The following is a 56647-nucleotide window of genomic DNA, read 5'->3' on the forward strand; positions in this document are numbered from 1 at the left end:
GCGGCGATCGCAGCGCCTACGATAGTGGCGGGCGCATCGTGCGCGCCCGTCTTGACGTTCATTGCGAGGGCAACCATGCGAGTACTGACGGTCGAGGACGATGCGGTGACCGCGAACGAAATCGTCGGCGAGCTGACCGCACGCGGCTTCGAGGTCGACTGGATCGACAACGGCCGCGAAGGGATGATGCGTGCGATGAGTGCATCGTACGACGCGATCACGCTCGACCGGATGCTGCCGGGGGCGGACGGTCTCGCGATCGTGACCGCGATGCGCACGGTCGGCATCGATACGCCGGTGCTGATGCTGAGCGCGCTCGGCGACGTCGACGAGCGCATTCGCGGCCTGCGTGCGGGCGGCGACGATTACCTGACGAAGCCGTTCGATTCCGGCGAACTGAGCGCGCGCATCGAAGTGCTGCTGCGCCGCCGGCAGGCATCGGGCGTGCCGCAGCAGACGCTGCTGAAGGTCGGCGCGCTCGAGCTCGACCTCATTTCGCGCTGCGCGCGCCGCGGCGCCGACGAGATTCCGCTGCTGCCGACCGAGTTCCGCGTGCTCGAGTTCATGATGCGCAACGCAGGACAGACGATCACGCGCACGATGCTGTTCGAGGCCGTGTGGGGCTATCACTTCGATCCCGGCACCAACCTGATCGACGTTCACATGGGACGGCTGCGCAGGAAGATCGATCCGCCCGGCGCGAACCCGATGATCCAGACGGTGCGCGGGTCGGGCTACATGCTCGCTTGACGGAGGCACGGATGGACGCGGCCCGTGCGGCGAACTTCACGCGCCGCTGGCATACGACGACGTTTCGCTGGCTGTGCGCGTACGCGGCGATCTTCTCGGTGTCGCTGCTGCTGCTCGCGGGCGTGATCAGCGTGGCCGCGACGCACGCGATGACACGCGACACCGACGAAGTGCTCGCGTGGCAACTGATCTATTTCGATTCGATTCCCGATGCCGAGCTGCCGCTCGCGATCCATCGGCGGCTCGAGCACGAGCACATGCATACGAATTTCTACGGGCTGTTCGATGCGGGCGGCCGTCGCGTGGCCGGCGACATCGCGACGCCGCCCGCGTTGCGTGCCGATCGCCACGGCCAGACGCTGAACCGCACGCTCGCGCCGCTCGACGGCCAATCGTCGCCGATCACGCGCGCGATGGCCGTGCACCGCGACAACGGGATGACGCTGGTCGTCGCGCGCGACCTGTCGCACTTCATCCAGATCCGCGACGTCGCGATTCGCGGGCTCGTGATCGGCGGCGTGATGATCCTGATCGCGGGCGTCGCGGGCGGCAGCATGCTCGGCATGCGGCAGATGCGCCGCGTCGCCGAGATCCGGCGCGTCACGCGGCAGATCGCCGAGGGCGATCTCGGCAAGCGGTTGCCGGTCGGCCGCTACGACGAGCTCGATCTGCTCGCGCATCTCGTGAACCACATGCTCGACGAAGTCGAGCGGCTGATGGGCGAGGTGCGTCATGCCTGCGACGGGATCGCGCACGACCTGCGCACGCCGCTCGCACGCGTGCATCGGATGCTGGCGCGGCTGGCCGACCAGCCGTTCTGCGCACACGAACCCGCGTCGGCGGCGCTGCTGGCGTCGGCGCGCGACGAAACCGACCGGCTGCTCGAACGTTTTCGCGCGATGCTGCGCATCTCCGAGATCGGCACGCTGAGCCGGCGCGGCGGTTTCGCCGCGGTCGACGTCGCGGCCCTGCTGCGCGACGTGTGCGAGCTTTACGAGCCGCTGGCCGAGGCGGTCGACGTGTCGTTCGAACTCGATGCGGCCGCGGTCGACGGCATTCATGGCGACCGCGCGTTGCTGTTCGAGGCGTTCAGCAATCTCGCGGACAACGCGATCAAGTTCACGCCGCCCGGCGGCCGCGTGCGCGTCGTGCTCCAGACGGCGTCGCATGGCCCGCTCGTCCGGTTCGAGGACACCGGGCCCGGCATCCCGCCCGGCGAGCGCAATGCGGTGCTCGAGCGTTTCTATCGCGGCGAGCGCACGCGTCACGTGAACGGCTCGGGGCTCGGGTTGAGCATCGTGTCGGCGGTGATGCGCGTGCACGATTTCGCGCTGCGGATCGGCGATGCGCAGCCGGCCGGTGCGGCGATCACGGTCGAATGCTGGCCGCGTTCGCTCGCGTGACGGAGGAGGCCGAGCGATGCGCATCCTGCTGATCGCGCCGCCGACGCCGGACGCGTCGCGGCTCGACAAGGCGTTTCGGGAAAGCATGCACGGCGTCGAGCGCGTCGACGAATGGCGCGACGGCTGTTTCGCGGCGACGCAGGACCGGTTCGACGCGATCGTGATCGTCGCGACCGAGGGCGCGTCCGCGCCGGCGATTCTCGACGAATTGCCGCGACTCGCCGCGTCGGCCGGCAGCGCGACGATTGCCGCGATCGTCGCCGGCACCACCTCCGCCGAGCGTGCGCGGATACTGAACGCAGGCTGCGACATCTGCCTGGCCCATCCGTGCTCGTTCGTCGAATTGCACGAGCGGCTGCGCGCGCTGTGGCGTCGCGCGGGCGTCGTCGCGATGCGGGAATCGATCCGGCTCGACACGGCGACGCGCGCCCTCGACGAGCGCGGCCGGCGGCTCGCGCTCAGCGCACGGGAATTTCGCGTGGTCGAATGCCTGCTGCGCGAAGCGGGGCGGCCGGTTGGGCGTGACGCCGTGCTCCGCTATGCGTGGGGCGATGCGGACATCGAACCCGAAACGGTCAATGCGCTCGTCGTACGATTGCGGCGCAAGCTGGCCGCGCATGCGTTTTCCGCGCGGATCGAAACGGTTGCGCGATTCGGCTTCCGGTTCGACACGGGCGCCGCGCCGCTTGACGCGGGCCGCGGCACGGGATGAAAGGCGTTTCGAGAAAGGAGGGGCCGGGCGCGGGGGCGCAGGGGCGCCGATTGTTACAAGACGTTAGCGCGGGCTTCCCGTTGCGATGCCGCGCATCAGTTCTTACAAACTTGAAATATGCGGGGCGGTCGCTTGCCGCTATAGTCCAATCACACATGACACAACCAGAAGAGGAATCCATGAAGACTTTGCGTGTTGCCTCGCTCTTGACCGGTATGACGGCCTTGCTCGTGTCGGGCGCAGCAATGGCGGGAGTCAATGTCGGGATCAACGTCGGCGTGCCGGCGCCGGTCTACGTCGCGCCCGCGCCCGTGTATGCGCCTCCGCCTCCGCCGGTCGTCTACCAGCCGGCGCCTGTCTACGCACCGGCGCCCGTGTATGGGCCGGCGCCGGCGATCGTGATCGGCTGGCACGGCGACCGCTACTGGGACGGCCGCCGCTACTGGGGCCGCGACGAGTGGTATCGCCACCATGGTCGCGGCTGGGGCGATCGCGGTCACTGGGACCACGGCCGCCACAACGGCTGGCGCTGATCCACCGGCCGCGCGTGCTCGCCGCGCGCGATAACTGCTCGTGAGGAAACCGCCCGCGTGGCGGTTTTCTTTTGGCTCGACGGGTTGAATGGGTAGAATCGCTCCACGTTACTACCCTCATTCGACCACAGGGCCTCTATGACGAAGGGTTCGCCCCGGGCCGCCGCCGCGCGCGCCCGCCTCGGCGCGCTGCGGGCCGCCGGCCGCGTGGCCGCGGTGCTGGCGCTGCACGCGGCGCCGGCCGCGCACGCGGCCTACGCCATTGCGCAGTACGGCGAGCCGAAGTATCCGCCGGGCTTCAAGCATTTCGACTACGTGAATTCCGACGCGCCGAAGGGCGGCACGCTCGTGCTCGCGAATCCGAACCGGCTGACGTCGTTCGACAAGTTCAACCCGTTCACGATGCGCGGCAACCCCGCGCCCGGCATCGACATGCTGTTCGAGAGCCTCGCGACCGGCAGCTCCGACGAACCGGCGTCCGCATACGGGCTGCTGGCCGACGACATCGACGTCGCGCCGGACCGCCGTTCGGTCACGTTCCACCTGAATCCGCGCGCGCGCTTCTCGAACGGCGATCGCGTCACGGCCGACGACGTCAAGTTTTCGTTCGACACGTTGAAGAGCAAGCAGGCCGCACCGCAGTTCGGCGCGTACTTCGCCGAAATCACGAAGGCCGTGGTGGTCGATCCCGCGACCGTGCGCTTCGAATTCCACAGCGCGAACCGCGAGTTGCCGCTGATCGCCGGCGGCGTGCCGGTGTTCTCGCGCAAGTGGGGATTGCGCGCGGACGGCTCGCGCATCCCGTTCGACCAGCTCGCGTTCGAGCAGCCGATCGGCAGCGGCCCGTACGTGATCGACCATTACGACAACGGCCGCACGATCACCTACCGGCGCAACCCCGCGTACTGGGGCGCCGACCTGCCGGTGCGGATCGGCACCAACAATTTCGAACGGATCGTCTACAAGCTGTACGGCGACGGCGTCGCGCGGCTCGAAGCGTTCAAGGCCGGCGAATACGACGTGCTCGTCGAGTACATCGCGCGCAACTGGACGCGGCGCGACGTCGGCAAGCGGTTCGACAGCGGCGAGCTCGTCAAGCGCGAATTCCGCCAGCATAACGGCGCCGGCATGCAAGGCTTCTTCATGAACCTGCGCCGACCGCTGTTCCGGGACGTGCGCGTGCGTCAGGCGCTCGACCTCGCGTTCGACTTCGAATGGCTGAACCGCCAGTTGTTCTACGGCGCCTACACGCGCCTCAACAGTTATTTCGCCGACACCGACCTGCAGGCGACCGGTACGCCGGGCGCGGGCGAGCTGAAGCTGCTGGAGCCGCTGCGTGCGCAGCTCGATCCTGCGGTGTTCGGCCCGATGGTCACGCAGCCGAGCACGAATCCGCCGGGCTCGCTGCGCGCGAATCTGCTGAAGGCGCGCGCGCTGCTCGCGCAGGCCGGCTGGACCTATCGCGATGGTGCGCTGCGCAACGCGAAGGGCGAGCCGTTCACGTTCGAGATCCTCGACGATTCGGGCGCCGCGATGGAAGGGATCGTGACGGCCTACCAGCGCAATCTCGCGAAGCTCGGCATCGACGCACGCTTTCGCACGGCGGATTTCGCGCTGCTGCAGAAGCGCCTCGACGCGTTCGACTACGACATGACGACGATCCGCCTGCCGGGCGTGCAGGTGCCGGGCTCCGAGCAGTATTCGCGTTACGCGAGCAAGTTCGCCGACGAGCCGGGTTCCGACAACGTCATCGGATTGAAATCGCCGGCCGTCGACGCGTTGCTGCACGCGCTCGGCGCCGCGCAGACGCGCGAGGAACTGCTCGATGCGACGCACGCGCTCGACCGCGTGCTGATGCACGGCTACTACGCGGTGCCGCAGTGGTACAGCACGACGCACCGGATCGCGTACCGGCACACGCTGGCCTATCCGCGGACGCTGCCGCTGTACTATTCGGCCGAGGGCTGGGTCGTGTCGACCTGGTGGGCGAAGCCCGATCACTGAGCCGCGCCGGCCCCTCATCCAACCCGCCACCGATCACGAGTCGACGCCCTATGTGGAGCTACATCCTCAAACGCCTGCTGTTGATGATCCCGACGCTCGTCGGCGTGCTGACGCTCACGTTCGCGGTGATCCAGTTCGTGCCGGGCGGCCCGGTCGAGCAGGCCGTGCAGGAGTTGCGCAAGGGCGCGACGGAGCAGGGCGCGACGCCGTTCGGGATGCGCGCGCACACCGGCGTCGACGCGCAGCAGCTCGCGCAGCTCAAGGCGCTGTACGGTTTCGACAAGCCGCCGCTCGAACGCTACTGGCTGATGCTCGAGCGCTTCGCGCGCTTCGATCTCGGCGAAAGCTACTTTCGCCACCAGAGCGTGTGGTCGCTCGTCGTGCAGAAGCTGCCCGTGTCGATCAGCATCGGGCTGTGGACGTTCTTCCTCACGTATCTGATCTCGGTGCCGCTCGGCATCGCGAAGGCCGTGCGCAACGGTTCGCCGTTCGACGTCGCGACGAGCCTCGTCGTGCTGGTCGGCTATGCGATTCCCGGTTTCGTGCTCGGCGTGCTGCTGCTCGTGCTGTTCGGCGGCGGCTCGTTCTGGCAGCTCTTTCCGCTGCGCGGCCTCACGTCGGACAACTTCGCGCAGTTGTCGCTCGTCGGCAAGGTGCTCGACTATCTGTGGCACATCGCGCTGCCGATCACCGCGTCGGTCGTCGGCAGCTTCGCGGTCGTCACGATGCTCACGAAGAACGCGTTCCTCGACCAGATCCGCCGGCAATACGTGCTGACCGCGCGCGCGAAGGGGCTCTCCGAGCGCAGCGTGCTGTGGAAGCACGTGTTCCGCAATGCGATGCTGCCGCTGATCGTCGGCTTCCCGGCCGCGTTCATCGGCGCGTTCTTCACCGGCAGCCTGCTGATCGAGACGCTGTTCTCGCTCGACGGGCTCGGGCTGCTGTCGTACGAATCGGTCGTGCGGCGCGACTACCCGGTCGTGCTCGGCACGCTGTACCTGTTCACGCTGATCGGGCTCGCGACCAAGCTGATTTCCGATCTTTGCTATGTGTGGGTCGATCCGCGCATTCAATTCGACAACCTGGAGCGCTGACATGAAACGAGCCATTCGCATGCCCGGCGCCAGCGGGCGAGGCGCGCGATGAACCGGGCCGTCGCATCCCCCCGCATCGACGCGGCGCGCGCGCGCGTGTCGCCGTCGCCGGCCCGCCGCGTGTGGCAGCGCTTCAGGCGGCAGCGCCTCGGTTACTGGAGCTTCGTGATCTTCGTCGTCGTCTTCGCCGCGAGCCTCGCGGCGCCGCTGTGGTCGAACGACAAGCCGCTCGTCGTGCGCTACGACGGCCAGACCTATTTCCCGATGTTCCATGCGTACCCGGAGACGACCTTCGGCGGCGATTTCCCGACGTCGGCCGACTATCTCGATCCGTATGTGCGCAAGCGGCTCGAGGCGCCCGGCAACTTCGTCGTCTATCCGCCGAACCGCTATTACTACGACACGCTGAACTACTTCTCGAACGTGCCGAACCCGGCGCCGCCGTCGCGCGAGAACTGGCTCGGCACCGACGCGCAGGGCCGCGACCTGCTCGCGCGGCTCGTGTACGGGTTCCGCATCTCGGTCGAGTTCGGGCTGATCCTGACCGTGATCGGCACGCTGCTCGGGATCGCCGCAGGCGCGGTGCAAGGCTTTTTCGGCGGGCGCATCGACATCGTCGGGCAGCGACTGATCGAGATCTGGAGTTCGCTGCCCGAGCTGTACCTGCTGATCATCTTCGCGTCGATCTTCGAGCCGAGCTTCCTGCTGCTGATCGTGCTGCTGTCGCTGTTCGGGTGGATCGGGCTCGCCGACTACGTGCGTGCCGAGTTCCTGCGCAACCGCACGCAGGATTACGTGCGCGCGGCCCGCGCGATGGGGCTGACGAACTGGCAGATCATCTGGCGCCACGTGCTGCCGAACAGCCTCACGCCGGTGATCACGTTCCTGCCGTTCCGGATGAGCGGCTCGATCCTCGCGCTCACCAGCCTCGATTTCCTCGGGCTCGGCGTGCCGCCGCCGACGCCGAGTCTCGGCGAGCTGCTCGCGCAGGGCAAGGGCAACCTCGACGCGTGGTGGATCTCGCTGTCGACGTTCGGCGTGCTGGTCGCGACGCTGCTGCTGCTGACCTTCATGGGCGATGCGTTGCGCAACGCGCTCGACACGCGGATCGCCGATTCGGTGCGCGCGGCCGGAGGCCAGCGATGAGCGACGCCATCGTATCGAAGGCGGACGAGCCGCTGCTGTCGCTCGAGCATCTGCACGTGCGTTTCGGCGACACGGTCGCGGTGGACGACGTGACGCTCGCGATCGGGCGCGGCGAGCGGGTCGCGCTCGTCGGCGAGTCGGGGTCGGGCAAGAGCGTGACCGCGCTGTCGATCCTGCGGTTGCTGCGCGACGCCGAAGTAAGCGGCGCGATCCGCTTCGCGGGCCAGGATCTGGCGGCCAAGAGCGAGCGCGAGATGCGCGGGCTGCGCGGCTCGGACATCGCGATGATCTTCCAGGAGCCGATGACGGCGCTCAACCCGCTGTATACGATCGGCGTGCAGATCGGCGAGACGATCGTGCTGCACGACGGCGTGTCGGCCGTCGAGGCGCGCAAGCGGGCGATCGCGTTGCTCGCGCGCACCGGCATCGCGGAGCCCGAGAAACGCGTCGACAGCTACCCGCACCAGTTGTCGGGCGGCCAGCGGCAGCGCGCGATGATCGCGATGGCGCTCGCGTGCCGGCCGCGCCTGCTGCTCGCCGACGAGCCGACCACCGCGCTCGACGTGACGATCCGCGCGCAGATCGTCGACCTGCTGCTGGCGCTGCAGCGCGAGGAGGCGGAAAAGCGCGGGATGGCGATCCTGCTGATCACGCACGACCTGAATCTCGTGCGGCACTTCGCGCAGCGCGTCGCGGTGATGGAGCATGGCCGGCTCGTCGAGAGCGGGCCGGTCGAGCGGATCTTCGCGGCGCCCGAGCATCCGTATACGCAGCGGCTGCTGAACAGCCGGCCGCAGCGCGCGGTCACGCCGGTGATGCCGATCGCGCCGGTCGTGCTCGACGCGCGCCACGTCAGCGTGCAGTTCGCGCGCAAGCGGCCGGGCTTCGCGGGCTGGTTCGGCACGGTGCCGGTGACGGCCGTGGCCGACGTGTCGGTGTCGGTGCGGCAGGGCGAAACGCTCGGCATCGTCGGCGAATCGGGATCGGGGAAATCCACGCTCGCGATGGCGCTGCTCGGGCTGCAGAAGACGGCCGGCGGCGAGATCGAATTCCAGGGACGTGCGCTGTCGACCTATCGCGGCCGCGAACAGGCCGCGTTGCGCTCGAACATGCAGGTGGTCTTTCAGGATCCGTTCAGCTCGCTTTCGCCGCGTCACACGATCGAGCGGATCGTGGGCGAGGGGCTCGAGCTGCATCGCCCGGACATGACGCCCGACGCGCGCCGCGCGAAGTCGCTCGCGGTGCTGCGCGAAGTCGGCCTCGACCGCACGGTGCTGCACCGTTATCCGCACGAATTCTCGGGCGGCCAGCGCCAGCGGATCGCGATCGCGCGGGCGCTGGTGCTGGAGCCCCGCATCCTGATCCTCGACGAGCCGACGTCCGCGCTCGACGTGTCGATCCAGCAGCAGGTGCTGAAGCTGCTTGCGAATTTGCAACAGAAATACAACCTGGGCTACGTGTTCATCAGCCACGACCTGGAGGTGATCGGCGCGATGGCGCACCGCGTCGCGGTGATGCAGGACGGCGCCGTCGTCGAGTCGGGGGAGGTCGCCGACATCTTCGGCAGACCGTCACATCCTTACACACAAAAGCTGTTGAAAGCCGTCTGGAAAGCGTGATAGGGGTCCAATGGTCTGACCATCTCGATTGTATTTATTAATTTGTTTTGACAAACGATTACGCGCTGGCTAGTATCGACCGAAATTTTCCGCCAATCAGCTGATTTTTAAGCACATTCCATCGACCAATGCAGCATCGATCCCTGACCCAGGCATGCGCGCGCACCATCGCCGGGCTGTTCATCGGCGCCCTGTTCGCAGCAGCACCCGGCGCGTTCGCCGACGAAGTCAGCAGTTTTAACCAGAATGTCACCAATTCGACTCAGTTCGGGTCGGGTTCCTCCCTCCAGCAGACCAGCGCGCAGCCGTCGAGCGGCGGCGCGAAGTCGTTCCTTGCCGGCATGGCGGGCAAGGCAGGCGACGTGGTCGTCGGCGCGCTGAACATGATCGGCGTGCGGTATCGCTGGGGCGGCAACTCGCCGGATTCGGGCCTCGACTGCAGCGGCTTCGTGCGCTACGTGTTCCAGGACACGCTCGGCATGTCGCTGCCGCGTCGCGCGGAAGAGATGAGCCGCGTCGGCGAGAAAGTGAGCATGAGCAACCTGAAGCCGGGCGATCTCGTGTTCTTCAACACGATGCGCCGCACGTTCTCGCACGTCGGCATCTACATCGGCGACAACAAGTTCGTGCATTCGCCGTCGACGGGCAGCACCGTCCGCGTCGACGATCTCGACAGCGGCTACTGGGAAAAGCGTTTCACCGGCGCGCGCCGGATCGAATCGGAATTCCCGCCGATGAAGCCGGAAGACCTGCGCCGCGTGCGCGCGACGATCGGCGACGATTCGGCGAACGGCAACAACTGACGTTTGCCGGTCGATCAGGCCGGACGATAAAAAACCCTGTCACCGAAAGGCGGCAGGGTTTTTTGCTTTTGGAGCGGCGCCAAAGGCGAGGCGGAAGTCGTTCCGTCGGCCGCCGGGCGGCGGCCCGTGGCGCGGCCTCCCGCCCGTCGCGGCTTACGCGGCGGCCGTCACGCCGCGCGCCGCCGCGAGCTTGCGCTGCAGTTCCGGCATGATGCGCGCGACCGCTTCCTCGCCCGCGAGGATCGCCGCGTTGCGCTGGTTGAAGTCGCTGCCGCCCATCGCCGCGAGGTTCGGGCGAATCACGACGTCCGCGTACTTGGCGAGCTCGTAGGTCTTGATCGTCTGGCCCATGATCGTGAAGGTCTGCAGCAGCATCTCGATCGGGTTGTTGGTCGCCGCGCCGTCCGGCCTGGCCGAGATGTCGACCGCGATCACGAAGCTCGCGCCCATCTTGCGCGCAAACGACGCCGGCACCGGGCTCACCAGGCCGCCGTCCACATATTCGCGCGTGCCGATCTTCACCGGCTCGAACACCGACGGCACGCTGCACGACGCGCGCACCGCGAGCCCCGTGTTGCCTTGCTGGAACAGGATCGGCTGGCCGCTTTGCAGGTCCGTCGCGACGATGCCGAGCGGCTTCGCCATCTTCTCGATCGGCCGGTTGTTGAGCGTCTTGTTCAGGAAGTTCTGCAGCGCGACGCCTTGCAGCAGGCCGCGCGAGCGGAACGGCAGCGCCCAGTCGCTGATCGCCGCCTCGTCCATGTCGAGGGCGATCCTGTTGATCTGCAGCGCGTTCATGCCCGACGCGTAGAGCGCGCCAACCACCGAGCCTGCGCTCGTCCCGGCGACGATCTCGATCGGAATGCCGCGCGCCTCGAGCGCCTTCAGCACGCCGATGTGCGAGAAGCCGCGCGCGGCGCCGCCGCCGAGCGCGACGCCGATCTTGACGGGCTTCTCCTGCGGCAGGGCCGTGCCGGGACGGGACTTGTCGCCGAAGGAGGTGCAGGCGGCGAGGCTGGCGGACGCGCACGCGATCGTGAAGTGGCGGCGCGACAGGCGAGGGGACGACATCGATGGTTCTCCGGCGGCTTGGCGGCGGGTCACACGGCCCGCGCGGCTGCGATGGTTTCCGAGGGCGCGCGGTGGGTTCCGCGCGGCCGGCGCCGCACCGGCTGGCGGCCGCGGCGCGCACATCATAAAGCAAGCGGTGCGCTTGGCGCGATGTCCGGCGCGAGTATAATTCCGGCTTCTTTCCCGTTCCGGGCGTCGCCGGCTCCGTTGCTGTCCGGGCTGCCGTCGTCCCGCGTCGAATCATTCATGCGCCCCAGGCGTTCGAGTTACCGTCTATGACCCGTCCTGTCCGTACCCGCTTCGCGCCGAGTCCCACCGGCTTCATCCACCTCGGCAACATCCGCTCCGCACTGTATCCGTGGGCGTTCGCCCGCAAGATGAAAGGCACGTTCGTGCTGCGCATCGAGGATACCGACGTCGAGCGCTCGTCGCAGGAAGCGGTCGATGCGATCCTCGAAGGGATGCAATGGCTCGGGCTGGATTTCGACGAAGGCCCGATCTACCAGATGCAGCGGATGGACCGCTATCGCGAAGTGCTCGCGCAGATGCTCGAGAAGGGCCTCGCATACCCGTGCTACATGTCGGCCGAGGAACTCGACGCGTTGCGCGAACGCCAGCGCGAAGCCGGCCTGAAGCCGCGCTACGACGGCACGTGGCGCCCGGAGCCCGGCAAGGTGCTGCCGGAGCCGCCGGCCGGCGTGAAGCCGGTGCTGCGTTTCCGCAATCCGCTGACGGGCACGGTCGTGTGGGACGACGCGGTGAAGGGGCGTGTCGAGATCTCGAACGAGGAGCTCGACGACCTCGTGATCGCGCGCCCGGACGGCACGCCGATCTACAACTTCTGCGTGGTGGTGGACGACATGGACATGGGCATCACGCACGTGATCCGCGGCGACGACCACGTGAACAACACGCCGCGCCAGATCAACATCCTGAACGCACTCGGCGGCGAGCCGCCCGTCTATGCGCACCTGCCGACCGTGCTGAACGAGCAGGGCGAGAAGATGAGCAAGCGGCATGGCGCGATGAGCGTGATGGCGTACCGCGACGCGGGCTTCCTGCCGGAGGCCGTCGTCAATTATCTCGCGCGCCTCGGCTGGTCGCACGGCGACGCCGAGATCTTCTCGCGCGAGCAGTTCGTCGAATGGTTCGACCTCGAGCATCTCGGCAAGTCGCCGGCGCAGTACGACCACAGCAAGCTGAGCTGGCTGAACGCGCATTACATCAAGGAAGCCGACAACGCGCGCCTCGCGGCGCTCGCGAAACCGTTCCTCGATGCGCTCGGCATCGACGACGCGGCGATCGCGACGGGCCCCGCGCTCGACGCGGTGGTCGGCCTGATGAAGGATCGTGCGACGACGGTCAAGGAGATCGCGGAAGGCGCAGCGATGTTCTACCGTGTGCCGGCGCCCGACGCCGATGCGCTCGCGCAGCACGTGACCGATGCGGTGCGGCCGGCGCTGGCCGATCTCGTCGCCGCGCTGAAGGCGGCCGACTGGACGAAGGAGGCGGTGTCCGCGGCGTTGAAGGCGACGCTCGCCACGCACAAGCTGAAGATGCCGCAGCTCGCGATGCCGGTGCGTCTGCTGGTGGCGGGCACGACGCACACGCCGTCGATCGATGCGGTGCTCGTGCTGTTCGGTCGCGACGTCGTGGTATCGCGTATCGAGGCCGCGCTGGCCTGACGTATGGGCGAGAGCGAAGCCGCCGCGCATGAGCGCGCGGCGGCTTCGCAAAAAATTTCGCGCGAATCGTAAAAAGGGTATTTACAAGTTCGAAATCGGTCCATATAATCTCATTTCTGTTCTGCAAGGGGGTATAGCTCAGCTGGGAGAGCGCTTGCATGGCATGCAAGAGGTCAGCGGTTCGATCCCGCTTACCTCCACCAACAGAACAAGCTGGATTGATTTGCGAAGCAGCGGTAGTAATAAATGCTTCACAAAATGATTCAAAGCAGTTAGAATTTCGGCCTTCGCTGTTGACTGAAAGTAAATAGCGAAAGTCAGACAAATCTGAAAAGATTTTGTCCCCTTCGTCTAGAGGCCTAGGACATCACCCTTTCACGGTGAGTACAGGGGTTCGAATCCCCTAGGGGACGCCAAATTCAGCGGCGTTTCGTAGAAGTGTCGCAAGGCTTGCAGGAACGTAACCGACGTCCTGCAGGTTGGGTAAGAAAGCTGGAGCGGTAGTTCAGTCGGTTAGAATACCGGCCTGTCACGCCGGGGGTCGCGGGTTCGAGTCCCGTCCGCTCCGCCAGAACGAAGCCCGTTCAAGACGTTTTTGAGCGGGCTTTTGTATTAAAGATGTAAGCAGTGTGTTGTCCCCTTCGTCTAGAGGCCTAGGACATCACCCTTTCACGGTGAGTACAGGGGTTCGAATCCCCTAGGGGACGCCAGATTCAGCGGCGTTTCGTAGAAGTGTCACAACGCGTGCGGGAACGTGACGAGATCCTGTAGGCGGTGGTGCAGAAAGCTGGAGCGGTAGTTCAGTTGGTTAGAATACCGGCCTGTCACGCCGGGGGTCGCGGGTTCGAGCCCCGTCCGCTCCGCCAGAACGAAGCCCGTTCAAAAAACGTTTTTGAACGGGCTTTCTCGTTAAGGATGTAAGCAGTACGTTGTCCCCTTCGTCTAGAGGCCTAGGACATCACCCTTTCACGGTGAGTACAGGGGTTCGAATCCCCTAGGGGACGCCAGATTTCGGCGTCGTTCGAACAAACGACGCGCCGGCAGGAAGTAACCGACGCCTGCCAGGCAAGCAGCAAGACTGGAGCGGTAGTTCAGTCGGTTAGAATACCGGCCTGTCACGCCGGGGGTCGCGGGTTCGAGTCCCGTCCGCTCCGCCAGAAAATGAAGAAGCCCGCCGCGTGCGGGCTTTTTCATTTGCGTCGTTGGTGACGCCTTCCGCTTACGCCTATCCCGCGTGCCGCATCGCGCGCCGCGCCCCTACGAGAAATTCGCGATTGCATCCGCACGCGACTGCGCTATCGTGGCGGGATGCGTTTCCGACTCCTGCGCGATGCTCGATCCGACCGACCTGCGACTCCTGTATCAGCTCCGCCCCGCGGAGCCCGCCGATTTTCCGTATGCCGAAGCGCTCACGCACGGCAACATGGGCGGCTACTACAAGCGCCACGGGCTCGTGTGGCGCAGCGACCTGTTCTATGCGAGCTGGCGCGAATCGGAGAACTTCATCCTCGAAGCCGACGGCGAGCGCATCGGCGTGCTGCGCGTGACCGAGGAGGGCGATTCGCTGCATATCCGCGACGTGCAGATCGCGGCTGGCCATCGCGGGCAAGGCGCCGGCACCTACATGCTCGAGATGTCGCATCGGTGGGCGCGTGCGCGCGGGCTGCATGAACTGCAGTTGCGCGTGTTCGTCGACAATCCTGCCGCGCATCTGTACCTGCGCATGGGCTACCGGGTTACCGGGCCGCGGCTTGCGCAACTCGGCTCGATCCGTCATATGGTGCGGCCGGTCTGACGGTCCGGCGCGCCGGACCGCGCGATCAGCGGGCCGCGTCGATTGCGCCGCCGTCGTCCGGTGTTTCGTTTTCCGCGACGTCGCCTTCCGGGCCTCGATGCTCGTAGCCGCGCAGCATGAACGCGCGCGGGCTTTCGCCGAATGCGCGGCGGAACATGGCCGAGAACGCGCTCTGGCTCTGATAGCCGAGTTCGCGCGCGATGTGCGACAACGGGCGCCCCTGGTTCAGCAGCGGGATCGCCCGCGCGAGCAGCGCCTGCTGGCGCCACTGCGAAAAGCTCACGCCCAGTTCCTGCTTGAAGAGCCGGGAGATCGTGCGCGTGCTCGCGCCGACCTCGCTCGCCCAGTGTTCGAGCGACTCCGCATGCGCGGGCTGCGCGAGTACCGATTCGCACAGCAGGCGCAGCCGTTTTTCGTCCGGCATCGGCACCGCGAGCGGCAACGGTTCGGCATGACTCAGCTCGTCGAGCACGAGCCCGCACAGCAGGCGCTCGCGCGCGGCGCTCAGGTCGCGCGCGTCGAGTGCGACGATCAGCTCGCGCAGCAGTCCCGTCACCTCGACGACGCGGCATGCGTCGAGCCCGTCCGGCACGATCGACTCGTCGATATACAGCGTGCGCAAATAGGCCTCTTCGACGATCACGACTTCGTGCGTCACGTGCGGCGGCACCCAGATCGCGCGGGACGGCGGCACCATCCAGGTCGTGCCGGTCGTCGCCACGCGCAGCACGCCGCGCGACGCATACGCGAGCTGCGCCCACGCATGCGTGTGCAGCGGAATGCGGCGGCCGGCATCGACCTGCCGCGCGCGCACGCGCATCGGATGGACGGCGGTCGGCGCGAATTCCGGCGGAATGTCGATGACGTCGTACGGGTTCGATACGTCGGCTGAGGCGGGCGGATTCATGAACGGTTCGGGCGGCGCGGCGGCGATGCCGTTATTTTAGAAGGCGCAGCGCTTGCGCATGCGGCGGTTTTTTGGGCCATCATGCCGGGTTCAAATGAACTTTGTGTGGGCGCCGGCGAATCCGCAGCGGCTCCCCGAAGCCGGTCGTCCGAACCCGGTCGCCCCGCGGCCGGTCGGGTCGACGGTTCGAACCATCGGACCGATATCGGGGTCTACCGATGCGTGCGCCACGTCGCGCCCATCGCGCGCCGATCGCACGCAAACACGGCAACACACGAATCGAAGAGGAGAACCACGATGCGCCACGTATTCGTCTATGGCACCTTGAGAGCCGGACAGGCCAACGACATCGCCCATGCGGCCGCCCGCCACGGCATCGCCGCGCCGACACTGCTGGGCGCGGCCGCGCTACCGGGCGAACTGGTCGATTTCGGCATGTATCCGGGCATGATCGCCGGGACGGCCGGCAAGTCGCTGGTGTGGGGCGACGTCTATGCGGTCGACGAGCAGCTCGTCCCGGTGCTCGACGAGATCGAGCGCGTCTATCCGGGCGTCGACTCACTGTTCAAGCCGGAGGAGGTAACGGTCGAGCTCGGCGGCCGGCAGTACGCGTGCCTGTATTATCCGGTCGCCGCGGATGCGGCAGCCGGGCGTCCGCGCATCGCGTCGGGCGATTGGGTCCAGCACCGGCGCGAGCAGGAAGCCGCCTGAGCGCGCCCGCGAGCGGCGGCCGGATTCGCCGCAAAAGGAAAAGCGCCCGCTGGGCGCTTTTTTCATGCCGTCATCGCATGCAACCGGCGGCACGGCGAGGCGCCGCCCGGCGATCGCGGCGGGCGGCGTCGTCAGATTTCCTCGTACAGCGGCAGCGTCAGGAATTCGGTGAAGCCTTCCGACGTGGACATCTGCTCGAAGATCGCCGCGGCGCGTTCGTACGGCTGCGTGTTGCCGCCGACCGAGCGCTTCACGTTGTCGAGCTCCATCTTCGCGAATTCGCGCACGAGGTCGGCCGTGACCTTGCGGCCGTCGTCGAGCACGCCCTTCGGCGAGCGGATCCATTGCCACACCTGCGAGCGGGAAATCTCGGCCGTCGCCGCGTCTTCCATCAGGTTGTGGATCGGCACGCAGCCGTTGCCGTCGAGCCACGCGCCGAGGTAGTGAATCCCCACGTTGATGTTGTTGCGCAGGCCGGCTTCGGTGATTGGCGCTTCCGGCTGGAAGTCGAGCAGGTTCCTGCCTTCGACCTGCACGTCGTCGCGCTGCTTCGCGATCTGGTTCGGCTGGTCGCCCAGCACCTTGACGAACTCCTCCATCGCGATCGGCACGAGGCCCGGGTGCGCGACCCAGCCGCCGTCGTAGCCGTCGGTCGCGTCGCGCTGCTTGTCCGAGCGCACGCCGCCCATCGCCTTGTCGTTCGCTTCCGGATCGTTCTTGATCGGAATCAGCGCGCTCATCCCGCCGATCGCCGGCGCGTTGCGCTTGTGGCACGTCTTCAGCAGCAGCAGCGCGTACGCGCGCATGAACGGCACGGTCATCGTGATCTTCGAACGGTCGGCCAGGCAGAAGTCGCGGTCGTTCTTGAACTTCTTGATCGCCGAGAAGATGTAGTCCCAACGGCCGGCGTTCAGGCCCGAGCTGTGTTCGCGCAGTTCGTACAGGATCTCGTCCATCTCGAACGCGGCGAGAATCGTCTCGATCAGCACCGTCGCGCGGATCGTGCCGCGCGGCACGCCGACCGCTTCCTGCGCGGCGACGAAGATGTCGTTCCACAGGCGCGCCTCGAGATGGCTTTCCATCTTCGGCAGGTAGAAGTACGGGCCCGAGCCGCGCGCGATCAGTTCCTTCGCGTTGTGGAACAGGAACAGCGCGAAATCGAAGATGCCGCCGGACACGCGCTGGCCGTCGACCGTCACGTGCTTCTCGTCGAGATGCCAGCCGCGCGGACGCACGATCAGCGTCGCGACCTTGTCGTTCAGCTTGTACGACTTGCCGTTCTGCTCGAGCGAGATCGTGCGGCGCACTGCGTCCTTCAGGTTGATCTGGCCGTCGATCTGGTTCGTCCAGCTCGGCGCGTTCGAATCCTCGAAGTCCGTCATGTACGAATCGGCGCCCGAGTTCAGCGCGTTGATGATCATCTTGCGCTCGACCGGGCCCGTGATCTCGACGCGGCGGCATTGCAGGTCGGCCGGCAGCGGCGCGACCTTCCAGTCGCCGTCGCGGATCGCCTGCGTCTCGGCGAGGAAATCGGGGCGCTCGCCCGCGTCGAGGCGTTTCGTGCGCTCGGCGCGCGCCTGCAGCAGCGTCTGGCGACGCGCTTCGAACGTGCGATGCAGCGACGCGACGAGCGCCAGCGCGTCGGGCGTCAGGATCGCTTCGTAACCCGGCTTGATTTCGCCGGTGATCGTCATGCCTTGCGGCAGCGTGATCGGGGTGCTCATGAGTCTCATCTCCTTGGTCGGTCAGTTGCGGTTTCGGTGAAAGGGGAAGGCGGCAGCTGCGAACGTCACGCACCCGGGCCGGGGCGCGTGCGGGTTGCGGGTCTGCCGGACGGAGCCGGGGCGGGGGTGGCGAGGAAGGCGAGCAGGTCGGCCATGCCGGTGCCCGTGCCGTCGGGCGGCGCGCCGAGTTCCTCGGCAGGTGCGCCCGTGCGGTTGAGCCAGAACGTCGTGTAGCCGAACCAGGTGGCGCCGGCGACGTCCCATGCGTTCGACGACACGAACACGATGTCGCGCGGATTCGCCCCGAACGCGGCGGTGCCGAGCGCATAGGCGGCCGGGCTCGGCTTGTACGCGCGCACGGCGTCGGCCGACAGCACGCGATCGAACAGGCCGGTCATGCCCGCGCTCTTGATCGCGATGTCGAGCATCTGCGGGGTGCCGTTCGACAGGATCGCGAGCGGCGGGCGCGGGTCGAGCGCGCGCAGCTTGCGCAGCGCGGGCACCGTGTCGGGATAGGTGGACAGGCATGCGTATTCGTCCATCAGCCGCTTCTCGGCCGCGCTGTTCAGCGCTAGGCCGAGCCGGCGCGCGGCGAACCGCAGCGCATCGAGCGTGATGTCCCGGAACGGGCGGTAGTGCGCGCCGGCCGGGTCGGCGAGCGTGCGCAGCTGCGAGTATTCGATCTGCTTGCGTCGCCACAGCTGCGACAACCGTTCCCCGTGTCCGGGAAACATCTGCTCGGCCGCGGCCAGCACGGCGCGCACGTCGAACAACGTGCCGAATGCGTCGAAGAGAATGGCGTCGGGAGAGGAGAGTGTCGTTGTGGCCGACATAGCCTTGCGCTCCAGTTTCAGAGGTCGGGTCGATTCTATTCGTGATCGAAGGTGCTAAAAAAGACGCTAAACATCACTTGATCTTTTACTTTCCTATACCTAATCTGAGCGGCTCAAGCTATTTGAAGGGCGGCGATGTCGTCCTCTCGAGTGATTCATGGACCGGTTCAAACAGATCGAAACGTTCGCCGCAGTCGCGGCCAAGGGCAGCCTGTCGGCGGCCGCGCACGCGGAAGGCGTCGCGCCGGCGATCATCGGCCGCCGTCTCGATGCGCTCGAGGAGCGGCTCGGCGTGAAGCTCCTGGTGCGCACGACGCGCAAGCTCACGCTGACGTTCGAGGGGTCGGCGTTCCTCGAGGATTGCCAGCGCATCATCAACGACATGCAGAATGCGGAAGCGAGCGTGTCCGCCGGCGGCGTCAAGGCGAGCGGCCATCTGCGGATATCCGCGCCGGCCGGCTTCGGCCGGCGGCACGTCGCGCCGCTCGTGCCCGAATTCAGCGGCGCGCATCCGGACGTGTCGGTCACGCTCGACCTGTCCGACCGGATGGTCGACCTCGTCAACGAAGGGTTCGATTGCGCGGTGCGGCTCGGCGAGCTGCCCGACTCGTCGCTCGTGTCGCTGAAGCTCGGCGAGAACCGCCGCGTGTGCGTCGCGTCGCCCGCGTATCTCGCGCGGCGCGGCACGCCGGCCACGCTCGCGGAACTGGCGCGGCACAACTGCCTCGCGCTCGCGGCGAACGCGAACCAGCAGCGCGGCTGGGCGTTCCAGGAGGACGACAAGGTCGTGTCGATCCGCGTGAACGGCACGATGGAATGCTCGGACGGCGCGGTGCTGCACGAGTGGTGCCTCGCCGGCCACGGGCTCGCGTGGCGCTCGTGGTGGGAAGTCGGCGAGGACATCGCGGCCGGCCGGCTCGTCAGCGTGCTCGACGCGTTCGCCGCGCCGCCGATCGGCATTCACGCGGTGTTTCCGCAGCGCCGGCATCTGCCGCTGCGCGTGCGGCTGTTTCTCGATTACCTGAAGCACACGTACGAGCGGCCCGGCTATTGGGGCGAGTAGGCGCCGCGCGCCCGCGTGTTTCCGATATGAGGGCGAACCCGCTGGCGGTGCGGCTTGCGCGGTTTCGCACACTACAATCGTAAGAGGCATGCGCGCGGTGTCGCGGCCGGCTCGGCCGGAGCCGGGGCGCGCGGCGTGCGACTGACGAAGGAGGGCGCGATGTTCCGGCACATCCTCGTTCCAACCGACGGTTCCGAACTGTCGCAAAAGGCGATCGACGGCGCGATCGACCTGGCTCGCGCGGTCGGCGCGCGCGTGACGGCCTACGCGTGCCTGCCGCAATATCCGTACTCGCCGTTTTCCGAAGTGATCATCGAGCCGCCCGCCGATTTCCGCGCGCGCAGCGAGCGCGAAGCGCGTGCGCATCTCGACGAGGTGGAAGCGGCGGCGAAGGCGGCCGGCGTGGCGTGCGACACGTGGACGAGCGTGCATCCGTCGCCGTATCTCGGCATCATCGAGGCGGCCGAACGCGGCGGGTGCGACGTGATCTTCATGGCGTCCCACGGACGCCGCGGGCTCGGCAGCCTGCTGATCGGCAGCGAGACGCAGCGCGTGCTGACCCATACGAAAATTCCGGTGATCGTCTATCGGTAGTGCAGCGCCGGCCGTGGCGGGGCGGGCTGCGCGTCGGAAAAAGGGCGCGCCGGACCAAGCCGGCGCGCAGCGTTGCTGGCGGCCCGCAGGCCGCGCGGCGGGTCGCGCGATCGGATTCGCGTGCCTGCCGTCTCCTCCCTGATTGTCGTTCCGGTGGCCGATGCCGCGGCGTCGCGAGACGCGGCGGCCATCGGCGTCACGCCTTGCCGTGTTACGCGACCTTCTTGCCGTCGAAGAACTGTTCGTCCTCGGTCGAGCCGTGCAGCGCGGTCGTCGATGCTTCGCGTTCGACCGTCTGCGTCACCGCGTCGAAGTAGCCGGTGCCGACCTCGCGCTGGTGCTTGACGGCCGTGAAGCCCTTGTCGGCCGCCGCGAACTCGGCTTGCTGCAGTTCGACGAACGCGCTCATCTGCGTGCGGGCGTAACCGTGCGCGAGGTTGAACATCGAGTAGTTCAGCGCATGGAAGCCGGCCAGCGTGATGAACTGGAACTTGTAGCCCATCGCGCCGAGTTCCTTCTGGAACTTCGCGATCGTCGCGTCGTCGAGGTTCTTCTTCCAGTTGAATGACGGCGAGCAGTTGTACGACAGCAGCTTGCCCGGGAACTGCTTGTGGATCGCTTCCGCGAACTTCTTCGCGTACTCGAGATCGGGCTTGCCCGTTTCGCACCAGATCAGGTCCGCGTACGGTGCGTACGCGAGGCCGCGCGAGATCGCCTGCTCGAGGCCCGGCTTCGTGCGGAAGAAGCCTTCCACCGTGCGCTCGCCCGTGAGGAACGGCTTGTCGTTGTCGTCGACGTCGGACGTGATCAGGTCGGCCGCTTCCGCGTCGGTGCGCGCGACCAGCACGGTCGGCGTGCCCATCACGTCGGCCGCGAGACGCGCGGCCGACAGCTTCGCGACCGCTTCGCGCGTCGGCACGAGCACCTTGCCGCCCATGTGGCCGCACTTCTTCACCGATGCGAGCTGATCTTCGAAGTGAACGCCCGACGCGCCGGCCTCGATCATCGCCTTCATCAGCTCGAACGCGTTGAGCACGCCGCCGAAGCCGGCTTCCGCATCGGCGACGATCGGGGCGAAGAAATCGACGTAGCCTTCGTCGCCCGGGTTCTTGCCTTCCGACCACTGGATCTGGTCGGCGCGCGTGAGCGTGTTGTTGATGCGCTTGACGACGAGCGGCACCGAGTTCGCCGGGTACAGCGACTGGTCAGGGTACATTTCGCCCGCGACGTTCGCATCGCCGGCCACTTGCCAGCCGGACAGGTAGATGGCCTTCAGGCCGGCCTTCACCTGCTGCATCGCCTGGTTGCCGGTCAGCGCGCCGAGCGCATTGACGAACGGCTCGTTGTTGATGAGGCCCCACAGTTTTTCCGCGCCGCGCTTGGCCAGCGTGTGCTCGATCGGGATGGAGCCGCGCAGGCGGACCACGTCCTCAGCCAAGTAGCTGCGCTTGATGCCCTTCCAGCGCGGATCGGTTTCCCATTGCTGCTGCAGTTCCTGTGCTTGTTGCTGACGCGACATGATGAGCTCCTTGATGCGATGTATGCGTGACGGCCGAATCCGGCGGTGACGATGCGGTTCGCGAGGCGGGGAAGCGATGCGTTCCGGTTCGCGAAGTCTTGTATAAGAGTCTAGGCAAATCGGCGGGAGCGAAACAGGGGCTGGCTCGGGAAGTGTGGAATTTTTTAATTGTTGTTAATCAATGGGTTGCCTGCGCAATTTCGAGATAAGAAATGCGCTTTCCCATCCCGCAATCGCGCGGGTTGTGCCGTGCAGCATGATTTTTTACGACGCAAAAAAATTTCCCGCATCGTGAAATTGGCGGCGAGGCGAAAAAAAACCGGCGCGGATGCGCCGGTTTGCTGAATGGGCGAGGTGCCCATCCGCAGGGCGGCCGCAAGACCGCCCGTGCGTGCTTACGATGCCGAATTGCTACGGCGCGGGCCGCCGCTGCGTTGGCCGTCGCGACGCGGGCCGCCATCGCGGCTGCCGCCCGGCTTGCCGCTCCAGCCGCCGCCATTGCCGCCGCCGTAGCTGCGACCGTTGCCGCTGCCGCCGCCGTTGCCGCCATAACCGCCGCCCGGCTTGCCGCCGAAACGACGACCGCCGTTACCGCCGCCCGGACGGCCGCGGCCGCCGGTGCCGCCGTTACGCGGGGGCGCCTTGCGGGGCTCGAAACCTTCGATCACGTTGACCGGCAGCGGCGCGCGCACGAAGCGCTCGATGCGCTTGAGCGCGCCTTGCTCGGCGTGGTGCACGAGGCTCACCGCGGTGCCCGAACGGCCCGCGCGGCCGGTACGGCCGATACGGTGCACGTAGTCTTCCGCGAACTTCGGCAGGTCGTAGTTGAACACGTGCGTGATGCCCGGGATGTCGATGCCGCGTGCCGCGACGTCGGTCGCCACCAGCACGCGCACGCGGCGCTCGCGCAGCGCACGGATCGTGCGGTTGCGCGCGCCCTGCGGCAGGTCGCCGTGCAGCGCGGCCGATTCGAAGCCTGCGTCGGCGAGACGGCCGGCGAGCTGGTCGGCGTCGATCTTGGTCGCCGTGAAGATGATCGCCTGGTCGAGCGCGTCGTCGCGCAGCAGGTGATCGAGCAGGCGATCCTTGTGATCGCGGTCGTCGACGTAGTGAACCGTCTGCGCGATGTTCGCGCGCGACTCGAGGCGCTGCTGGATCTCGATGCGTTCCGGATCCTTCAGCAGGCGGCTCGTCAGCGAACCGATCTTGCCGTCGAGCGTGGCCGAGAACAGCATCGTCTGGCGCGATTCCGGCGTGGCGGCGACGATCGTTTCGATGTCGTCGATGAAGCCCATGTCGAGCATGCGGTCGGCTTCGTCGAGCACGAGCATCTTCAGTTCGGACAGGTCGATGCGGCCGCGCTCGAGGTGGTCGAGCAGGCGGCCCGGCGTGGCGACCAGGATTTCCGGGTTCTTCGCGAGCAGCATCAGCTGCTGGCCGTAGGCGACGCCGCCGAGGATGCTGACCGTGCGCAGGCGCTTCAGGTGCTTGCCGTACGTCGAGGCGGCCGTCGTGACCTGCATCGCGAGTTCACGGGTCGGCGTCAGCACGAGCAGGCCCGGGCGCGCGACCGGTTGCGGGCGGCGCGCGCGGCGGTCGCCCTGGTTCGGGTCGCGCGGCGCGCGCGGCTGTTGCGCCTGCGTCTTCTGGAGCTGCGCGAAACGTTCGATCGCGGGCAGCATGAATGCGGCGGTCTTGCCCGAACCGGTCGGGCTCGACACCAGCAGGTCGCGGCCGGCGATGCCGGCCGGAATCGCGCGCTGCTGGACCGGCGTCGGCTTCACGTAGCCGGCGGCCTGCAGCGCGGAGACGATCTCCGGCGACAACCCGAGCGACGCGAAGCTCGGCTCGTCCGACGCCGGTTCGACCGCGGCCGGTGCGGCGGCGTCGTCGAGACCGAGCGCCTGGTCGGCGATCGCGTTGAGCGGGCTGGAGTTGATGCTCGAAGTCATAACAATCCTTGAAACACAGTGGGTGAAACGTCGGCGCCAATCGCGCATACCCAAGTCGTCGGATTCAGCGAGCAAATCGGGAAACGGGTGCAATCCGCCGAACCGTCGGCGGATGAGGCATTAGAAGCTGTTTTGGGTGCGGCGCGCTTCAGGAGCGGGGCCGCCAGCCTAGTTGACGACCGCAAGGGTCGAAGCAGGAGGGGACAGGTTCTAAACCGGATTGGAGCTTAACGCTACGAGGCGTCGGGCCGGAACGGCTTCGAGCCGAGCGCGGGAGATGACGCAGGCAGCATTATAAAGAAATTTGCTGCGCTGCGCCACTGATTTGATTGCCTATTGCGATGACGGCGATCCGGTCAGGACGCCGTGCCGTTTTTCAGCGATTCGACGAGTTCGATGTACTGCTGCTTCGCCGCATCCTGCGACGTGCCCTTCAGGGCTTCCCACGCATCGTACTTGTACTTGCCGACGATGTCGGTGAAGCCGGGCTTGTCGCCGTGCGCATCGCCGTCGGTCGCCTGCTTGAAGAGCGCGTACAGGCGCAGCAGGGTCAGGTTGCCCGGCCGTTCCGTCAGCTGCTTGACGTCGATCTGGGCCTGGTCGAATTGGGCGGTGAGTTCGCTCATCGGGTGTCTCCGTAAGGGTTTCAGCTCGGCCGATCTTAACAAGCGGACCGTCGCGCCGGGTCGAGCGATCCTTCCAAACCGGCGCTGGCGCCGCACGTGCGCACAGATCGGGCCCGATCGCCCGTGGGAGCGGGACGGCGCATTACAATGTCGCCCATGACGCAAACAGTGCTCCTCGCCATCGATACGTCGACCGAATACTGCTCGGTCGCGCTGCTGCGCTCGGCTCCGGCCGATGACGCCGTTTCCACTCCGCAAACCTGGGTCCGTCACGAGCTGACGGGCGCCGTGTCGAGCACGCGCGTGCTGCCGGCGATCCAGGAACTCTTCGCCGAATCCGGGCTGACGCTCGCCGACTGCGACGCGATCGCGTTCGGCGCGGGCCCCGGCTCGTTCACCGGCCTGCGTACCGCGACGGGCATTACCCAGGGCCTCGCGTTCGGGGGCGGGGTGCCGGTCGTGCCGATCGGCACGCTGCTCGCGTGCGCCGAGCATGCACGGCTGCGCGCGCCCGGCACGACCCGCGTGCTCGCCGCGCTCGACGCGCGAATGGACGAAGCCTACTGGGCGGATTTCGAATGGGACGACGGCGCCGGCGACTGGCGCACGCTGCATCCGGCGTCGCTCGACGCACCGGGCGCCGTCGGCGTGCCCGATGCGCCGTTTACGCTCGCCGGCAATGCAGCCGAGGCGTTCGGCGCGCAATTGCCGGCCGCCGCGCGGGCGGCCGCGATCGACGGCGATGCGCTGCCGCATGCGCTGGCGGTCGCGCATGCCGCGCTGCGGGCGTTCCGCGCGGGGCGTGCGGTGCCGGCCGATCAGGCCGCGCCCGAATACGTGCGCGACAAAGTCGCGCAGACCACGGCCGAGCGCCTCGCCGCACGGGCCGCGCAGACAGGCGGGGCGAAGGGATGACGGGCGTGCTGCTGAGCGACCGCTATCTGGCGCCGATGACGGACGCCGATCTCGACGAGGTCGTCGCGATCGAGCAGGTCGCGTACGAATTCCCGTGGAGCCGTGGCAATTTCGAGGATTCGCTGCGCAACGGCTATCTGGGCGTGTGCCTGCGGCACGTGACGGGCTCGCTCGTCGGCTATTGCGTGCTGATGCCCGTGATCGACGAGATGCATCTGCTGAACCTGTGTGTCGCGCCGGCCGCGCAGCATGCGGGCGCGGGCCTCGCGCTGCTGCGCGAGGCGGTGCGCATTTCGCGCGCGGAACGGCTCGATGGCGTGCTGCTCGAGGTGCGGCCGTCCAATCCGCGCGCGATTCATCTGTACGAGCGCTTCGGCTTCGTGACGATCGGCCGGCGCAAGAACTACTATCCGGCGAAGCATCGCAGCCGGGAAGACGCGATCGTGATGCGTCTGACGTTGAACAAGGACGAGGGGGATGCGCATGGCGTGGGCTGAATCGGCGCTCGAGGAACTGGGCCTCGCGCAGATCTGGGTGCGGCGCGGGCAGCGCGCGGACGAAGGCGCGGCAGCCGACGCGCCTGCCGTCGCGCAAACCGCCGCGACGGTTGACGGTTCGGCCGTCGCGGCCGATCGGCCGGTGCGTGCCGCGCGTGCACCGGCGCAGGACGATGCGCCGACGACCGTCGCGCGTGGCGCCGCTGGCGTTTCGGCCGCTCGCGAGTCGCGGGTGTCGGCGCACGGTGTCGACGAGGATGCTCGCCCGCCTGCGCAAGCTGCGTCGGCCGCATCGCCCGATACGATGCCGCCGAAGGATGATGCGCCGCCTGCAGCGGACGACGATTTCGCCTGGTTCGACGCGGCGCCGCCGGGCGAATCCGTGCCCGTGCCGCTCACCGAATCGCGCCCCGCCGGCACGCCGGTCGCCGCGCTCGACTGGGATGCGCTGGCCGCGCGCGTGGCCGACTGCACGCTGTGCCGTCTGTGCGAGAAGCGGACCAACACCGTGTTCGGCGTCGGCGACCGCGAAGCGGACTGGATGCTGATTGGCGAAGCGCCGGGCGAGAACGAGGACAAGCAGGGCGAGCCGTTCGTCGGCCAGGCCGGCAAGCTGCTCGACAACATGCTGCAGTCGCTATCGCTCAAGCGCGGCGACAACGTGTATATCGCCAACGTGATCAAGTGCCGCCCGCCCGGCAACCGCAACCCGGAGCCGGACGAAGTCGCGCGCTGCGAGCCGTATCTGCAGCGCCAGGTCGCGCTCGTGAAGCCGAAGCTGATCGTCGCGCTCGGCCGTTTCGCCGCGCAGACGCTGCTGAAGACGGACGCGAGCATCGCGTCGCTGCGCGGCCGCGCGCATGCGTACGAGGGCGTGCCGGTGATCGTCACCTACCACCCGGCATACCTGTTGCGCAGCCTTCAGGACAAGTCGAAGGCGTGGGCCGACCTGTGCCTCGCGCGCGACACGTTCCAGCGTGCGCAAGGCGGCGACGCGAACGGCCCGACCGGGTCATGACGACCGGCGCGGCGTGCGCGTTCGTCGATACGCTGCATGACGTCGCGGTGCGCGATCTGGGCTGGCTGCTGGCCAGCCCGAGCCTGCTCACCGCGGTGCCGGGCGCGCCGCTCGCGCGCCCGTGGCCGGATGCGGCGGGCCAGGCGGCCGTCGAAGCGTGGCTTGCCGCGCTCGATGCGCAGCCCGGGCCGCTGCATCGTGCGCTCGACGGGTTTCGGCCCACCCGGCTCGGTCGCTACGCCGAATGCCTGCTCGAGTATTTCCTGACCCACGGGCCGTCGCTGCGGCTCGTCGCGGCCAATCTCCCGTTGCGCAGCAACGGCCGCACGCTCGGCGAAGTCGATTTTCTCGTCGATGCGCCGGACGGCCGGCGCTTGCACTGGGAACTGGCGGTGAAATGCTATCTGTGCGCGCCGGTTCGCGACGGCGCATCGCTCGCCGACTTCGTCGGCCCCAATCTTGTCGACCGGTTCGACCGCAAGCGCAGCCGGCTGCTCGACCATCAGTTGCGGCTCGGCGAACACGACGGCTTTGCCCGGCTCGGCTACGGCGCGCCGTCCGACGCGCAGATGTTCATCAAGGGCTGGCTGTTCCATCCGCACGGCGCGCCGGTGCCGCCGGTGTCCGCCGAAATTGCGCCGGATCATCCGCGCGGTTTCTGGCTGACGCACGCGCAGTGGCCGGCGTGGGCGGCCGCGCAGCGTGACGGCGTCGCATGGAGCGTGTTGCCGCGGCTGGCTTGGCTGGCGCCGCGACGTGCCGCCGCCGGTACGGGGTTCGAGCCCGAGCCGCTGGCGAGCGCACGGGAACTGCCGCCCGTGCTGGCGACGCGCCAGGCGCCCGATCTGATCGCGATCCATGAAAAGGGTAGTGACGGCACGTGGCGCGAGACGGCGCGCGGGTTCGTCGTGCCCGACGACTGGCCGGCGCGCGCACAGGCGTTCGCCGCGCAGGATCATTGACGCCGCGTCAGCGGCCGCTCACCACCAGCGATGAAAGTGATGGACCGGGCCGACGCCGTGACCGACGTCGAGGTGGCCGCTCGCGGCGATGGCGCCGGTCAGGTAGGTTTTTGCTTCGCGTACCGCGCTTTCCAGGTCGGGCTGCTGCGGCAGCAGCGCGGCGATCGCCGACGACAGCGTGCAGCCGGTGCCGTGCGTGTTGCTGACCGGCACGCGCGTGCCGTCGAGCCGCACGGTGCGGGCCGCTTCGACGAGCCAGTCGGGGCTCGCGGACGCATCGGGCAGGTGGCCGCCCTTCATCAGCACGGCGCGCGCGCCCGTTTGCAGCAACGCCTGGCCTTGCCGGACCATGTCGTCTTCGGTGGCGGCGGGCGCATCGTTCAGCAGCGCGGCCGCTTCGGGCAGGTTCGGCGTGACGACCGTCGCGAGCGGCAGCAGCGTGTCGCGCAGCGCGTCGACGGCATCGGGCGCGAGCAGCGCGTGCGAACTTTTCGAGATCATCACCGTGTCGAGCACGACGAAGCGCGGCGCGTAACGGCGCAGCGCATCGGCGACCGCCCGCACGATCGGCGCGTTCGCGAGCATCCCGATCTTGACCGCATCGATGCGGATGTCGTCGAACACCGCGTCGAGCTGCGCGGTCACGAAGGCGGCGTCCGGCGCATGCACGCCCGTCACGCCGCGCGTGTTCTGCGCGGTCAGCGCGGTGATCACGCTCGCGCCATACGCGCCGAGCGCGGAAAACGTCTTCAGGTCGGCCTGGATGCCTGCACCGCCGCCCGAATCGGAGCCGGCGATCGTCAGGATGTTGGGTATCGGGTGCGTCATGAGGGCAACGCGCCGGTTCGAGGACCGGCGCCGGCGGACGAAAACCGGAAGTGTAGCGTCAGTGCCGCGATTCGCCGATCAGCGCGACCGAGTCGAACTGACGCTGGTTCGCCTGGTGGCGCCGCATCACGAGCCACATCGTCAGGCAGACGAACGTGCCGAACAGCACGATCACGACGCCGACCGGCACGTCGAGCCAGACGAGCACCGCATACAGGCACAGCATCACGAGCACCGACAGGTTCTCGTTGAAGTTCTGCACGGCGATCGAATGGCCGGCCGACAGCAGCACGTGGCCGCGATGCTGCAGCAGCGCGTTCATCGGCACGACGAAGTAGCCGGACAGCGCGCCGACGCCGATCAGGAAGATGTACGCGACGATCAGGTAGAACGGCAGGCGCAGATGGCCGAAATGCAAGGCCCAGTGCGGCGGGAACAGGTCGCGCGTGTAGAACGCCATCAGCATCACCGCGATGCCCATGATGATGCCGACGGGCAGCACGGTCAGCGACTTCTTCAGCGGAATCCGGGCGGCGGCGGCAATCGCCCCCCCCGCGACGCCGACCGCGACCACGGCCTGCAGGATCGCGCCTTCGGACAGCGACATGTTGAGCGACACCTCGGCCCACTTCAGCACGATGAACTGCAGCGTCGCGCCCGCCCCCCAGAACAGGGTCGTGACCGCGAGCGAAATCTGGCCGAGCTTGTCGCGCCAGAGCACCATGAAGCAGTCGGCGAAATCGGTGAGCAGCTTGACCGGGCCGCGTTCCTGCTTCGGATAGCGGGCGCCGGTATCGGGAATCCGCAGGTTGAAGATCGCGGCGACCACGTAGATCGCCATGATGATCGCCATCGCGGCTTCGGCGGGCGTGCCGATCCAGGCGGGCGTGTGCGCGATCACGTGCGCCGCGATGTGCGGGCTGATCAGCGCGCCGCCGAGCACGGTGCCGAGGATGATCGAGCTGACGGTCGTGCCTTCGATCCAGCCGTTCGCGGCGACGAGCCGGTCGGCCGGCAGCAACTCGGTGAGAATCCCGTATTTGGCGGGCGAGTAGGCCGCCGCGCCGAACCCGACGATCCCGTACGCGATCAGCGGGTGGGCGCCGAACAGCATGATCAGGCAGCCGACCACCTTGATCGAGTTGGTGATGAACATCACGCGGCCCTTCGGACGCGAATCCGCGAACGCGCCGACATACGCCGCCAACACCACATACGACAACACGAAGAACAGCTTCAGCAGCGGTGTCATCCAGTTGGGGGCGTGGAGGTCTTTCAGCAGGGCGATGGCGGCGATGAGAAGCGCATTGTCGGCCAGCGACGAGAAAAACTGCGCGGCCATGATGGTGTAAAAACCTTTTTTCATCTGATGCGATGCTTTCGTCGCTGCGGCAGGGCCGCGTAGGCCGCCTGGTATGCGATCGGCTTATTCCGTTCGAAATGGGTTGTGCGCACGGCTTTATAACATGAAAATACGCGAATTCGGACTAGCAAGATTCCCCGATCGTTCCGCAAATTGTCGGCTTCGGTGCTCAAAAGGCGCGGTAAGCTGATGATTCGCAAGCGTCTTTACGTAAATTTCCCATGCCGCGCCCGATCTCCGCCACCATCCACACCGCCGCTCTCGCGAACAATCTCTCCGTCGTCCGCCGCTTTGCCGGCCCGTCCAAGGTCTGGGCGGTCGTCAAGGCCAACGCGTACGGCCACGGTCTCGCCCGCGCGTTTCCGGGCCTGCGCGGCACCGACGGCTTCGGCCTGCTCGACCTCGACGAGGCCGTGAAGCTGCGCGAGCTCGGCTGGGCCGGCCCGATCCTGCTGCTCGAAGGCTTCTTCCGCTCGACCGACATCGACGTGATCGACCGCTACAGCCTGACCACGACCGTCCACAACGACGAGCAGATGCGGATGCTGGAAACGGCGCGGCTGTCGAAACCCGTGAACGTGCAGCTCAAGATGAACAGCGGGATGAACCGGCTCGGTTACATGCCGGAAAAATACCGTGCCGCGTGGGAGCGCGCCCGCGCGTGCCCCGGCATCGGCCAGATCACGTTGATGACCCATTTTTCGGACGCGGACAACGAGCGCGGCGTCGCCGAGCAGCTCGCGACGTTCGAGCGCGGCGCGGAAAGCATCGCCGGCGCGCGCAGTCTCGCGAATTCGGCGGCCGTGCTGTGGCATCCGGATACGCACTTCGACTGGGTGCGGCCGGGGATCGTGCTGTATGGGGCGTCACCGTCCGGGCTGTCGTCCGATATCGCCGACACGGGGTTGAAGCCCGCGATGACGCTCTCGTCCGAACTGATCGCGGTGCAGACGATCGGGAAGGGTCAGGCGATCGGCTATGGCTCGACGTTTTCGACGCAGGTGCCGATGCGGATCGGCGTCGTCGCGTGCGGCTACGCGGACGGCTATCCGCGCGTGGCGCCGGAAGGCACGCCCGTGATCGTCGACGGCATCCGCACGCGGATCGTCGGTCGCGTGTCGATGGACATGATCACCGTCGACCTGACGCCGTGCCCGCAGGCCGGCGTCGGCGCGCGGGTCGAGCTGTGGGGCAATGCGCTGCCGATCGACGACGTCGCGCGCCATTGCGGGACGATCGGCTATGAGCTGATGTGCGCGGTCGCAGCCCGCGTGCCGGTGCGAGCGGAATAAGGGCGTCGCGCGTGGCCAAACAGAAAACCGTTTATGTCTGCAGCGAGTGCGGCGGACAGACCCCGAAGTGGCAGGGCCAGTGCCCGTCGTGCCAGGCGTGGAACACCCTCGTCGAATCGGTCGCCGAGTCGCCGGCCGCCCATCGGTTCCAGTCGCTCGCGAAGCGGGCGCCGGTCCAGCGTCTCGCCGACATCGAGGCCGCCGACGTTCCGCGCTTCTCGACCGGCATCGGCGAATTCGACCGCGTGCTGGGCGGCGGGCTGGTGCCCGGCGGCGTCGTGCTGATCGGCGGCGACCCGGGCATCGGCAAGTCGACGCTGCTGCTGCAGTCGCTCGCGGATATCGCGAACGAGCGGCGTGCGCTCTATATCAGCGGCGAGGAGTCGGCCGCGCAAATCGCGTTGCGCGCGCAACGGCTCGCGCTGCTCGACGGCGGCGCGCCGGCGGCCGAACTGAAGCTGCTCGCCGAGATCCAGCTCGAGAAGATCCAGGCCGCGATCGACGCGGAGCGGCCGGACGTGGCCGTCATCGACTCGATCCAGACCGTCTATTCCGAAGCGCTGACGTCGGCGCCGGGGTCGGTCGCGCAGGTGCGCGAGTGCGCGGCGCAGCTCACGCGCATCGCGAAACAGTCGGGCACCGCGATCATCATGGTCGGGCACGTGACGAAGGAGGGCAACCTGGCCGGCCCGCGCGTGCTCGAGCACATCGTCGACACGGTGCTGTACTTCGAGGGCGACACGCATTCGTCGTTTCGGCTCGTGCGCGCGTTCAAGAACCGCTTCGGCGCGGTCAACGAACTCGGCGTGTTCGCGATGACCGAGCGCGGGCTGCGCGGGGTGGCCAATCCGTCCGCGCTGTTCCTGTCGCAGCACGAGCAGGTCGTGCCGGGTTCGTGCGTGCTCGTCACGCAGGAAGGCACGCGGCCGCTGCTCGTCGAAATCCAGGCGCTCGTCGATACGGCGCACGTGCCGAACCCGCGCCGGCTCGCGGTTGGCCTCGAGCAGAACCGGCTCGCGATGCTGCTCGCGGTGCTGCATCGCCACGCGGGCATCGCGGCCTTCGACCAGGACGTGTTCCTGAACGCGGTGGGCGGCGTGAAGATCACCGAGCCGGCCGCCGACCTCGCGGTGCTGCTCGCGATTCACTCGTCGATGCGCAACAAGGCGCTGCCGAAGGGGCTGATCGTGTTCGGCGAGGTGGGGCTGGCGGGCGAGATCCGGCCGTCGCCGCGTGGGCAGGAACGGCTGCGCGAGGCGGCGAAGCTCGGCTTCACGTCCGCGCTGATCCCGAAGGCGAATGCGCCGAAACAACCGATCGAAGGGCTGAACGTGATGGCCGTCGAGCGGCTCGAGCAGGCGATCGACCGCGTGCGCGATCTTGAATGAGCGGCCCGGCGCGCGCACGGTTCGCGCGTCGCCGGGCGATCTGTCGCGTAATTCGTTGTAAAGAATATGTAGGCTGCTGTAACCCGCCGGACATCGCTTTTCCCTATCCTTTGCCGGATTGTCGAACCGCGCAATGCGAAGGGAACCTATGTTGAAATCGTATGGGGAAGCGCCGGGCGGACGCCTTTACAACCTGCGCGGCTGCCGTGTGTCGGAGCCGATTCGCCAGCCGTGGGGCGGCGGATGCCGGATCGTCGAATGGATCGACGAAGAAGGGCGCCTGGCGCGCAAGGTCGTGTCCGAGGACGTGACCGAAGCGGAAGTCGCCGCGGCGATCCGTCGGCCGACCGAAGGGCGCCGGTACCTGATGGACGACGACGAGCAGATGCCGCGCGATACGCTGCCGCGTCGCTGAGCGGAGGGTGCGGCGGGCATACGGGCCGGCCGACGCAGCCACGTCGAACGCAGCCGTGACAACGAGGCCGGGCCAGGGCGCCCGGCCTCGTCGTTTCCGGGGCCGGCGCGGCCGGGCGGGTTCGTGGGGCGTCGACGCGCCGACACGCTGGGCCGCCGATGACGCGCTCGCCGCCTGACGGCGCCGGCGGCCGCGTTCAGCCGATCTGCTCGAGTTCTTCCTGCACGGCGAGCCAGTCGGCCTCGACCGTATCGAGCCGGGTCGTGACCTCGCCGAGTTTGCGGATCGCGTCGGTCAGTTCCGTCTTGCGCGCGGCTTCATAGCTCGCCGGATCGGCGACGAACGCGTCGAGGCGCGCCTTCTCCGCGTGCAGCGTTTCCATTTCCTTTTCCAGCTTCGTGATGCGGTTCTGCAGCGGCTTCTTCAACTGGGACAGCCGCTGGCGTTCCTCGGCCGCCTGGCGCTTCTGGTCCTTGCGGTTGACGCCCGGATCGGCGCCCGCGGCGGCCGCGCTGTCGGCTTTCGCGGCCGCGCGCTGCTCGGCCGCATGCTGCAGCAGCCAGTCGCGGTAGTCGTCGAGGTCGCCGTCGAACGGCTGCAGCCGGTGCTTCGCGACCAGCATGAACTGGTCGGTCGTCGCGCGCAGCAGGTGGCGGTCGTGCGACACGAGGATCAGCGTGCCTTCGAATTGCGCGAGCGCCATCGTCAGCGCATGGCGCGTTTCGAGGTCGAGGTGGTTCGTCGGTTCGTCGAGCAGCAGCAGGTTCGGCTTCTGCCAGATGATCAGCGCCAGCGCGAGACGCGCTTTTTCGCCGCCCGAGAACGGCCCGACCGGGCTGGTCGCCATGTCGCCGGAGAAATTGAAGCCGCCGAGGAAGTCGCGCAACTCCTGTTCGCGCGTGTCGGGCGCGAGCCGCGCGAGGTGCGCGAGCGGCGAATCGTCTTCGCGCAGCGTTTCGAGCTGGTGCTGCGCGAAATAGCCGATCGTCAGCCCCTTGCCGTCTCGGACGTGCCCCGACAGCGGCGCGAGCGTGCCGGCCAGCGTCTTGATCAGCGTCGACTTGCCCTGGCCGTTCGCGCCGAGCAGGCCGATGCGCTGGCCGTTCTGGATCGACAGCGCGACGCGCTCGACGATCGGGATGTCCGTTCCGTCGTCGGCATGGTAGCCGCAGCGGACGTCCTCCATCACCATCATCGGGTTCGGCGCGGCATCGGGCGTGCGGAACTCGAACGTGAACGGCGACGCGATGTGCGCGGGCGCGATCAGTTCCATCTTCTCGAGCGCCTTCATCCGGCTTTGCGCCTGCTTGGCCTTGGTCGCCTTGGCCTTGAAGCGGTCGACGAAGCTCTGCAGGTGCTCGATCGTCTTCTGCTGCTTTTCGTATGCGCTTTGCTGCAGCGCCAGTTGCTGCGCGCGCAGCACTTCGAACTGCGAGTAGTTGCCGCCGTAGCGCTTCACCTGGCGGTTTTCCAGATGCAGCGTGACGTTGCAGATCGAATCGAGGAATTCGCGATCGTGCGAAATCACGACGAGCGTGCCGGGGTAGCGGTGCAGCCAGTCTTCGAGCCAGACGATCGCGTCGAGGTCGAGGTGGTTCGTCGGTTCGTCGAGCAGCAGCAGGTCGGAGCGGCACATCAGCGCCTGCGCGAGGTTCAGGCGCATGCGCCAGCCGCCGGAGAAGCTCGCGACGGATTCGCGCGTTTGAGCGAGCGTGAAGCCGAGGCCGAGCAGCAGCGCTTCGGCGCGGGCCGGCGCGGTGTAGCCGTCGGCATCGGCGAAGGCCGCGTGCGCGTCGGCTTCGGCCGCGCCGTCATGCGCGGCCGAAGCGGCGGCGATGCGGGTCTCGATCTCGCGCAGCGCGGTATCGCCGTCGAGCGTGTAGTCGAGCGCGGAACGATCGACCGCGGGCGTTTCCTGCGACACGTGGGCGATCCGCCACGACGGCGGCATCGAGAAATCGCCTCCGTCGGAATGCAGCTCGCCGCGCAGGACGGAAAACAGCGTCGACTTGCCGGCGCCGTTCGCGCCGATCAGGCCGGCTTTCTCGCCGGGATTGAGCACGAACGAGGTCGACTCGAACAGCGGCTTGGTGCCGCGCGCAAGGCTGAACTGATTGAAACGGATCACGGCGGAAATGACTGGCCAAAACCGCTATTCTAGACCGCGCGCCGGTCCCGCCGGGCATCGGCCGTTCGGCGGATGCCGCAACGGCGCAATTTCGCCTAGACTCCACGTCGATCGGTTTCGTAAAAGGAGTGCCCGATGTCCACCCTGTATTCGTTCAGCGCAGAGACGCTCGCCGGTGCGCCGGTATCGCTCGACGCGTATCGCGGCAAGGTGCTGCTGATCGTCAATACCGCGAGCGAGTGCGGTTTCACGCCGCAGTACGCGGGGCTGCAGAAGCTGTACGACCAGTACGCGGCGCGCGGCTTCTTCGTGCTCGGCTTCCCGTGCAACCAGTTCGGCAAGCAGGAGCCGGGCGACGCCGAGCAGATCGGTGCGTTCTGCGAACGCAACTACGGCGTCACGTTCCCGATGTTCGCGAAGATCGACGTAAAGGGCGACCACGCGCATCCGCTGTACCGCTACCTGACCGACGAGGCGCCCGGCATTCTCGGCCTCAAGGCGATCAAGTGGAATTTCACGAAATTCCTGATCGACCGCGAAGGGCGCATCGTCAAGCGCTACGCGCCGTCCACCAAGCCCGAGGAAATCGCCGCAGACATCGACAAGCTGCTGTGACGGCGCCGCGCCGCGTGCGCAGCGCCGGTGCGAATCGTGCGGGCGCGTCGGTCGGCGCGGCCGTTACAGGATCGGCGCGAACAGCCGCGCGACGTGCATCGCGATGCGCCGCCAGGCGGGCGACTGCCGGTATTCGTCCGCGTCGACCTCGTACGCCTGCGCGAAGTCGGCGTCGAGCATCGTCTCGACCTCGTCGGCGAATGCCGGGTCGACGGTCAGCACCATGACCTCGAAATTGAGGCGAAACGAGCGGTTGTCGAGATTCGCGCTGCCGATCGCCGCCGCGACGCGATCGATCAAAACGACCTTCTGGTGCAGGAAACCGGGTCGGTAGCGGAACACCTTCACGCCTGCATCGACGAGGTCGCGCGCGTAAAGTTTCGACGCCTCGAACACGACGTAGTGGTCGCGCCGGCTCGGGATCAGGATGCGCACGTCGACGCCGCGCATCACGGCGAGCTTCAGCGCGGACACAACGGCTTCGTCGGGCACGAGGTACGGCGTGGTGATCCAGACCCGCTCGCGGGCGGCGTTTATCGATTCGACGAAGAACAGCGAGCCGGTCTCCTGCTTGTCGGCCGGCCCCATCGGCACCGCGAGGCAGTGCATGCCGTCGCCGGGCTGCGCGGGCGGCGGCAGCGCGATGGGCGGCAGCTTCTGCGTCGCCCAGTGCCAGTCTTCGGCGAACACGTACTGAATGCTCGCCACCACGGGGCCGCGTATCTCGATGTGGGTGTCCCGCCATGGCGACAGGCGCGGATTCGCGCCGAGATATTCGACGCCGACGTTATGGCCGCCGACGAACGCCCGATTGCCGTCGACGACGACGATCTTGCGATGGTTGCGGAAGTTCAGCTGGAAGCGGTTGACGAATTTCCGGTTGGTCGCGAACGGATGAACCTCGACACCGCCCCGGCGCAATGCGTGGACGTAGCTGTGGGGCAGGTCGAAGCTGCCGATGCTGTCGTACAGCACGCAGCAGCGTACGCCGGCGGCCACGCGCGCGAGCAGCGAGTCGCGCAGCATCCGGCCGAGCGTATCGTCGCGCACGATGAAGAACTGGACGAGCACGTAGTCGCGCGCGGCGTCGATCGCCGACAGGATGGCCGAGAACGTCGCGTCGCCGTTTACGAGCGTGCGCACCGAATTGCCGCCGAGGAATGGCATGCCGCCGAGCCGCGTGAGCGCGAGCACGGCAGCCTGGCCCAGCGCGTCGGCGGCCGGCCCGTCGGTCGCGTCGGTCGCGCGCCACGGCGAGCGCGGTGTGTGCGTGCGCAACATTTCGAGCTCGTGGCGCCGGGCGTCGACGTAGCCTGAGAATTTGCTGCGGCCGAGGAACAGGTATGGAACGAGCGTCAGGTACGGCATGGCCGTGAGCGAGACGGCCCACGCGATCGCGCCTTGCGACGTGCGCGTGTTCATGATTGCGTGGCATGCCGCGACGATCCCGAGCACGTGGATGGTCAGGATCAGGGTGCCGAGATGTAGCCAGTCGAGGGTCATGGGCGCTTAAAGGACTCCTGCGGGACGCCCGAAGGGGCTCCCGAAGTCGTGCGGCCGGGCGGCCGCCTACGCGCATCTTACCCAACCGTGCGGCGCAATGGTGCGGCGCACGGCGGGCCGGCCGGAACGCTCAGCCCTTGCGGGGCAGGTCCGACGCCTGGATCAGGAACACGGCGTCGTCTCCCGCGCTGGTGGGCAGCCACGTGAGCTCGAGGCCGCCGAACGCCGCTTCGACGTGCTCGCGCTCGTTGCCGATCTCGACGACGAGCACGCCGTCGTCATGCAGCCAGCGGTGCGCTTCGGCGACGATGCGTCGCACGATGTCCATCCCGTCGTCGCCGCCGGCGAGCGCCATCTCCGGCTCGTGCCGGTATTCGGGCGGCAGCGCGGCCATCGACGCGGCGTTCACGTACGGCGGGTTCGTCAGGATCACGTCGTAGCGCGAGTCGGGATCGGTGCGGAACGCGGGCAGCGGCGCGTAGAGGTCGCCGTGGTGCAGGCCGATGCGGTCTTCGAGGCCGTAGTCGCGCACGTTGATTGCCGCGACTTCGAGCGCCTTGTCCGACAGGTCGACCGCGTCGATCTCGGCGTTCGGGAACGCGCTCGCCGCAAGGATCGCGAGGCAGCCGGAGCCGGTGCACAGTTCGAGCACCGCGCCGACCTGCTCGGGGTCGGCGACATACGGCTGCAGCCCGTCGTCGAGCAGTTCGCCGATGAACGAGCGCGGCACGATCACGCGTTCGTCGACGTAGAAGCGGTGGCCGTGCATCCACGCTTCATGCGTGAGATACGCGGCCGGCACGCGGTCGGCCGCGCGTCGTTCGATCACCGCGAGCACGGCCGCGATCTCGTCGGGCAAGAGGCGTGCGTCGAGGAACGGCTCGAGCGTGTCGAGCGGCAGGTCGAGCGTATGCAGCACGAGGTAGGCCGCTTCGTCGTAGGCGTTGTCGGAACCGTGGCCGAACGCGAGTTTCGCTTTCGAGAAGCGCGTGACCGCGTAGCGCAGCAGGTCGCGGACTGTGGCAAAAGGTGTCGTCATGCGAGGCTCCGTCAGGCGATCAGTTGTTCGAGCACGCGTCGGTACACGTTCTTCAGCGGGTCGACGAAGCGCACTTCGATGTGCTCGTCGATCTTGTGGATGCTGCCGTTCGGCGGCCCGAACTCGATCACCTGCGGGCAGATGCGCGCGATGAAGCGGCCGTCCGACGTGCCGCCCGTCGTCGACAGTTCGGTCGTGATGCCGGTCTCGGTGCGGATCGCGTTTTCCAGCGCGCCCGACAGCTCGCCGCGCGGCGTAAGGAACGGCAGGCCGCTCACCGACCACTTCAGCGTGTATTCGAGGCCGTGCTTGTCGAGAATCGCGTGCACGCGGGCCTGCAGGCCTTCGACGGTGCTCGCGGTCGAGAAGCGGAAGTTGAACAGCAGGTCGGCGTGGCCGGGGATCACGTTGGTCGCGCCGGTGCCGGCGTGCAGGTTCGACACCTGCCAGGTGGTCGGCGGGAAGTATTCGTTGCCGGCGTCCCATTGCTCGGCGGCGAGCTCGGCGAGCGCCGGTGCGAGCAGGTGGATCGGGTTCTTCGCGAGGTGCGGATAGGCGATGTGGCCTTGCACACCCTTGACGACCAGTTCGCCGGACATCGACCCGCGGCGGCCGTTCTTGACGACGTCGCCGAGCTCGGCCGTCGACGTCGGCTCGCCGACGATGCAGTAGTCGAGCCGCTCGCCGCGTGCCTGCAGCAGTTCGACGACCTTCACGGTGCCGTCGGTGGCCGGGCCTTCCTCGTCGCTCGTGATCAGGAACGCGATCGCGCCGCGGTGGTCGGGATGGGCCGCCACGAATTCCTCGGACGCGACGACGAACGCCGCAAGCGACGTCTTCATGTCGGCCGCGCCGCGGCCGTACAGCTTGCCGTCGCGATGGGCGGGGACGAACGGCGGTGAGGTCCACTGTTCGAGCGGCCCGGTCGGCACGACGTCGGTGTGGCCCGCGAACGCGAGCAGCTTGCCGTCGCGGCCGTCGGCGCCGCGCTTGACGGCCCACAGGTTGGTCACGCCGTGCGACGCGATGGTCTCGCATTCGAAGCCGAGCGCGGCGAGGCGCTCGGTCATGATCTGCTGGCAGTGCTGGTCGTCGGGCGTCACGGACGCGCGGGCGATCAGCTGTTCGGTAAGGGCTAGGGTGGCGGACATGGTTCGGACCACTTTCGATAAAAAATGCCGGCGCGGTGGCCGGCAGCGACAGGGCGCGGGCTACGCCCGCAGGCGCGGCGCGGGCGGCCCTATGCGGCAAACAGCGCCGCGTATTGATCGGCCACGAAGCCGAGCGATTTCACGCGGCCGTTGACGACGAGCACGGGGCGCTTGATGACCGACGGCTTGTGGATCATCAGCGCGACCGCGCCGGTCTTCGTTTCGGCGGCCGCCTTCATCGCGTCGTCCAGGCCGCGCCACGTGGTGCCGCGCTTGTTCACGAGCGCGTCGAGCGACACGTCCTTCAGCCAGTCTTCGATCAGCGGCGCGCTCACGCCGAGCTTCTTGAAATCGTGGAATTCGAACTCGACGCCGTGATCGTCGAGCCACACGCGGGCCTTCTTCACGGTGTCGCAGTTCGGAATGCCGTAGACGACCACGGTGTGCGGCTTTGCCATCAGTCGCCTCGCAGCAGCTCGTTCAGGCCGACCTTCGCACGCGTCTTCGCGTCGACCTTCTTGACGATCACCGCGCAGTACAGGCTGTGCGAGCCGTCCTTCGACGGCAGGTTGCCCGCGACGACGACCGAGCCGGCCGGGATGCGGCCGTAGCTGACTTCGCCCGTCTCGCGATCGTAGATCTTGGTGCTCTGGCCGAGGTACACGCCCATCGAGATCACCGAATTTTCCTCGACGATCACGCCTTCGACGACTTCCGAGCGAGCGCCGATGAAGCAGTTGTCCTCGATGATGACCGGGTTCGCCTGCAGCGGCTCGAGCACGCCGCCGATGCCGACGCCGCCCGACAGGTGCACGTTCTTGCCGATCTGCGCGCACGAGCCGACCGTCGCCCACGTGTCGACCATCGTGCCTTCGTCGACGTACGCGCCGATGTTGGTGTACGACGGCATCAGCACGACGTTCTTCGCGATGAACGAGCCGCGGCGCGCGATGGCCGGCGGCACGACGCGGAAGCCGCCCGCGGCGAAGTCCTCGGCCGTGTAGTTCGCGAACTTCGACGGCACCTTGTCGTAGAACTGCGAGTAGCCGCCGGCCGGCATCGGCGCGTTGTCCTCCAGGCGGAACGACAGCAGCACGGCCTTCTTCAGCCATTGGTGGACCGTCCAGTTGCCGTCGATTTTCTCGGCGACGCGCAGCGCACCCTTGTCGAGTTGCTCGATCGCGTGAGCGACGGCCTCGCGGACGTCGGCGGGCGCGGCTTTCGGCGACAGCTCGGCGCGGTTTTCCCAGGCGGTATCGATGATTTGCTGAAGTTGTTGCGACATGTTCGTTTTCGCAGGAGATGGATGGAATTGATCGGGAGGGACGTCTTACCGCGCGAGAGCGCGGCAGAAATCGACGATGCGTTGCGCGCCCTCGACGCATTCGGGGGTGCCCGCGACGAGCGCGATCCGTATGAAATCGCGGCCCGGGTTCGTGCCATGCGCATCGCGCGCAAGGTACGAGCCGGGCAGAACCGTCACATTATAGTCGGCGTACAGGCGACGGGCGAACTCGGTGTCCGACAGGCCGGTGCGCGCGACGTTGGCCCACAGGTAGAACGCGGCGTCGGGCAGCTTCACGTCGATCACGTCGGCGAGCATCGGCGTGACCGTATTGAACTTCTGCAGGTACAGCGCGCGATTCTCGCGCACGTGCGCCTCGTCGTTCCACGCGGCGATGCTCGCGTGCTGCCAGACCGGCGACAGCGCGGCGCCGTGGTACGTGCGATACAGCAGGAATGGTTTGAGCAGCGCGGCGTCGCCGGCGACGAAGCCCGAGCGCATGCCCGGCACGTTCGAGCGCTTCGACAGGCTGGAGAGCATCACGAGCCGCTCGAAGCCGCGGCCGAGGCGGTGCGCGGCCTCGAGGCCGCCGAGCGGCGGCGCCGCTTCGTCGAAATAGATTTCCGAATAGCACTCGTCGGATGCGATCACGAAACCGTGGCGGTCGGACAGCGCGAACAGCTCGCGCCAGTCGTCGAGCGTCAGCACGGCGCCCGTCGGGTTGCCGGGCGAGCACACGTACAGCAACTGCGTGCGCGCCCACACTTCATCGGGCACGGCCGCGTAGTCGCACGCGAAGTTGCGGGCCGGGTCGCTGTTCGCGAAATAGGGTTCGGCACCGGCCAGCAGCGCCGCGCCTTCGTAAATTTGATAGAAGGGATTCGGACAGAGTACGATCGCCTTCTTGCCGTCGGCACCAGGGCGCGCGTCGATCACCGTCTGCGCGAGCGAGAACAGCGCCTCGCGCGAGCCCGACACCGGCAGCACCTGCGTGGCCGCATCGATCGCCGGCAGCCCGTAGCGGCGTTCGAGCCAGCGCGCGATCGACGTGCGCAGCGCGTCCGAGCCGGCGGTGGCCGGATACGACGCGAGGCCGTCGAGCGCGGCCACCACGGCGTCGCGGATCAGCGCCGGCGTCGCGTGTTTGGGCTCGCCGATGCCGAAGCTGATCGGTTTCAGGTTGCCGGAAGGCGTACCGGCACCGGGCGTCACGTCCTTGAACAGGGCGCGCAGCTTTTCGAAGGGATAGGGCTGGAGCGAGTCGAGTCGAGGGTTCACGGGCGAAGCGGCCATCGCGGCCGGTTGGAGCGAAAGAAGCGGCGGGCGCGCCGCGCGGCTGCGAACGGGCGCCGGGGCGCGCGGCTCGCAACGAACGATTATAGCGTGACGGAATGCGGTCACGGCCAGCCGGAACGGCGGCCGGGCCGCTCGGATAAAGGGTATCGAATCAAATGAACAACGCGGTACGCGGCAGCCTGCCGACGCTGGCCATCCTGATCGGCGCGTCGGTATGGGGCCTGATCTGGTATCCGCTGCGGATCCTTGCGTCGCTCGGCGTGACGGGCACGCTGGCCAGCGCGCTGACGAGCCTCGTCGCGTTCCTGTTCGTGATCGTCGCGCGCCACCGCACGATTGCAACGCTGCGCTGGCACTGGGTGCTGCCGGCCATCGCGGCGACGGCCGGCGTGACGAACCTCGGGTTCGTCTGGGGCACGATCCACGGCGAGGTGCTGCGCGTGATGCTGCTGTTCTACCTGACGCCGGCCTGGACCGCGATCTACGCGCACTTCCTGCTGCGCGAGCGGCTGACCTGGGCCGGCGCCGGGCTCGCCGCGCTGTCGATCGGCGGCGCGATGCTGATGCTGTGGTCGCCGTCGCTCGGCTTGCCGCTGCCGGCCAACCCGGCCGAATGGGCCGGCCTCGCGGCCGGGCTGAGCTTCGCGATGAGCAACGTGCTGGTGATCAAGGCGAGCCGCGAGCTGCCCGACATGCGCGCCGAAATGCGCACCGCGACGCTGTTCGGCGGCGCGGCCGTGTTCGGCGCGATCGCGTCGCTGTTCGAGGGGCTGCCGGCCACGCCGGCGAGCGGCCAGCTGGGCGTGGCCGCGCTGATCATCGCGGCGATCGGCGTGACGATGGCGTCGAACAACCTGCTCGTCCAGTACGGCCTCGCACGCGTGCCGGCGAACCGCGCGTCGATCATCATGCTGTTCGAGATCGTGATCACCGCGCTGTCGGCGTGGGTGTTCGCGAACGAGCTGCCGAGCGCGCGCGAGTGGGCGGGCGGCGCGTGCATCGTGCTGGCGACGCTGCTGTCGAGCCGGGTCCATCGTGCCGCGCCGGCACCGGACAAACCCGGCGACGGGCGGGACGGCGCACGCGCGATGGTATGATGGAAGCCGTTTGCGGGGCCCAACGCTGGATGCGCGCGGCCCCGTTTTTGAATTCCGGGGCGCGTCGCGCGCAGGGGCTTCGCGGCCCCGCTCCGCGCGGCCCCGTCCGTTTCACACCTTCTTCACATCCGATACCGCCGTGCGTCTGAGCTCGATCAAACTCGCTGGCTTCAAATCCTTCGTCGATCCCACGCATTTCCAGGTTCCGGGCCAGCTTGTCGGCGTGGTCGGCCCGAACGGATGCGGCAAGTCCAACATCATCGACGCCGTGCGCTGGGTGCTCGGCGAGTCGCGCGCGTCCGAGCTGCGCGGCGAATCGATGCAGGACGTGATCTTCAACGGTTCGACCGCCCGCAAGCCCGGCAGCCGGGCCAGCGTCGAACTGATCTTCGACAACTCCGATGGCCGCGCGGCCGGGCAGTGGGGCCAGTACGGCGAGATCGCCGTGAAGCGCGTGCTGACGCGCGACGGCACGTCGAGCTACTACATCAACAACCTGCCGGCGCGCCGCCGCGACATCCAGGACATCTTCCTCGGCACCGGCCTCGGCCCGCGCGCGTACGCGATCATCGGGCAGGGCATGATCGCGCGGATCATCGAGGCGAAGCCGGAAGAGCTGCGCGTGTTCCTCGAGGAAGCCGCCGGCGTGTCGAAGTACAAGGAACGCCGTCGCGAAACCGAGAACCGTCTGCACGACACGCGCGAGAACCTGACGCGCGTCGAGGACATCGTCCGCGAACTCGGCGCGAACCTCGAAAAGCTCGAGGCGCAGGCGGTGGTCGCGACCAAGTACAAGGAACTCGTCGCCGACGGCGAGGAGAAGCAGCGCCTCTTGTGGCTGCTGCGCAAGAACGAGGCCGCCGGCGAGCAGCAGAAGCAGCAGCGCGCGATCGAACAGGCGCAGATCGACCTCGAGGCGCAGACGGCGAAGCTGCGCGAAGTCGAGGCGCAGCTCGAGACGCTGCGCGTCGCGCACTACTCGGCGAGCGATGCGATGCAGGGCGCGCAGGGCGCGCTCTACGAAGCGAACGCCGAGGTGAGCCGCCTCGAAGCCGAGATCAAGTTCATCGTCGAATCGCGCAATCGCGTGCAGGCGCAGATCGCCGCGCTGAACGCGCAACGCGAGCAGTGGCGCGCGCAGGCCGAGAAGTCGCAGGACGAGCTCGAGGAAGCCGAAGAAGCGCGCGCGATGGCCGACGAGAAGGCCGCGCTCGCCGAAGACAACGCGGCCGCCAAGCACGATGCGCTGCCGGCGCTCGAGGCGAAGTGGCGCGACGCGCAGGCGCAGCTCAACGACGAGCGCGCGCGGATCGCGCAGACCGAGCAGTCGCTGAAGCTCGAAGCCGCGCATCAGCGCAACGCCGACCAGCAGCTCCAGCAGCTTCAGCAGCGCCACGAGCGCCTGAAGAGCGAAGCGGGCGGGCTCGACGCGCCGGACGAGACGCAGCTCGAAGAGCTGCGCATGCAACTGGCCGAGCAGGAAGAGATTCTCGCGGAAGCGCAGGCCCGCCTGGCCGACGCGCAGGAAACGGTGCCGCGCCTCGACGGCGAACGCCGCGCCGCGCAGGAGCGCGTGCAGGCCGAAGCCGCCCAGATCCACCAGCTCGAGGCGCGTCTCGCCGCGCTGAAGCAACTGCAGGAGAACGTGCAGACCGAGGGCAAGATCCAGCCGTGGCTCGACAAGCACGAGCTCGGCGCGCTGCCGCGTCTGTGGAAGAAGCTGCACGTCGAGACCGGCTGGGAAGCGGCGCTCGAGGCCGTGCTGCGCGAGCGCCTCGCCGCGCTCGAAGTGTCGAATCTCGACTGGGTGAAGGCATTCGCGACCGATGCGCCGCCCGCGAAGCTCGCGTTCTACGCGCCGCCCGCGGCCGGCGAGACGCCCGCCGCGGTGGCCGGGCTGCGCCCGGTGCTGTCGCTCGTGCGTATCGACGATGCGGGCATTCGCGCGGTGCTGAACGACTGGCTCGGCAACGTATACGTCGCCGACGACGTCGCGCAGGCGCTCGCGGCGCGCACGCAACTGCCGGCAGGCGGCGCGTTCGTCGTCAAGGCCGGCCATATCGTCACGCGGGTCGGCGTGCAGTTGTATGCGGCCGATTCGGAGCAGGCCGGGATGCTGGCCCGCCAGCAGGAAATCGAAAACCTGGCGCGCCAGGTGCGCGCGCAGGCGCTGCTCGCCGACGAGGCGCGCACGGCCGCCGTGCGGGCGGAAGCCGCGCATACGCAGGCCACGCAGGCGCTCGGCGACGTGCGCGCGCAAGCCGAACGCGCGACGCAGCGCGTGCATGCGTTGCAGATGGATGTGCTCAAGCTCGCGCAGGCGCACGAACGCTACACGCAGCGCAGCACGCAGATCCGCGAGGAACTCGAGGAAATCGGCGCGCAGATCGAAGAGCAGCGTGCGCTGCGCGCGGAGTCGGAAGCGAATTTCGAGCGCTTCGACGGCGAGCTCGCGGAACTGCAGGCGCGCTTCGAGGACAACCAGCTCGCGTTCGAGTCGCTCGACGAATCGCTGACGCAGGCGCGTCAGGAAGCGCGCGACCTGGAGCGCGGCGCGAACGACGCGCGCTTCGCCGCACGCAACGCGGTGACCCGGATCGACGAGCTCAAGCGCACGATCCAGGTCGCGCACGAGCAGAGCGAGCGCGTCGCCGCGTCGCTGGAAGACGCGCGCGCCGAACTCGAGACGATCAACGAGCAGACCGCGCACACGGGCCTGCAGGACGCGCTCGAGATTCGCGCGGTGAAGGAAGAAGCGCTGCAGGCCGCGCGGATCGAGCTCGACGATCTCACCGCGAAGCTGCGTGCGTCGGACGAGCAGCGGCTCGTCGCCGAGCGTTCGCTGCAACCGCTGCGCGACCGCATCACCGAGCTGCAGCTGAAGGAGCAGGCCGCGCGCCTGTCCGTCGAGCAGTTCGCCGAGCAGCTCGCCACGGCCGAAGTCGACGAAACCGCACTGGCCGCGAAGCTGACGCCGGATCTGAAGCCGTCGTACCTGCAGGGCGAAGTCACGCGCCTGAACAACGCGATCAACGCGCTCGGCCCCGTGAACATGGCCGCGCTCGACGAGCTGAAGGCAGCGAGCGAGCGCAAGGTGTTCCTCGATGCGCAGTCGGCCGACCTGATCGACGCGATCACGACGCTCGAGGACGCGATCCACAAGATCGACCAGGAAACCCGCACGCTGCTGCAGGGCACCTTCGACGAGGTCAACCGTCATTTCAGCGACCTGTTCCCGCGCCTGTTCGGCGGCGGCCAGGCGAAGCTGATCATGACGGGCGACGAGATTCTCGATGCCGGCGTGCAGGTGATGGCGCAGCCGCCCGGCAAGAAGAACGCGACGATTCACCTGCTGTCGGGCGGCGAGAAGGCGCTGACCGCGACCGCGCTGGTGTTCGCGATGTTCCAGCTGAACCCCGCGCCGTTCTGTCTGCTCGACGAGGTCGACGCGCCGCTGGACGACGCGAACACCGAACGTTTCGCGAATCTGGTGCGCGCGATGTCCGACAAGACGCAGTTCCTGTTCATCTCGCACAACAAGATCGCGATGGAGATGGCGCAGCAACTGATCGGCGTGACGATGCAGGAGCAGGGCGTGTCGCGGATCGTCGCGGTGGACATGGAAACCGCCGCGGGTTTTGCCCAGAATTGACGTTTGACGAAACCGGACCGCGTTCGCGCGGCGCATGGGCGCCCGTTCGCGGTCCCGACGAAAAAGAATTGCTGATGGAGCGTGCATGGACGAGTTGACACTCGGTTTGATCGGCGCGGGCGCCGTCGTGGTGGGCGGCGTCGTGGTCTACAACGCATGGCAGGGCGCGAAAGTGCGGCGCAGGATGCCGCGCCCGATGCCGGAGGAAGCGGTCGAGGCAATGAACCGCCCCGAGCGCGACGAAGAGTTGCCGTTCATCGAGCCGGTACGTCAGCCGGTGCGCCGCGAGCCCGCGGCACCGGTCGCGGCGGCTGTCGCCGCGACCGAAGCCGCGCGCGTGGAGCCGACGTTCGGCGGGGCCGCGAGCGGCGCGGCGCCGGCCGATACGCCGGCCGACCTGCAGGCCGAGGCGACGGGGGCCGATACGTCGTCCGAATCGACCGAGCCGATTGCCGGCGAAGAAGCCGTGGCCGCCGCCGCGCATGAAGCGGCAGCCGAACCGGCCGGCCCGACCGAACCGGTGATGCCGGCGGCGACGACGATCTCGTCCGCGCCGCCCGCGATCGTCGATCGCCGGATCGACTGCATCGTGCCGATCCGCCTCACCGGCCCGCTGCCGGGCGACAAGATCCTGCCGGTCGCGCAGCGGCTGCGCCGCGCGGGCAGCAAGCCCGTGCATATCGAAGGCAAGCCGGAAGGCGGCCAGTGGGAGTTGCTGCAGAACGGCGTGCGCTACGAAGAGCTGCGCGCGGCCGCGCAGCTTGCGAACCGCAGCGGCGCGCTGAACGAACTCGAATTTTCCGAATTCGTGACGGGCGTCCAGCAGTTCGCCGACGCGATCGACGGCGCGCCGGAATTCCCGGACATGATGGAAACGGTCGCGATGGCGCGCGAACTCGACGCGTTTGCCGCGCAGTGCGACGCGCAACTGTCGATCAACGTGATGTCGGACGGCGCGCCGTGGTCCGCGAACTACGTGCAGGCGGTCGCGTCGCAGGACGGGCTGCTGCTGTCGCGCGACGGCACGCGCTTCGTGAAGCTCGACGCGAAGCAGAATCCGGTGTTCATGCTGCAGTTCGGCGATACGAACTTCCTGCGCGACGACCTCACGTACAAGGGCGGCAACATGATCACGCTGGTGCTCGACGTGCCGGTGGCCGAAGAGGACATCCTGCCGTTCCGGCTGATGTGCGATTACGCGAAGTCGCTGTCCGAGCGGATCGGCGCGCGCGTCGTCGACGATTCGCGCCGGCCGCTGCCGGAGTCGACGCTGCTCGCGATCGAGCAGCAGCTGATGAAGCTGTACGCGAAGCTCGAGGAAGCCGGCATCCCGGCCGGTTCGCCGGTCACGCGCCGCCTGTTCAGCCAGTAACGCGAAGGCGCGGACGGCGGTTTTCGGCGCCGTCTTTCGTCTCCGCGGCGCACACCGTGCGGTGTGCGCTGCAGCACGTCATCGGGCCCGCATTGCGTGCCCCGCCGCGGCGTCAAACTGAGATAATCGGAAAACCGATTTTTTCAGAACGACTCTGCCGCCAGCATGGCCCGAACCCAAGCCGAACCGCCAGCCAGCCAGCCCGACGCGCGCGCCGCGTGGCTGCGCGACCAACTCGAGCGGGCAAACTACGCCTATTACGTGCTCGACCAGCCGGATCTGCCCGACGCCGAATACGACCGGCTGTTCCGTGAGCTGCAGCAGCTCGAAACCGACCATCCCGAACTCGTGACGCCCGATTCACCGACGCAGCGCGTCGGCGGCGAAGCGGCCGGCGGCTTCACGCCGGTCGTCCACGATGCGCCGATGCTGTCGCTGAACAACGGCTTCGCCGACGAGGACATCGTCGCGTTCGACAAGCGCATCGCCGACGCGCTCGCGAAGACGACCGATCTCGCCGGCTCGGTGACGGACCCCGTCGAATACGCGTGCGAACTGAAGTTCGACGGCCTCGCGATTTCGCTGCGCTACGAGCAAGGCGTGTTCGTGCAGGCCGCGACGCGCGGCGACGGGACGACGGGCGAGGACGTGACCGAGAACGTGCGCACGATCCGTTCGATTCCGCTGAAGCTGAAGGGCAAGCACGTGCCGGCGGTGCTCGACGTGCGCGGCGAGGTGCTGATGTTCAAGCGCGATTTCGCACGCCTGAACGAACGCCAGCGCGCGGCCGAGCAGCGCGAATTCGCGAACCCGCGCAACGCGGCGGCCGGCAGCCTGCGCCAGCTCGACTCGAAGATCACCGCGCAGCGGCCGCTGTCGTTCTTCGCGTACGGGATCGGCGTGCTCGACGGGATGCCGATGCCCGACACGCACAGCGCGCTGCTCGACTGGTACGAGGCGTTCGGCCTGCCCGTGAACCGCGAGCGTGCGGTCGTGCACGGCGCCGAAGGGCTGCTCGAGTTCTTCCGCAAGGTCGGCGAGAAGCGCGAGTCGCTGCCGTACGACATCGACGGCGTCGTCTACAAGGTCAACCGGCGTGACGAGCAGGAGCGCCTCGGCTTCGTGTCGCGTGCGCCGCGCTTCGCGCTCGCGCACAAGTTCCCCGCGCAGGAAGCGCTGACGAAGCTCGTCGCGATCGAGGTTCAGGTCGGCCGCACGGGCGCGATCACGCCGGTCGCGCGTCTCGAGCCGGTCTTCGTCGGCGGTGCGACCGTGACCAATGCGACGCTGCACAACGAGGACGAAGTGCGCCGCAAGGACATCCGGATCGGCGACACCGTGATCGTGCGCCGTGCCGGCGACGTGATTCCGGAAGTCGTCGGCGCGCTGCTCGACCGGCGCCCGGCGGACGCGGCCGAATTCGTGATGCCGACCGAATGCCCGGTGTGCGGCTCGAAGATCGAGCGCCTGCCGGACGAGGCGATCGCGCGCTGCACGGGCGGGCTGTTCTGCCCGGCGCAGCGCAAGCAGGCGCTGTGGCATTTCGCGCAGCGCCGCGCGCTCGACATCGACGGCCTCGGCGAGAAGATCATCGACCAGCTCGTCGAGCTGAATCTCGTGCGTACGCCGGCCGACCTGTTCAATCTCGGTTTCGCGACGCTCGCCGAGCTCGACCGGTTCGCCGAGAAGTCCGCGCAGAATCTGCTCGATTCGCTCGAGAAGGCGAAGCACACGACGCTCGCGCGCTTCATCTACGGGCTCGGCATCCGCCATGTCGGCGAATCGACCGCGAAGGATCTCGCGAAGCATTTCGGCTCTCTGACGCCGATCATGGATGCGTCGATCGAGGAACTGCTCGAAGTCAACGACGTCGGGCCGATCGTCGCCGAGTCGATTCACCAGTTCTTCGCGGAAGAGCACAACCGCACGGTGATCGAGCAGTTGCGCGCGCCCGGCAAGGTCACGTGGCCGGAAGGGCCGCCCGCGCCGAAGGCGCCGCAGGGCGTGCTGGCCGGCAAGACGGTCGTGCTGACGGGCACGCTGCCGAATCTCACGCGCGATGCGGCGAAGGAGATGCTCGAAGCGGCCGGCGCCAAGGTGGCCGGTTCGGTATCGAAGAAGACGGATTACGTGGTCGCGGGCGCCGAAGCCGGCAGCAAGCTCGCGAAGGCCGAGGAACTCGGCATCCCCGTGCTGGACGAAGACGGCCTGCACCAACTCCTGGAGGGCAATACGCCATGATTCGCGAGATCCTGAAGATGGGCGATCCGCGCCTGCTCGAAATCGCCGAGCCGGTCGGGCGGTTCGATACACCCGAGCTGCACGAGATCGTCGCGGACATGTTCGAGACGATGCATCACGCGAACGGCGCCGGCTTGGCCGCGCCGCAGATCGGCATCGGACTGCAGATCATCATCTTCGGCTTCGGCAACAACAACCGCTACCCGGATGCGCCGCCGGTGCCCGAGACCGTGCTGATCAACCCGAAGGTCGAGTACCTGCCGCCGGACATGGAAGAGGGCTGGGAAGGCTGCCTGTCGGTGCCGGGCATGCGCGGCGTCGTCAGCCGCTACGCGAAGGTGCGCTACAGCGGCTTCGACCAGTTCGGCCAGAAGATCGATCGCGTCGCCGAGGGGTTCCACGCACGCGTGGTCCAGCACGAATACGATCACCTGATCGGCAAGCTGTACCCGATGCGGATCACCGACTTCACGCGCTTCGGGTTCACCGAGGTGCTGTTCCCGGGGCTCGACCCGGCCGACGACGACTGATCGGCCGCCCTCGCGGGGAAAAGAAAAAGCCCGCTTGAAGCGGGCTCTTTTTCATTGCGTGGCGTACGTGGTGCGCTTGCGGTCAGAACGTCTCGTCGGCGGACAGGTAGCGCCATTGGCCCTGCGGCAGCGCGCCGAGCATCACGCGGCCCATCCGCACGCGCTTCAGGCCGATCACGTCGAGGCCAACCAGTTCGCACATGCGGCGGATCTGGCGCTTCTTGCCTTCGCGCAGCACGAAGCGCAACTGCTCGCCGTTCTGCCAGCTCACCAGCGCCGGCTTCAGCGCGACGCCGTCGAGCTCGAGGCCGTGGCGCAGCTTCGCGAGCGATTCCGCCGGGAAGTGCTGGTCGATGTCGATCAGGCGTTCGCCGAAGCGCACGCGCACCAGGTATTCCTTGTCGATGTCCGACTGTTCGCCGATCAGCTGCTTCGCGATCACGCCGTTTTGCGTGAGCACGAGCAGGCCGGTGGAGTCGATGTCGAGACGGCCGGCCGGTGCGAGCGCATGCAGGTGCTGCGGGGAGAAGCGCACCGGCGAATGATCGCCGCTCCAGCGGTTCGCGCGCGTGATCAGCACGGCCGCCGGCTCGTAGCCGTCTTCCGCTTGACCCGACACGTAGCCGACCGGCTTGTGCAGCAAGATCGTCACCTGCGCGGCCTGAGCGGCGCTCGCGCGCTCGTCGATCTCGATCTTCTGGTCGGCGCGCACCTTGGTGCCGAGCGTGTCGATGCGTTCGCCGTCGACGAGCACCCAGCCCTTTTCGATCCATTCGTCGGCTTCGCGGCGCGAGCACATGCCGAGTTCGGACATTCGCTTCGACAGGCGCATCAGGCCCGTTTCGTCGCCGTAGTCGACGTCGGCTGCTGCGCGCTTGACGGGTTGCGCGGTCTTCACCGTACCGAACGAACGGCGCTCGCCGTCGCGTGCGGGGCGGGCCGGGCGATCGCCGAAGCTGCGCTTCGCGCCTTCGCCAGAGGGCTTGTCGCGGTAGGACGGGCGCTTGCTGTCGTCGCCACCTGCTGCGCGGCGCGGACGTGCATCGTCATCGTTGCGACGAGCAGGGCGGTCGGACGACGTGCGGCGGTCGCCGAAGCTGCGTTTCGCACCTTCGCCGGCGGGCTTGTCGCGGTAGGACGGGCGCTTGCTGTCGTCACCGGCTGCTGCGCGGCGCGGACGTGCATCGTCATCGTTGCGACGAGCAGGGCGGTCGGACGACGTGCGGCGGTCGCCGAAGCTGCGTTTCGCACCTTCGCCGGCGGGCTTGTCGCGGTAGGACGGGCGCTTGCTGTCGTCGCCACCTGCTGCGCGGCGCGGACGGGCATCGTCATCGTTGCGGCGCGGTGGGCGATCCGACGACGGACGGCGATCGCCGAAGCTGCGCTTCCCGCCTTCGCCGGCGGGCTTGTCGCGGTAGGACGGGCGCTTGCTGTCATCGCCACCTGCTGCGCGGCGCGGAGGGGCATCGTCATCGCTGCGGCGCGGTGGGCGATCCGACGACGGACGGCGGTCGCCGAAGCTGCGCTTCGGGCCTTCGCCGGCGGGCTTGTCGCGGTAGGACGGGCGCTTGCTGTCGTCACCTGCTGCGCGACGCGGCCGTGCATCGTCATCGCTGCGACGCGGCGGCCGATCCGACGACGGACGGCGGTCGCCGAAGCTGCGCTTCGCGCCTTCGCTGGCCGCATTGTCGCGATACGGGGCGCGCGTGCCGCGTTCGGCGCTACCGTCACGCGGCGCGCGCTTGGCCGGTGCGCGATCCGCGCCCGGGCGTTCTGCGCCGGCGGCGCCGCGCGGCTTGAACGAGCGCTCGCCGGTGGCGGCGGCCGCCGGCGCCTTCTTCGGACGGGCGGGCTTGTCCCCCGGGGGCGGCGCGGCGGGACGCACCGCCTTACGGGCGACGAGGCTGCCGGAGCGGACAGGGGCGCGGGTCGGCGACGCCGGCTTCGGATTCTTGACGGTTAATTTGGTGCGCATAAACGCTGGGATTCATTCAGACTGCGATCGCACGCAGCAATTCGGTTTCGAGCTGGATCTGCAGGCGGTTGTCGGACAGGCCGGCGCCCGCGAGCAGGAAGATGTCTTCGACGCGCTCGCCGAGCGTATTGATCCGCGCCGCATGGACGCCGATCCGATGTTCGGCGAGTACGCGCGCGATCGAATAGAGAAGGCCCGGCCGGTCGTTGGCCGACACGGACAGGATGTAGTACTGACCGCGCTCGTCGGCCCGCAGGTCGACGCGCGGCGTGATCGGAAACGTCCGGGACAGCCTCGACAGGCGGCCCTTCGACGGCTCCGGCAGCGTGGCCGTTTCGGCGAGCCGCGTCGCGAGCTGCTGCTCGACGAGATTCGCGATGTCGCGGTAGCGCACGTCGCGTTCGGTCTGCGTGACGATGAAGTTGTCGAGTGCATAGCCGTGCCGCGTCGTGCTGACGCGCGCATCGAGCACCGACAGCCCGTTGCGGTCGAAATACGCGCAGATGCCCGCGAACAGATCGGGGCGGTCCTTCACGTACACGAGCACTTGCAGCGCGTCGCCGATCGGCGACGGCCGCGCGCGGACGATCGCGGTTTCGGCGTTCACGTGCCGGTACAGCACGCGTGTCTGCCACGCGATGTCGGCCGCGTCGTGACGCAGGAAGAAGCCGACGTCGAGCTGATCCCACAACGCGCGGTGCGCATCGTCGGGCACGGTTTCCAGGCGCAGCAGCGCGAGCGCCTGCTCCTGCCGCGACTTCAGTTCCGAATGCGCGTCGGGATTCGCGCCGCCGAGCACCGCGAGCGTGATGCGGTAGAGATCCTCGAGCAGCTTGCCCTTCCACGTGTTCCACACCTTCGGGCTGGTGCCGCGGATATCGGCGACGGTCAGCAGGTAGAGCGCGGTCAGGTACCGTTCGTTACCGACGACTTCGGCGAAACGCTTGATGACTTCGGGGTCGCTCGTATCCTGCTTCTGCGCGACCTGGCTCATCGTCAGGTGATGCTGAACGAGCCATACGATCAGCGCGGCGTCCTCGGCGGCGATCCCGTGCTCGCGGCAGAAGCGCCGCGCGTCGGCCATCCCGAGCGTCGAGTGATCGCCGCCGCGGCCCTTCGCGATGTCGTGGAACAGCGCCGCGACATACAGCACCCATGGGCGCTCGAAGTTGCCGATCAACTGGCTGCAGAACGGATACTCGTGCGCATGCTCGGCCACCGCGAAGCGGCGGATATTGCGCAACACCATCAGGATGTGCTGATCGACCGTGTACACGTGGTACAGGTCGTGCTGCATCTGGCCGACGATGCGGCGGAAGTTCAGCAGGTAGCGGCCGAGCACGCTCGTCTGGTTCATCAGCCGGAACGCGTGCGTGATGCCTTCGGGCTGCTGCAGGATCCGCATGAACGTGGCGCGGTTCTGCGGATCGCGGCGCCACGCGTTGTTCATGATTTCGCGCGAGTTGTACAGCGCACGCAGCGTCCGGGCGGACAGGCCCTTCACGCCGCGCGTCGTTTCGTACAGCAGGAACGCTTCGAGGATCGCGTCGGGATGGCGCTCGAACACGCCGTCGTCGACGATCTCGAGCATCCCCTGTTTCTCGACGAAGCGATCGGCCGACAGCACGCGCGTGATGCCGCTCGTCGCGGGGAAGAGCTGCGCCTCGATGTTCTGGATCAGGATCGTCGCCAGCTGCGTGACGGCTTTCGCGGCCCAGTAGTAGCGGCGCATCAGCTGTTCGCTCGCGCGCTTGGCCTGCGTGGGCTGGTAGCCGAAGCTCTCGGCGGCCTGCGTCTGCAGGTCGAACACGAGCATGTCCTGGCGGCGCCCGGCGATCACGTGCAGCCGCGCGCGCAGCGTCTTCAGGAAGCCTTCGTTGCGGCGCAGCTCGCGCGCTTCGCGGTCGGTGATGAGGCCGCGCGTGTCGAGTTCGCGCCAGCTGCTGCCGAAGCCGGCCGCGCGCGCGATCCACAGGATCGTCTGCAGGTCGCGCAGCCCGCCGGGGCTTTCCTTCACGTTCGGTTCGAGGCTGTACGGCGTGTCCTGGCACTTCGCGTGGCGCTGGCGCATCTCGAGCACCTTCGCGGTGAAGAACGCGCGGGCGTCGAGCGCTTCGTGGTAGCGCACGGTGAAGCGCTCGAACAGCGCGGTGCTGCCGACGATGCGGCGCGCTTCCAGCAGCGAGGTCTGCACCGTGACGTCCTGCGACGCCTCCTCGATGCACTGCGCGACCGTCCGCACGCTGCTGCCGATCTCGAGGCCGAGGTCCCACGCCATGCCAATGAAGCGCTCGATGCGCGCGTCGAGCGCCGCGTCGTGCGCATCGGGCAGCAGCACGAGGATGTCGACGTCCGAATAGGGCGCGAGCTCGCCGCGCCCGTAGCCGCCGACGGCGACGAGCGCGAGCGTCGCGGGCAGCCCGCAATCGTCCCACACGCGCTTCAACGCGTCGTCGGTGAGTTTCGACAGCGCGTGCATCAGCGGCGCGACGTTCGCCGCGCGGCGAAAGCGCTCGAGCATCGCCGTCTTGGCGGCCTTGAATTCGGCGCGCCGGGACAGCGCTTCGGGCGAGGGGGCAGCGTGAGCGCTCATGGGCGACCGTTCGGGGGCGGGGTGGGGCGGGCTGGGGCGGCGGCGCTCAGACGGCGGCGGCCGGCTGCGCGAACACGGGGCGCGCCGGCGTGCCGGCCGACACGGTCAGCACTTCGTAGCCGGTTTCGGTGACGAGCACCGTGTGCTCCCACTGCGCGGACAGGCTGCGGTCGCGCGTCTTGACCGTCCACTGGTCGGGCATCGTGCGGATGTCGCGCTTGCCGGCGTTGATCATCGGCTCGATCGTGAAGATCATCCCGGCCTTCAGTTCGATGCCGGTGCCCGGGCGGCCGTAGTGGACGACCTGCGGATCCTCGTGGAACACCGTGCCGATGCCGTGGCCGCAGTATTCGCGCACGACGCTGTAGCCCTGCGCCTCCGCGTGCTTCTGGATCGCGTAGCCGATGTCGCCGAGGTGCGCGCCGGGCTTGACCTGGTCGATGCCGAGCCACATGCATTCGTAGGTGGTCTGCACGAGGCGCTTCGCGAGGATCGAGCCCTCGCCGACGATGAACATCCGGCTGGTGTCGCCGAAATAGCCGTTCTTGATCACGGTGATGTCGATGTTCAGCGCGTCGCCGTTCTTGATCACCTTCTCGCCGGGAATGCCGTGGCAGATCACGTCGTTGACCGAAATGCAGGTGGCCTTCGGGTACGGCGGATAGCCGGGCGGCTGATAGTTCAGCGGCGCGGGGATCGTGCCTTGCTCGTTGAGCATGAACTCGTGGCAGAGGCGGTCCAGTTCGGCGGTCGTGACGCCGGCGACGACGTGCGGCGTGATGAAGTCGAGCACTTCGCTCGCGAGACGGCAGGCGACGCGCATCTGGGCGATATCGTGTTCGTTTTTGAGCGTAATAGCCATCGAGGTATGCCTGGAATGCGGTGAATTGACGGATTATCGCACCTTATGGCGGGCGTCGCAGCCCCTGCGGGCCGCGCGGATGCGGG

The 56647-nt window shown here is 67.8% G+C and carries 46 protein-coding genes and 7 tRNA genes; 34 read left to right on the forward strand and 19 right to left on the reverse strand.

Annotated features, from left to right (window positions below; all coding sequences use genetic code 11):
* Positions 1-75 precede the first annotated feature (75 nt).
* The 9 genes from QZM72_RS16090 to QZM72_RS16130 all read left to right on the forward strand — a co-directional run bounded on the left by QZM72_RS16090 (position 76) and on the right by QZM72_RS16130 (position 10064).
* Positions 76-750: a response regulator transcription factor gene (locus QZM72_RS16090; protein ID WP_089467765.1), complete on the forward strand. Its 675-nt coding sequence runs from the start codon at positions 76-78 to the stop codon at positions 748-750.
* Positions 751-761: 11 nt separating this feature from the next.
* Positions 762-2153, forward strand: coding sequence for a HAMP domain-containing sensor histidine kinase (locus tag QZM72_RS16095; RefSeq protein WP_089467764.1), 1392 nt, complete (start codon positions 762-764; stop codon positions 2151-2153).
* A 16-nt stretch (positions 2154-2169) separates the two neighbouring features.
* The gene (locus tag QZM72_RS16100) at positions 2170-2865 is read left to right on the forward strand and encodes a winged helix-turn-helix domain-containing protein (protein WP_089467763.1); all 696 of its coding nucleotides are present in this window, start codon (positions 2170-2172) and stop codon (positions 2863-2865) included.
* A 179-nt stretch (positions 2866-3044) separates the two neighbouring features.
* Positions 3045-3398: a hypothetical protein gene (locus tag QZM72_RS16105; protein WP_059643983.1), complete on the forward strand. Its 354-nt coding sequence runs from the start codon at positions 3045-3047 to the stop codon at positions 3396-3398.
* A 138-nt stretch (positions 3399-3536) separates the two neighbouring features.
* On the forward strand, positions 3537-5402 hold the full coding sequence (locus QZM72_RS16110; RefSeq protein ID WP_089467762.1) for an extracellular solute-binding protein: 1866 nt from the start codon (positions 3537-3539) through the stop codon (positions 5400-5402).
* A 50-nt stretch (positions 5403-5452) separates the two neighbouring features.
* Positions 5453-6496 carry a microcin C ABC transporter permease YejB gene (locus tag QZM72_RS16115; protein WP_089467761.1) on the forward strand — a complete coding sequence of 348 codons (1044 nt, stop codon included), beginning with the start codon at positions 5453-5455 and terminating at the stop codon, positions 6494-6496.
* Positions 6497-6544: 48 nt separating this feature from the next.
* Positions 6545-7642, forward strand: coding sequence for an ABC transporter permease (locus QZM72_RS16120; RefSeq protein WP_089467760.1), 1098 nt, complete (start codon positions 6545-6547; stop codon positions 7640-7642).
* The gene (locus tag QZM72_RS16125) at positions 7639-9261 is read left to right on the forward strand and encodes an ABC transporter ATP-binding protein (RefSeq protein ID WP_089467759.1); all 1623 of its coding nucleotides are present in this window, start codon (positions 7639-7641) and stop codon (positions 9259-9261) included. Before QZM72_RS16120 ends, QZM72_RS16125 begins: the two co-directional genes overlap by 4 nt.
* A gap of 128 nt (positions 9262-9389) precedes the next feature.
* Complete coding sequence (locus QZM72_RS16130; protein ID WP_089467758.1) at positions 9390-10064, forward strand: C40 family peptidase; 675 nt, start codon at positions 9390-9392, stop codon at positions 10062-10064.
* Between the two features lie 153 nt (positions 10065-10217).
* Here the strand turns inward: QZM72_RS16130 and QZM72_RS16135 are convergent, their stop codons facing one another.
* Positions 10218-11261: a patatin-like phospholipase family protein gene (locus tag QZM72_RS16135; RefSeq protein WP_306427120.1), complete on the reverse strand. Its 1044-nt coding sequence runs from the start codon at positions 11259-11261 to the stop codon at positions 10218-10220.
* A 149-nt stretch (positions 11262-11410) separates the two neighbouring features.
* Between QZM72_RS16135 and gltX the strand changes: the two genes are divergently transcribed.
* From gltX to QZM72_RS16180, 9 genes are all read left to right on the forward strand, one after another.
* Positions 11411-12820: a glutamate--tRNA ligase gene (gene gltX, locus QZM72_RS16140; RefSeq protein ID WP_089467756.1), complete on the forward strand. Its 1410-nt coding sequence runs from the start codon at positions 11411-11413 to the stop codon at positions 12818-12820.
* Positions 12821-12947: 127 nt separating this feature from the next.
* Positions 12948-13023 (forward strand) — tRNA-Ala (locus QZM72_RS16145).
* Positions 13024-13160: 137 nt separating this feature from the next.
* Positions 13161-13236: transfer RNA gene (locus tag QZM72_RS16150), tRNA-Glu, on the forward strand.
* A gap of 78 nt (positions 13237-13314) precedes the next feature.
* A tRNA-Asp gene (locus QZM72_RS16155) sits at positions 13315-13391 on the forward strand.
* A gap of 63 nt (positions 13392-13454) precedes the next feature.
* Positions 13455-13530, forward strand: a tRNA-Glu gene (locus QZM72_RS16160).
* 79 nt (positions 13531-13609) lie between these two features.
* Positions 13610-13686 (forward strand) — tRNA-Asp (locus tag QZM72_RS16165).
* 65 nt (positions 13687-13751) lie between these two features.
* Positions 13752-13827, forward strand: a tRNA-Glu gene (locus QZM72_RS16170).
* 73 nt (positions 13828-13900) lie between these two features.
* Positions 13901-13977, forward strand: a tRNA-Asp gene (locus QZM72_RS16175).
* Positions 13978-14150: 173 nt separating this feature from the next.
* Positions 14151-14615 (forward strand): GNAT family N-acetyltransferase, encoded by a 465-nt coding sequence (locus tag QZM72_RS16180; RefSeq protein WP_089467755.1) that lies wholly within the window; start codon positions 14151-14153, stop codon positions 14613-14615.
* Positions 14616-14640: 25 nt separating this feature from the next.
* On the opposite strand, the gene QZM72_RS16185 is transcribed toward QZM72_RS16180, so the two are convergent.
* The gene (locus QZM72_RS16185; RefSeq protein WP_089467754.1) at positions 14641-15522 is read right to left on the reverse strand and encodes a helix-turn-helix domain-containing protein; all 882 of its coding nucleotides are present in this window, start codon (positions 15520-15522) and stop codon (positions 14641-14643) included.
* Positions 15523-15819: 297 nt separating this feature from the next.
* On the opposite strand from QZM72_RS16185, the gene QZM72_RS16190 reads away from it, so the two are divergent.
* A complete protein-coding gene (locus tag QZM72_RS16190; RefSeq protein WP_089467753.1) occupies positions 15820-16233 on the forward strand; it encodes a gamma-glutamylcyclotransferase in 414 nt (137 codons plus the stop codon).
* 131 nt (positions 16234-16364) lie between these two features.
* Here the strand turns inward: QZM72_RS16190 and aceB are convergent, their stop codons facing one another.
* The gene (gene aceB / locus QZM72_RS16195; protein WP_301738637.1) at positions 16365-17957 is read right to left on the reverse strand and encodes a malate synthase A; all 1593 of its coding nucleotides are present in this window, start codon (positions 17955-17957) and stop codon (positions 16365-16367) included.
* A 65-nt stretch (positions 17958-18022) separates the two neighbouring features.
* Positions 18023-18790, reverse strand: a complete 768-nt coding sequence (locus QZM72_RS16200) for a haloacid dehalogenase type II (RefSeq protein ID WP_301738638.1) — start codon at positions 18788-18790, stop codon at positions 18023-18025.
* Positions 18791-18947: 157 nt separating this feature from the next.
* Here QZM72_RS16200 and QZM72_RS16205 point away from each other — a divergent pair, with 157 nt between their 5' ends.
* Both QZM72_RS16205 and QZM72_RS16210 read left to right on the forward strand, forming a co-directional pair.
* The gene (locus tag QZM72_RS16205) at positions 18948-19853 is read left to right on the forward strand and encodes a LysR family transcriptional regulator (RefSeq protein ID WP_059510889.1); all 906 of its coding nucleotides are present in this window, start codon (positions 18948-18950) and stop codon (positions 19851-19853) included.
* A gap of 159 nt (positions 19854-20012) precedes the next feature.
* Entirely contained in the window at positions 20013-20447 is a 435-nt protein-coding gene (locus tag QZM72_RS16210; RefSeq protein ID WP_011549516.1) for a universal stress protein, read from the forward strand.
* Positions 20448-20658: 211 nt separating this feature from the next.
* On the opposite strand, the gene aceA is transcribed toward QZM72_RS16210, so the two are convergent.
* From aceA to QZM72_RS16225, 3 genes are all read right to left on the reverse strand, one after another.
* Positions 20659-21966 carry an isocitrate lyase gene (aceA, locus tag QZM72_RS16215; RefSeq protein ID WP_301738639.1) on the reverse strand — a complete coding sequence of 436 codons (1308 nt, stop codon included), beginning with the start codon at positions 21964-21966 and terminating at the stop codon, positions 20659-20661.
* 395 nt (positions 21967-22361) lie between these two features.
* On the reverse strand, positions 22362-23918 hold the full coding sequence (locus QZM72_RS16220; protein WP_301738640.1) for a DEAD/DEAH box helicase: 1557 nt from the start codon (positions 23916-23918) through the stop codon (positions 22362-22364).
* 356 nt (positions 23919-24274) lie between these two features.
* Positions 24275-24544, reverse strand: a complete 270-nt coding sequence (locus tag QZM72_RS16225; protein WP_006478462.1) for an acyl-CoA-binding protein — start codon at positions 24542-24544, stop codon at positions 24275-24277.
* Positions 24545-24691: 147 nt separating this feature from the next.
* Here QZM72_RS16225 and tsaB point away from each other — a divergent pair, with 147 nt between their 5' ends.
* The 4 genes from tsaB to QZM72_RS16245 are packed head-to-tail and all read left to right on the forward strand — an operon-like array spanning position 24692 to position 27936.
* On the forward strand, positions 24692-25459 hold the full coding sequence (gene tsaB, locus QZM72_RS16230) for a tRNA (adenosine(37)-N6)-threonylcarbamoyltransferase complex dimerization subunit type 1 TsaB (protein WP_301738641.1): 768 nt from the start codon (positions 24692-24694) through the stop codon (positions 25457-25459).
* Positions 25456-25956, forward strand: a complete 501-nt coding sequence (gene rimI, locus QZM72_RS16235; protein ID WP_069617686.1) for a ribosomal protein S18-alanine N-acetyltransferase — start codon at positions 25456-25458, stop codon at positions 25954-25956. Before tsaB ends, rimI begins: the two co-directional genes overlap by 4 nt.
* Complete coding sequence (locus QZM72_RS16240) at positions 25943-26974, forward strand: uracil-DNA glycosylase (protein WP_089467983.1); 1032 nt, start codon at positions 25943-25945, stop codon at positions 26972-26974. The genes rimI and QZM72_RS16240 overlap by 14 nt, the downstream gene beginning before the upstream one ends.
* Positions 26971-27936 carry a DUF1853 family protein gene (locus tag QZM72_RS16245; protein WP_089467748.1) on the forward strand — a complete coding sequence of 322 codons (966 nt, stop codon included), beginning with the start codon at positions 26971-26973 and terminating at the stop codon, positions 27934-27936. The genes QZM72_RS16240 and QZM72_RS16245 overlap by 4 nt, the downstream gene beginning before the upstream one ends.
* An 18-nt stretch (positions 27937-27954) precedes the next feature.
* Here the strand turns inward: QZM72_RS16245 and thiD are convergent, their stop codons facing one another.
* Positions 27955-28764 carry a bifunctional hydroxymethylpyrimidine kinase/phosphomethylpyrimidine kinase gene (gene thiD, locus QZM72_RS16250; RefSeq protein WP_089467747.1) on the reverse strand — a complete coding sequence of 270 codons (810 nt, stop codon included), beginning with the start codon at positions 28762-28764 and terminating at the stop codon, positions 27955-27957.
* Between the two features lie 58 nt (positions 28765-28822).
* Positions 28823-30130 carry a lysophospholipid transporter LplT gene (lplT, locus tag QZM72_RS16255; RefSeq protein WP_089467746.1) on the reverse strand — a complete coding sequence of 436 codons (1308 nt, stop codon included), beginning with the start codon at positions 30128-30130 and terminating at the stop codon, positions 28823-28825.
* Positions 30131-30348: 218 nt separating this feature from the next.
* Here lplT and alr point away from each other — a divergent pair, with 218 nt between their 5' ends.
* The 3 genes from alr (at position 30349) to QZM72_RS16270 (ending at position 33222) form a co-directional block, all read left to right on the forward strand.
* Entirely contained in the window at positions 30349-31419 is a 1071-nt protein-coding gene (gene alr, locus QZM72_RS16260; protein WP_089467745.1) for an alanine racemase, read from the forward strand.
* A gap of 11 nt (positions 31420-31430) precedes the next feature.
* A complete protein-coding gene (gene radA / locus QZM72_RS16265; protein WP_050012918.1) occupies positions 31431-32807 on the forward strand; it encodes a DNA repair protein RadA in 1377 nt (458 codons plus the stop codon).
* A gap of 148 nt (positions 32808-32955) precedes the next feature.
* A complete protein-coding gene (locus QZM72_RS16270) occupies positions 32956-33222 on the forward strand; it encodes a DUF2866 domain-containing protein (protein ID WP_050012917.1) in 267 nt (88 codons plus the stop codon).
* A 196-nt stretch (positions 33223-33418) separates the two neighbouring features.
* Here the strand turns inward: QZM72_RS16270 and QZM72_RS16275 are convergent, their stop codons facing one another.
* Entirely contained in the window at positions 33419-35350 is a 1932-nt protein-coding gene (locus QZM72_RS16275; RefSeq protein WP_089467744.1) for an ATP-binding cassette domain-containing protein, read from the reverse strand.
* A 135-nt stretch (positions 35351-35485) separates the two neighbouring features.
* Between QZM72_RS16275 and QZM72_RS16280 the strand changes: the two genes are divergently transcribed.
* Positions 35486-35965 carry a glutathione peroxidase gene (locus QZM72_RS16280; protein ID WP_089467743.1) on the forward strand — a complete coding sequence of 160 codons (480 nt, stop codon included), beginning with the start codon at positions 35486-35488 and terminating at the stop codon, positions 35963-35965.
* Between the two features lie 63 nt (positions 35966-36028).
* On the opposite strand, the gene cls is transcribed toward QZM72_RS16280, so the two are convergent.
* From cls to dapC, 6 genes are all read right to left on the reverse strand, one after another.
* Positions 36029-37468 carry a cardiolipin synthase gene (cls, locus tag QZM72_RS16285; RefSeq protein ID WP_089467742.1) on the reverse strand — a complete coding sequence of 480 codons (1440 nt, stop codon included), beginning with the start codon at positions 37466-37468 and terminating at the stop codon, positions 36029-36031.
* A 130-nt stretch (positions 37469-37598) separates the two neighbouring features.
* Positions 37599-38507, reverse strand: a complete 909-nt coding sequence (prmB, locus tag QZM72_RS16290; protein ID WP_089467741.1) for a 50S ribosomal protein L3 N(5)-glutamine methyltransferase — start codon at positions 38505-38507, stop codon at positions 37599-37601.
* Between the two features lie 11 nt (positions 38508-38518).
* The gene (gene dapE, locus QZM72_RS16295) at positions 38519-39658 is read right to left on the reverse strand and encodes a succinyl-diaminopimelate desuccinylase (protein ID WP_301738642.1); all 1140 of its coding nucleotides are present in this window, start codon (positions 39656-39658) and stop codon (positions 38519-38521) included.
* Between the two features lie 89 nt (positions 39659-39747).
* The gene (locus QZM72_RS16300) at positions 39748-40116 is read right to left on the reverse strand and encodes an ArsC family reductase (RefSeq protein ID WP_006478478.1); all 369 of its coding nucleotides are present in this window, start codon (positions 40114-40116) and stop codon (positions 39748-39750) included.
* Positions 40116-40943 carry a 2,3,4,5-tetrahydropyridine-2,6-dicarboxylate N-succinyltransferase gene (dapD, locus tag QZM72_RS16305; protein WP_006478479.1) on the reverse strand — a complete coding sequence of 276 codons (828 nt, stop codon included), beginning with the start codon at positions 40941-40943 and terminating at the stop codon, positions 40116-40118. The genes QZM72_RS16300 and dapD overlap by 1 nt, the downstream gene beginning before the upstream one ends.
* A gap of 45 nt (positions 40944-40988) precedes the next feature.
* Positions 40989-42236, reverse strand: coding sequence for a succinyldiaminopimelate transaminase (dapC, locus tag QZM72_RS16310; RefSeq protein ID WP_301738643.1), 1248 nt, complete (start codon positions 42234-42236; stop codon positions 40989-40991).
* Positions 42237-42394: 158 nt separating this feature from the next.
* Here dapC and QZM72_RS16315 point away from each other — a divergent pair, with 158 nt between their 5' ends.
* The 5 genes from QZM72_RS16315 (at position 42395) to def (ending at position 51131) form a co-directional block, all read left to right on the forward strand.
* A complete protein-coding gene (locus tag QZM72_RS16315) occupies positions 42395-43336 on the forward strand; it encodes a DMT family transporter (RefSeq protein ID WP_301738645.1) in 942 nt (313 codons plus the stop codon).
* Positions 43337-43475: 139 nt separating this feature from the next.
* Positions 43476-46988, forward strand: coding sequence for a chromosome segregation protein SMC (gene smc, locus QZM72_RS16320; protein ID WP_301738646.1), 3513 nt, complete (start codon positions 43476-43478; stop codon positions 46986-46988).
* A gap of 85 nt (positions 46989-47073) precedes the next feature.
* Entirely contained in the window at positions 47074-48360 is a 1287-nt protein-coding gene (locus tag QZM72_RS16325; protein ID WP_301738647.1) for a cell division protein ZipA C-terminal FtsZ-binding domain-containing protein, read from the forward strand.
* Positions 48361-48525: 165 nt separating this feature from the next.
* The gene (gene ligA, locus QZM72_RS16330; RefSeq protein WP_301738648.1) at positions 48526-50601 is read left to right on the forward strand and encodes an NAD-dependent DNA ligase LigA; all 2076 of its coding nucleotides are present in this window, start codon (positions 48526-48528) and stop codon (positions 50599-50601) included.
* The gene (gene def / locus QZM72_RS16335; protein ID WP_301738649.1) at positions 50598-51131 is read left to right on the forward strand and encodes a peptide deformylase; all 534 of its coding nucleotides are present in this window, start codon (positions 50598-50600) and stop codon (positions 51129-51131) included. Before ligA ends, def begins: the two co-directional genes overlap by 4 nt.
* An 82-nt stretch (positions 51132-51213) precedes the next feature.
* Here the strand turns inward: def and QZM72_RS16340 are convergent, their stop codons facing one another.
* From QZM72_RS16340 to map, 3 genes are read right to left on the reverse strand one after another with little or no spacing between them, the layout of a single operon-like run.
* Positions 51214-53106: a pseudouridine synthase gene (locus QZM72_RS16340; RefSeq protein ID WP_089467733.1), complete on the reverse strand. Its 1893-nt coding sequence runs from the start codon at positions 53104-53106 to the stop codon at positions 51214-51216.
* Positions 53107-53122: 16 nt separating this feature from the next.
* Positions 53123-55699 carry a [protein-PII] uridylyltransferase gene (locus tag QZM72_RS16345; RefSeq protein WP_089467732.1) on the reverse strand — a complete coding sequence of 859 codons (2577 nt, stop codon included), beginning with the start codon at positions 55697-55699 and terminating at the stop codon, positions 53123-53125.
* 46 nt (positions 55700-55745) lie between these two features.
* Entirely contained in the window at positions 55746-56561 is an 816-nt protein-coding gene (gene map / locus QZM72_RS16350; protein ID WP_050012902.1) for a type I methionyl aminopeptidase, read from the reverse strand.
* Positions 56562-56647 lie beyond the last annotated feature (86 nt).

The sequence above is a fragment of the Burkholderia sp. AU45388 genome, assembly GCF_030481585.1.
GTDB lineage: Bacteria > Pseudomonadota > Gammaproteobacteria > Burkholderiales > Burkholderiaceae > Burkholderia > Burkholderia sola.

Excerpts from the sequence above, each read along its gene's own strand:
- QZM72_RS16090 (WP_089467765.1), top strand. The coding sequence starts at position 76 with ATGCGAGTACTGACGGTCGAGGACGATGCGGTGACCGCGAACGAAATC.
- QZM72_RS16095 (WP_089467764.1), top strand. The coding sequence starts at position 762 with ATGGACGCGGCCCGTGCGGCGAACTTCACGCGCCGCTGGCATACGACG.
- QZM72_RS16100 (WP_089467763.1), top strand. The coding sequence starts at position 2,170 with ATGCGCATCCTGCTGATCGCGCCGCCGACGCCGGACGCGTCGCGGCTC.
- QZM72_RS16105 (WP_059643983.1), top strand. The coding sequence starts at position 3,045 with ATGAAGACTTTGCGTGTTGCCTCGCTCTTGACCGGTATGACGGCCTTG.
- QZM72_RS16110 (WP_089467762.1), top strand. The coding sequence starts at position 3,537 with ATGACGAAGGGTTCGCCCCGGGCCGCCGCCGCGCGCGCCCGCCTCGGC.
- QZM72_RS16115 (WP_089467761.1), top strand. The coding sequence starts at position 5,453 with ATGTGGAGCTACATCCTCAAACGCCTGCTGTTGATGATCCCGACGCTC.
- QZM72_RS16120 (WP_089467760.1), top strand. The coding sequence starts at position 6,545 with ATGAACCGGGCCGTCGCATCCCCCCGCATCGACGCGGCGCGCGCGCGC.
- QZM72_RS16125 (WP_089467759.1), top strand. The coding sequence starts at position 7,639 with ATGAGCGACGCCATCGTATCGAAGGCGGACGAGCCGCTGCTGTCGCTC.
- QZM72_RS16130 (WP_089467758.1), top strand. The coding sequence starts at position 9,390 with ATGCAGCATCGATCCCTGACCCAGGCATGCGCGCGCACCATCGCCGGG.
- QZM72_RS16135 (WP_306427120.1), bottom strand. The coding sequence starts at position 11,261 with ATGATGTGCGCGCCGCGGCCGCCAGCCGGTGCGGCGCCGGCCGCGCGG.
- gltX (WP_089467756.1), top strand. The coding sequence starts at position 11,411 with ATGACCCGTCCTGTCCGTACCCGCTTCGCGCCGAGTCCCACCGGCTTC.
- QZM72_RS16180 (WP_089467755.1), top strand. The coding sequence starts at position 14,151 with ATGCTCGATCCGACCGACCTGCGACTCCTGTATCAGCTCCGCCCCGCG.
- QZM72_RS16185 (WP_089467754.1), bottom strand. The coding sequence starts at position 15,522 with ATGAATCCGCCCGCCTCAGCCGACGTATCGAACCCGTACGACGTCATC.
- QZM72_RS16190 (WP_089467753.1), top strand. The coding sequence starts at position 15,820 with ATGCGCCACGTATTCGTCTATGGCACCTTGAGAGCCGGACAGGCCAAC.
- aceB (WP_301738637.1), bottom strand. The coding sequence starts at position 17,957 with ATGAGCACCCCGATCACGCTGCCGCAAGGCATGACGATCACCGGCGAA.
- QZM72_RS16200 (WP_301738638.1), bottom strand. The coding sequence starts at position 18,790 with ATGTCGGCCACAACGACACTCTCCTCTCCCGACGCCATTCTCTTCGAC.
- QZM72_RS16205 (WP_059510889.1), top strand. The coding sequence starts at position 18,948 with ATGGACCGGTTCAAACAGATCGAAACGTTCGCCGCAGTCGCGGCCAAG.
- QZM72_RS16210 (WP_011549516.1), top strand. The coding sequence starts at position 20,013 with ATGTTCCGGCACATCCTCGTTCCAACCGACGGTTCCGAACTGTCGCAA.
- aceA (WP_301738639.1), bottom strand. The coding sequence starts at position 21,966 with ATGTCGCGTCAGCAACAAGCACAGGAACTGCAGCAGCAATGGGAAACC.
- QZM72_RS16220 (WP_301738640.1), bottom strand. The coding sequence starts at position 23,918 with ATGACTTCGAGCATCAACTCCAGCCCGCTCAACGCGATCGCCGACCAG.
- QZM72_RS16225 (WP_006478462.1), bottom strand. The coding sequence starts at position 24,544 with ATGAGCGAACTCACCGCCCAATTCGACCAGGCCCAGATCGACGTCAAG.
- tsaB (WP_301738641.1), top strand. The coding sequence starts at position 24,692 with ATGTCGCCCATGACGCAAACAGTGCTCCTCGCCATCGATACGTCGACC.
- rimI (WP_069617686.1), top strand. The coding sequence starts at position 25,456 with ATGACGGGCGTGCTGCTGAGCGACCGCTATCTGGCGCCGATGACGGAC.
- QZM72_RS16240 (WP_089467983.1), top strand. The coding sequence starts at position 25,943 with ATGGCGTGGGCTGAATCGGCGCTCGAGGAACTGGGCCTCGCGCAGATC.
- QZM72_RS16245 (WP_089467748.1), top strand. The coding sequence starts at position 26,971 with ATGACGACCGGCGCGGCGTGCGCGTTCGTCGATACGCTGCATGACGTC.
- thiD (WP_089467747.1), bottom strand. The coding sequence starts at position 28,764 with ATGACGCACCCGATACCCAACATCCTGACGATCGCCGGCTCCGATTCG.
- lplT (WP_089467746.1), bottom strand. The coding sequence starts at position 30,130 with ATGAAAAAAGGTTTTTACACCATCATGGCCGCGCAGTTTTTCTCGTCG.
- alr (WP_089467745.1), top strand. The coding sequence starts at position 30,349 with ATGCCGCGCCCGATCTCCGCCACCATCCACACCGCCGCTCTCGCGAAC.
- QZM72_RS16270 (WP_050012917.1), top strand. The coding sequence starts at position 32,956 with ATGTTGAAATCGTATGGGGAAGCGCCGGGCGGACGCCTTTACAACCTG.
- QZM72_RS16280 (WP_089467743.1), top strand. The coding sequence starts at position 35,486 with ATGTCCACCCTGTATTCGTTCAGCGCAGAGACGCTCGCCGGTGCGCCG.
- cls (WP_089467742.1), bottom strand. The coding sequence starts at position 37,468 with ATGACCCTCGACTGGCTACATCTCGGCACCCTGATCCTGACCATCCAC.
- prmB (WP_089467741.1), bottom strand. The coding sequence starts at position 38,507 with ATGACGACACCTTTTGCCACAGTCCGCGACCTGCTGCGCTACGCGGTC.
- dapE (WP_301738642.1), bottom strand. The coding sequence starts at position 39,658 with ATGTCCGCCACCCTAGCCCTTACCGAACAGCTGATCGCCCGCGCGTCC.
- QZM72_RS16300 (WP_006478478.1), bottom strand. The coding sequence starts at position 40,116 with ATGGCAAAGCCGCACACCGTGGTCGTCTACGGCATTCCGAACTGCGAC.
- dapD (WP_006478479.1), bottom strand. The coding sequence starts at position 40,943 with ATGTCGCAACAACTTCAGCAAATCATCGATACCGCCTGGGAAAACCGC.
- dapC (WP_301738643.1), bottom strand. The coding sequence starts at position 42,236 with ATGGCCGCTTCGCCCGTGAACCCTCGACTCGACTCGCTCCAGCCCTAT.
- QZM72_RS16315 (WP_301738645.1), top strand. The coding sequence starts at position 42,395 with ATGAACAACGCGGTACGCGGCAGCCTGCCGACGCTGGCCATCCTGATC.
- QZM72_RS16325 (WP_301738647.1), top strand. The coding sequence starts at position 47,074 with ATGGACGAGTTGACACTCGGTTTGATCGGCGCGGGCGCCGTCGTGGTG.
- ligA (WP_301738648.1), top strand. The coding sequence starts at position 48,526 with ATGGCCCGAACCCAAGCCGAACCGCCAGCCAGCCAGCCCGACGCGCGC.
- def (WP_301738649.1), top strand. The coding sequence starts at position 50,598 with ATGATTCGCGAGATCCTGAAGATGGGCGATCCGCGCCTGCTCGAAATC.
- QZM72_RS16340 (WP_089467733.1), bottom strand. The coding sequence starts at position 53,106 with ATGCGCACCAAATTAACCGTCAAGAATCCGAAGCCGGCGTCGCCGACC.
- QZM72_RS16345 (WP_089467732.1), bottom strand. The coding sequence starts at position 55,699 with ATGAGCGCTCACGCTGCCCCCTCGCCCGAAGCGCTGTCCCGGCGCGCC.
- map (WP_050012902.1), bottom strand. The coding sequence starts at position 56,561 with ATGGCTATTACGCTCAAAAACGAACACGATATCGCCCAGATGCGCGTC.